General features: G+C 34.8%; 58 protein-coding genes and 1 riboswitch (2 of these 59 cut by a window edge). Of the genes, 37 read left to right on the top strand and 21 right to left on the bottom strand.

From position 1 onward, the window contains the following. Nucleotides 1–578, top strand: partial view of a GNAT family N-acetyltransferase gene (locus C7P63_RS03330; RefSeq protein WP_125942738.1) — the 3' end only. The gene continues 628 nt to the left of window position 1, outside the view; 578 of the gene's 1206 nt are visible here — the last part of the coding sequence; its start codon lies off the left edge, out of view; its stop codon occupies nt 576–578. A gap of 32 nt (nt 579–610) precedes the next feature. On the opposite strand, the gene C7P63_RS03325 is transcribed toward C7P63_RS03330, so the two are convergent. Further along, a complete protein-coding gene (locus C7P63_RS03325; protein WP_125942737.1) occupies nt 611–1480 on the bottom strand; it encodes a restriction endonuclease in 870 nt (289 codons plus the stop codon). Between the two features lie 231 nt (nt 1481–1711). On the opposite strand from C7P63_RS03325, the gene C7P63_RS03320 reads away from it, so the two are divergent. From C7P63_RS03320 to thiE, 3 genes are all read left to right on the top strand, one after another. Further along, nucleotides 1712–2257: a restriction endonuclease gene (locus C7P63_RS03320; RefSeq protein ID WP_125942736.1), complete on the top strand. Its 546-nt coding sequence runs from the start codon at nt 1712–1714 to the stop codon at nt 2255–2257. Between the two features lie 76 nt (nt 2258–2333). Next, a riboswitch (TPP riboswitch) is annotated at nt 2334–2434 on the top strand. 229 nt (nt 2435–2663) lie between these two features. Next, complete coding sequence (gene thiD, locus C7P63_RS03315) at nt 2664–3491, top strand: bifunctional hydroxymethylpyrimidine kinase/phosphomethylpyrimidine kinase (RefSeq protein ID WP_125942735.1); 828 nt, start codon at nt 2664–2666, stop codon at nt 3489–3491. Beyond that, on the top strand, nt 3478–4113 hold the full coding sequence (gene thiE / locus C7P63_RS03310) for a thiamine phosphate synthase (protein ID WP_125942734.1): 636 nt from the start codon (nt 3478–3480) through the stop codon (nt 4111–4113). The genes thiD and thiE overlap by 14 nt, the downstream gene beginning before the upstream one ends. Nucleotides 4114–4238: 125 nt before the next feature. Here thiE and C7P63_RS10260 read toward each other — a convergent pair whose 3' ends face one another. Beyond that, on the bottom strand, nt 4239–4400 hold the full coding sequence (locus C7P63_RS10260) for a hypothetical protein (RefSeq protein ID WP_165863729.1): 162 nt from the start codon (nt 4398–4400) through the stop codon (nt 4239–4241). Between the two features lie 493 nt (nt 4401–4893). Here C7P63_RS10260 and C7P63_RS10355 point away from each other — a divergent pair, with 493 nt between their 5' ends. The 3 genes from C7P63_RS10355 (at nt 4894) to C7P63_RS10305 (ending at nt 5460) form a co-directional block, all read left to right on the top strand. Further along, the gene (locus tag C7P63_RS10355; protein ID WP_125942733.1) at nt 4894–5091 is read left to right on the top strand and encodes a transposase; all 198 of its coding nucleotides are present in this window, start codon (nt 4894–4896) and stop codon (nt 5089–5091) included. A 68-nt stretch (nt 5092–5159) separates the two neighbouring features. Continuing rightward, a complete protein-coding gene (locus C7P63_RS10410; protein WP_207852960.1) occupies nt 5160–5282 on the top strand; it encodes a helix-turn-helix domain-containing protein in 123 nt (40 codons plus the stop codon). A 37-nt stretch (nt 5283–5319) separates the two neighbouring features. Further along, the gene (locus C7P63_RS10305) at nt 5320–5460 is read left to right on the top strand and encodes a hypothetical protein (protein WP_207852927.1); all 141 of its coding nucleotides are present in this window, start codon (nt 5320–5322) and stop codon (nt 5458–5460) included. Nucleotides 5461–5751: 291 nt separating this feature from the next. Here the strand turns inward: C7P63_RS10305 and C7P63_RS03295 are convergent, their stop codons facing one another. The 4 genes from C7P63_RS03295 to fucP form a co-directional block, all read right to left on the bottom strand. Beyond that, a complete protein-coding gene (locus C7P63_RS03295; RefSeq protein ID WP_125942732.1) occupies nt 5752–7086 on the bottom strand; it encodes an FAD-dependent oxidoreductase in 1335 nt (444 codons plus the stop codon). A 216-nt stretch (nt 7087–7302) separates the two neighbouring features. Continuing rightward, nucleotides 7303–8199, bottom strand: coding sequence for a ribokinase (rbsK, locus tag C7P63_RS03290; protein WP_125942731.1), 897 nt, complete (start codon nt 8197–8199; stop codon nt 7303–7305). A gap of 53 nt (nt 8200–8252) precedes the next feature. Further along, the gene (locus C7P63_RS03285) at nt 8253–9272 is read right to left on the bottom strand and encodes an aldose 1-epimerase family protein (RefSeq protein ID WP_125942730.1); all 1020 of its coding nucleotides are present in this window, start codon (nt 9270–9272) and stop codon (nt 8253–8255) included. A 45-nt stretch (nt 9273–9317) separates the two neighbouring features. After that, on the bottom strand, nt 9318–10670 hold the full coding sequence (gene fucP, locus C7P63_RS03280; RefSeq protein ID WP_125942729.1) for an L-fucose:H+ symporter permease: 1353 nt from the start codon (nt 10668–10670) through the stop codon (nt 9318–9320). Between the two features lie 254 nt (nt 10671–10924). Here fucP and deoC point away from each other — a divergent pair, with 254 nt between their 5' ends. The 4 genes from deoC to C7P63_RS03260 all read left to right on the top strand — a co-directional run bounded on the left by deoC (nt 10925) and on the right by C7P63_RS03260 (nt 14091). Then, nucleotides 10925–11572: a deoxyribose-phosphate aldolase gene (gene deoC, locus C7P63_RS03275; protein WP_125942728.1), complete on the top strand. Its 648-nt coding sequence runs from the start codon at nt 10925–10927 to the stop codon at nt 11570–11572. Between the two features lie 171 nt (nt 11573–11743). Further along, nucleotides 11744–12694: a sugar-binding transcriptional regulator gene (locus C7P63_RS03270; RefSeq protein WP_243640789.1), complete on the top strand. Its 951-nt coding sequence runs from the start codon at nt 11744–11746 to the stop codon at nt 12692–12694. Nucleotides 12695–12802: 108 nt separating this feature from the next. Beyond that, nucleotides 12803–13258 (top strand): YaiI/YqxD family protein, encoded by a 456-nt coding sequence (locus C7P63_RS03265; protein WP_125942727.1) that lies wholly within the window; start codon nt 12803–12805, stop codon nt 13256–13258. Nucleotides 13259–13287: 29 nt separating this feature from the next. After that, nucleotides 13288–14091: a Cof-type HAD-IIB family hydrolase gene (locus C7P63_RS03260; protein ID WP_125942726.1), complete on the top strand. Its 804-nt coding sequence runs from the start codon at nt 13288–13290 to the stop codon at nt 14089–14091. 62 nt (nt 14092–14153) lie between these two features. Here the strand turns inward: C7P63_RS03260 and C7P63_RS10255 are convergent, their stop codons facing one another. The 3 genes from C7P63_RS10255 to C7P63_RS03250 form a co-directional block, all read right to left on the bottom strand. Then, nucleotides 14154–14330: a hypothetical protein gene (locus tag C7P63_RS10255; protein ID WP_165863759.1), complete on the bottom strand. Its 177-nt coding sequence runs from the start codon at nt 14328–14330 to the stop codon at nt 14154–14156. Nucleotides 14331–14522: 192 nt separating this feature from the next. Beyond that, nucleotides 14523–15716 carry an amidohydrolase gene (locus C7P63_RS03255; RefSeq protein WP_125942725.1) on the bottom strand — a complete coding sequence of 398 codons (1194 nt, stop codon included), beginning with the start codon at nt 15714–15716 and terminating at the stop codon, nt 14523–14525. Between the two features lie 18 nt (nt 15717–15734). Then, nucleotides 15735–17033: an MFS transporter gene (locus tag C7P63_RS03250; protein ID WP_125942724.1), complete on the bottom strand. Its 1299-nt coding sequence runs from the start codon at nt 17031–17033 to the stop codon at nt 15735–15737. A gap of 201 nt (nt 17034–17234) precedes the next feature. Between C7P63_RS03250 and C7P63_RS03245 the strand changes: the two genes are divergently transcribed. The 3 genes from C7P63_RS03245 (at nt 17235) to C7P63_RS03235 (ending at nt 23113) form a co-directional block, all read left to right on the top strand. Further along, on the top strand, nt 17235–19634 hold the full coding sequence (locus C7P63_RS03245) for a helix-turn-helix domain-containing protein (protein WP_125942723.1): 2400 nt from the start codon (nt 17235–17237) through the stop codon (nt 19632–19634). After that, a complete protein-coding gene (locus tag C7P63_RS03240; RefSeq protein ID WP_125942722.1) occupies nt 19597–20064 on the top strand; it encodes a methylated-DNA--[protein]-cysteine S-methyltransferase in 468 nt (155 codons plus the stop codon). The genes C7P63_RS03245 and C7P63_RS03240 overlap by 38 nt, the downstream gene beginning before the upstream one ends. A gap of 61 nt (nt 20065–20125) precedes the next feature. After that, complete coding sequence (locus C7P63_RS03235; protein ID WP_125942721.1) at nt 20126–23113, top strand: glycoside hydrolase family 2 TIM barrel-domain containing protein; 2988 nt, start codon at nt 20126–20128, stop codon at nt 23111–23113. A 43-nt stretch (nt 23114–23156) separates the two neighbouring features. Here the strand turns inward: C7P63_RS03235 and C7P63_RS03230 are convergent, their stop codons facing one another. After that, nucleotides 23157–23648: a VanZ family protein gene (locus tag C7P63_RS03230; RefSeq protein ID WP_165863758.1), complete on the bottom strand. Its 492-nt coding sequence runs from the start codon at nt 23646–23648 to the stop codon at nt 23157–23159. Nucleotides 23649–23938: 290 nt separating this feature from the next. On the opposite strand from C7P63_RS03230, the gene C7P63_RS03225 reads away from it, so the two are divergent. Continuing rightward, entirely contained in the window at nt 23939–25372 is a 1434-nt protein-coding gene (locus C7P63_RS03225) for a 6-phospho-beta-glucosidase (protein ID WP_125942719.1), read from the top strand. Nucleotides 25373–25481: 109 nt separating this feature from the next. On the opposite strand, the gene C7P63_RS03220 is transcribed toward C7P63_RS03225, so the two are convergent. Then, nucleotides 25482–26720: an aminopeptidase gene (locus C7P63_RS03220; RefSeq protein ID WP_125942718.1), complete on the bottom strand. Its 1239-nt coding sequence runs from the start codon at nt 26718–26720 to the stop codon at nt 25482–25484. Between the two features lie 284 nt (nt 26721–27004). Here C7P63_RS03220 and C7P63_RS03215 point away from each other — a divergent pair, with 284 nt between their 5' ends. The 6 genes from C7P63_RS03215 to C7P63_RS03190 all read left to right on the top strand — a co-directional run bounded on the left by C7P63_RS03215 (nt 27005) and on the right by C7P63_RS03190 (nt 31212). After that, nucleotides 27005–27574 carry a TetR/AcrR family transcriptional regulator gene (locus C7P63_RS03215; RefSeq protein ID WP_125942717.1) on the top strand — a complete coding sequence of 190 codons (570 nt, stop codon included), beginning with the start codon at nt 27005–27007 and terminating at the stop codon, nt 27572–27574. A gap of 280 nt (nt 27575–27854) precedes the next feature. Continuing rightward, on the top strand, nt 27855–28748 hold the full coding sequence (locus tag C7P63_RS03210) for a bifunctional 5,10-methylenetetrahydrofolate dehydrogenase/5,10-methenyltetrahydrofolate cyclohydrolase (protein WP_125942716.1): 894 nt from the start codon (nt 27855–27857) through the stop codon (nt 28746–28748). A gap of 154 nt (nt 28749–28902) precedes the next feature. Then, the gene (locus tag C7P63_RS03205) at nt 28903–29376 is read left to right on the top strand and encodes an RNA polymerase sigma factor (protein WP_125942715.1); all 474 of its coding nucleotides are present in this window, start codon (nt 28903–28905) and stop codon (nt 29374–29376) included. Between the two features lie 2 nt (nt 29377–29378). Beyond that, nucleotides 29379–30323: an anti sigma factor C-terminal domain-containing protein gene (locus C7P63_RS03200; RefSeq protein ID WP_125942714.1), complete on the top strand. Its 945-nt coding sequence runs from the start codon at nt 29379–29381 to the stop codon at nt 30321–30323. A 121-nt stretch (nt 30324–30444) separates the two neighbouring features. Then, nucleotides 30445–30744: a hypothetical protein gene (locus tag C7P63_RS03195; RefSeq protein ID WP_125942713.1), complete on the top strand. Its 300-nt coding sequence runs from the start codon at nt 30445–30447 to the stop codon at nt 30742–30744. Nucleotides 30745–30774: 30 nt separating this feature from the next. Next, a complete protein-coding gene (locus C7P63_RS03190; protein WP_125942712.1) occupies nt 30775–31212 on the top strand; it encodes a GNAT family N-acetyltransferase in 438 nt (145 codons plus the stop codon). Nucleotides 31213–31249: 37 nt separating this feature from the next. Here the strand turns inward: C7P63_RS03190 and C7P63_RS03185 are convergent, their stop codons facing one another. Then, entirely contained in the window at nt 31250–31450 is a 201-nt protein-coding gene (locus tag C7P63_RS03185) for a cold-shock protein (RefSeq protein ID WP_125942711.1), read from the bottom strand. Between the two features lie 321 nt (nt 31451–31771). On the opposite strand from C7P63_RS03185, the gene C7P63_RS03180 reads away from it, so the two are divergent. After that, nucleotides 31772–32092, top strand: a complete 321-nt coding sequence (locus tag C7P63_RS03180) for a DMT family transporter (protein ID WP_125942710.1) — start codon at nt 31772–31774, stop codon at nt 32090–32092. A 37-nt stretch (nt 32093–32129) separates the two neighbouring features. Here C7P63_RS03180 and C7P63_RS03175 read toward each other — a convergent pair whose 3' ends face one another. The 9 genes from C7P63_RS03175 to C7P63_RS03135 all read right to left on the bottom strand — a co-directional run bounded on the left by C7P63_RS03175 (nt 32130) and on the right by C7P63_RS03135 (nt 40902). Further along, a complete protein-coding gene (locus C7P63_RS03175) occupies nt 32130–33404 on the bottom strand; it encodes an alcohol acetyltransferase (protein WP_125942709.1) in 1275 nt (424 codons plus the stop codon). 12 nt (nt 33405–33416) lie between these two features. Then, nucleotides 33417–34094 carry a DUF6320 domain-containing protein gene (locus tag C7P63_RS03170; protein ID WP_125942708.1) on the bottom strand — a complete coding sequence of 226 codons (678 nt, stop codon included), beginning with the start codon at nt 34092–34094 and terminating at the stop codon, nt 33417–33419. Nucleotides 34095–34197: 103 nt separating this feature from the next. Continuing rightward, nucleotides 34198–35250 carry a type 2 isopentenyl-diphosphate Delta-isomerase gene (gene fni, locus C7P63_RS03165; protein ID WP_125942707.1) on the bottom strand — a complete coding sequence of 351 codons (1053 nt, stop codon included), beginning with the start codon at nt 35248–35250 and terminating at the stop codon, nt 34198–34200. 14 nt (nt 35251–35264) lie between these two features. Then, the gene (locus C7P63_RS03160) at nt 35265–36341 is read right to left on the bottom strand and encodes a phosphomevalonate kinase (protein WP_125942706.1); all 1077 of its coding nucleotides are present in this window, start codon (nt 36339–36341) and stop codon (nt 35265–35267) included. Nucleotides 36342–36404: 63 nt separating this feature from the next. Then, the gene (mvaD, locus tag C7P63_RS03155) at nt 36405–37385 is read right to left on the bottom strand and encodes a diphosphomevalonate decarboxylase (RefSeq protein WP_125942705.1); all 981 of its coding nucleotides are present in this window, start codon (nt 37383–37385) and stop codon (nt 36405–36407) included. Continuing rightward, a complete protein-coding gene (gene mvk, locus C7P63_RS03150; protein WP_125942704.1) occupies nt 37379–38335 on the bottom strand; it encodes a mevalonate kinase in 957 nt (318 codons plus the stop codon). The genes mvaD and mvk overlap by 7 nt, the downstream gene beginning before the upstream one ends. Nucleotides 38336–38368: 33 nt before the next feature. Continuing rightward, nucleotides 38369–39715: a tripartite tricarboxylate transporter permease gene (locus tag C7P63_RS03145; RefSeq protein WP_125942703.1), complete on the bottom strand. Its 1347-nt coding sequence runs from the start codon at nt 39713–39715 to the stop codon at nt 38369–38371. Further along, nucleotides 39712–39951, bottom strand: a complete 240-nt coding sequence (locus tag C7P63_RS03140) for a hypothetical protein (RefSeq protein ID WP_207852924.1) — start codon at nt 39949–39951, stop codon at nt 39712–39714. Before C7P63_RS03140 ends, C7P63_RS03145 begins: the two co-directional genes overlap by 4 nt. Nucleotides 39952–40131: 180 nt before the next feature. Then, nucleotides 40132–40902, bottom strand: coding sequence for a peptidylprolyl isomerase (locus C7P63_RS03135; protein ID WP_125942701.1), 771 nt, complete (start codon nt 40900–40902; stop codon nt 40132–40134). Nucleotides 40903–41141: 239 nt separating this feature from the next. Between C7P63_RS03135 and obgE the strand changes: the two genes are divergently transcribed. The 15 genes from obgE to C7P63_RS03060 all read left to right on the top strand — a co-directional run. After that, on the top strand, nt 41142–42455 hold the full coding sequence (gene obgE, locus C7P63_RS03130) for a GTPase ObgE (protein ID WP_125942700.1): 1314 nt from the start codon (nt 41142–41144) through the stop codon (nt 42453–42455). A 146-nt stretch (nt 42456–42601) separates the two neighbouring features. Beyond that, nucleotides 42602–43171: a DUF1269 domain-containing protein gene (locus C7P63_RS03125; protein ID WP_125942699.1), complete on the top strand. Its 570-nt coding sequence runs from the start codon at nt 42602–42604 to the stop codon at nt 43169–43171. Nucleotides 43172–43195: 24 nt separating this feature from the next. Then, nucleotides 43196–44137, top strand: a complete 942-nt coding sequence (gene rnz / locus C7P63_RS03120; protein WP_125942698.1) for a ribonuclease Z — start codon at nt 43196–43198, stop codon at nt 44135–44137. A 1-nt stretch (nt 44138) separates the two neighbouring features. Beyond that, nucleotides 44139–44942, top strand: a complete 804-nt coding sequence (locus tag C7P63_RS03115; protein WP_125942697.1) for an SDR family NAD(P)-dependent oxidoreductase — start codon at nt 44139–44141, stop codon at nt 44940–44942. A 17-nt stretch (nt 44943–44959) separates the two neighbouring features. Beyond that, nucleotides 44960–45367: a LapA family protein gene (locus tag C7P63_RS03110; RefSeq protein ID WP_125942696.1), complete on the top strand. Its 408-nt coding sequence runs from the start codon at nt 44960–44962 to the stop codon at nt 45365–45367. Nucleotides 45368–45453: 86 nt separating this feature from the next. After that, a complete protein-coding gene (gene recJ, locus C7P63_RS03105; RefSeq protein ID WP_165863757.1) occupies nt 45454–47736 on the top strand; it encodes a single-stranded-DNA-specific exonuclease RecJ in 2283 nt (760 codons plus the stop codon). Nucleotides 47737–47746: 10 nt separating this feature from the next. Then, entirely contained in the window at nt 47747–48259 is a 513-nt protein-coding gene (locus tag C7P63_RS03100; RefSeq protein WP_125942695.1) for an adenine phosphoribosyltransferase, read from the top strand. A 109-nt stretch (nt 48260–48368) separates the two neighbouring features. Next, nucleotides 48369–49025, top strand: coding sequence for a lysozyme family protein (locus C7P63_RS03095; RefSeq protein ID WP_125942694.1), 657 nt, complete (start codon nt 48369–48371; stop codon nt 49023–49025). 31 nt (nt 49026–49056) lie between these two features. Further along, nucleotides 49057–51378: a cation-translocating P-type ATPase gene (locus tag C7P63_RS03090; RefSeq protein ID WP_125942693.1), complete on the top strand. Its 2322-nt coding sequence runs from the start codon at nt 49057–49059 to the stop codon at nt 51376–51378. 87 nt (nt 51379–51465) lie between these two features. Next, nucleotides 51466–52176: a DnaD domain-containing protein gene (locus C7P63_RS03085; RefSeq protein WP_125942692.1), complete on the top strand. Its 711-nt coding sequence runs from the start codon at nt 51466–51468 to the stop codon at nt 52174–52176. A 42-nt stretch (nt 52177–52218) separates the two neighbouring features. Beyond that, on the top strand, nt 52219–52872 hold the full coding sequence (gene nth / locus C7P63_RS03080) for an endonuclease III (protein WP_125942691.1): 654 nt from the start codon (nt 52219–52221) through the stop codon (nt 52870–52872). 21 nt (nt 52873–52893) lie between these two features. After that, nucleotides 52894–53784 (top strand): diadenylate cyclase CdaA, encoded by an 891-nt coding sequence (gene cdaA / locus C7P63_RS03075; RefSeq protein ID WP_125942690.1) that lies wholly within the window; start codon nt 52894–52896, stop codon nt 53782–53784. Next, nucleotides 53777–54874 (top strand): CdaR family protein, encoded by a 1098-nt coding sequence (locus C7P63_RS03070; protein ID WP_125942689.1) that lies wholly within the window; start codon nt 53777–53779, stop codon nt 54872–54874. The genes cdaA and C7P63_RS03070 overlap by 8 nt, the downstream gene beginning before the upstream one ends. Nucleotides 54875–54907: 33 nt before the next feature. Next, nucleotides 54908–56266, top strand: coding sequence for a phosphoglucosamine mutase (gene glmM / locus C7P63_RS03065; protein WP_125942688.1), 1359 nt, complete (start codon nt 54908–54910; stop codon nt 56264–56266). Between the two features lie 241 nt (nt 56267–56507). Then, nucleotides 56508–57671, top strand: partial view of a multidrug effflux MFS transporter gene (locus C7P63_RS03060; RefSeq protein ID WP_125942687.1) — the 5' portion only. 30 nt of this gene lie beyond the right edge of the window; the window shows 1164 of its 1194 coding nt (coding positions 1–1164); the start codon lies at nt 56508–56510; its stop codon lies beyond the right edge, outside the window.

Raw genomic sequence — 57671 nt, 5'->3', positions numbered from 1 at the left:
AAGGTTACTTAGTGTATGAGATGGATAGTGACTGTTTAGTGATAAAAGAATTAGTTTACATCAGTCTAGAAGCTTTTTATGGCATAATTCATTTTATTAAATCTCATCAAGCAAGTTTTGTAAAGTGCCGATATGAAACTGGTCAAAATCAAGATACTGTAAGTTTCTTAATGCCAGAGCCTTCTGTTAAACGTTCTCTTACTCCTTATATGATGGCACGGATTGTTTCAATGAAAGCTTTTTTAGAGCAGTATCCTTGGTCCGTTTCTCAGGAACGTTTAAGTCAATTAGTTTTCCGGGTAAAAGATGACGAATATGCTCCTTGGAATAATGGTTGGTATGAGTGGCGATTAGTTGAGGGACAGTGGCAAGTGTGTCAGCAAATTCAGGCAGAGGAGGTTACACCTGATAAATTGTGTATTGAAGGAAGTATTCAAGGGTTTACGCAAATGTTACTAGGTTATCAAAAACCTACTACTCTAGCTTTTTTTCAGCAGATAAAAGGGGAACAGCGTGCTATTCAGTTATTAGATGAATTAGTTGTCACTATGCCCCCTGTGTTAGATGATTATTTTTAGAGCATAAAAAAAGACTTATGATAAGTCTTTTTTTAATGGCGAACTTTTCGCGGCTCATTTTCAGCTCCTTCAGCAATAATACCTAAATGAGCCATTTGATCAATAAATCTAGCCGCACGGTTATATTGAATAGGGAATTTTTGCGTGAGCATTGAAATACTAATAGATTGAACAGATTTGGTAAAAGTAACCACTTGATCAAATAAATCATCTGTTTTAGTTACAGCTCCAGAAGACTTAGTAGAAGAAGGAGTAGGTTCAAAGGAATGGCCTAATGCTTTTTTATCCAATTTTTGAGCCACTAATCCCATTAAATAATCATGATCCCATAACTCGATATCCGTTTTTTCAGCCGCTTCTTTGGCAGAGGGAGTGAAGTAATTATTTGTACAAACAATGCCGTAATCACATTCATAAATTTTTATGCCAGTGAAACATTCTTGAATGGCTTTGTTTCCAACAGAAGAGTGATAAAGTTTACACTGGATGCCAAACTTAACCCCACTTTTTTCAGCAATAATATCAATGCCTTGATCTCCTGAGGCATTAGTAACAAAAGTATTATAACCAATCATACTTAATAATTCCGCTAGATAGCTTTCGAATTGATAGCCATCCAGTTGTTGGATGTGTTTTTCTTCAGTAAATAAAGCAAAATCTTTCATGTTTTGAATATAGCCTTGATAGTCATCCATTTCAGCTAAAAGCAAACGATTGGTTTCTTTGTGTTTAGCAATCATAGCATTTAGCTGCTCTTGTTCTTCTTGTAATTTAACAATGTTCATCATTAATTGTTGGTATTTTGTTTCAGCTAGTTGAATACGTTTATATAGCTGTTGTTCTTCGGTACTTAGTTGATGCTTATGTTTATCTTTTTTGTGAAAAAAATCTTTAAAACTCATCTATCTTCCTCTTTCTTTCAGCTTGTCAAATAACAAAAAGTTTCATATATTATTGTAGTAATAAACAGCTTTTTAGTCAAAAAAATATCAAGACTTTTTTGTTTCAGAAGGATGAAAATGAATGTTTTCTCATAAATGGAAAACTTTCTGATATTTTTAAAGAAAACAGTTGTATTTTTCTAAAACATCTATTACGATATGTATCGTGATAATTGTTAGGGAGGGAGAAAAATGGAAAGTATGGTACAACAGTTACTTCATTCCACGCGGTTAGGTGTCTATTTTTTTGTATTGGTTTTAGCTCTTGGTTTTATTGTATTAAAGGAAGCTATTCGTTTTATACAAGGGAAAAGACAAGAAGCAAAATTTAGAACATTTGGTATTTATGATATTGATCGATTAAAGAGTTGGGTGTTTGAAGATTATATTGCTAATCTTGTCAAAAGAAATGGCATGAAAAATGTCAAACATACCTCAGCTGTTAATGACCGAGGAATTGATGTTATTTGTATGAACCGATTTGGTAATCGTGTTGGTTTTTGTTGTCTAGCTCATACAGATCAAATTGGTTGTCATGCTATTCAAGATGCACATAATGGTCAAGCTAACTATCAGCTAGATCAAGTGATTGTTGTGACTAATAATTATTTTACACAATCAGCTCGTCATTTAGCCGATTCTTTATCTGTTGATTTGATTGATCGTGATGATTTAGCTGAAACAATTTCAGAAATTAATGAACGTGAATTTCAAGAGAAAAAAAGACGAATTATTTAATGCACTATCAACTTTGTCTTGTAAATCAATAGATGAAGAGTATTAGTTGTGTTTTTAAAAAAATATGCTACACTAATGAAAGTACTAGGGGTGTCTAATGACTGAGATGTTCAAGTAAGAACAGACCCTTTGAACCTGAGAGTTGATACTCGCGAAGGGAAGTAGTCTTTAACTTTTAATTTAGTGTCATGACTATATATCAAAAAAGACTCTTTCAGATGTATTAACATCCGAATAGGGTCTTTTTTTATAAATTAATGAGAAAAGATGACAAATGGTAGAAAACTGATTATAATAGTAAAGAAACCGTTTTCTTTTTAACTGGTTCTGCAGGTAAACTTCCTTTTACATCAGCGTGATAAGATATCCTGTTAAGTCTAAATGATAAAGAAAAGGTGGATGACTAATGAATACAACAAAACAAGCGCTAACTATTGCTGGATTTGATAGTGGAGGCGGAGCAGGCATGCAAGCAGATTTAAAAGTGTTTCAAGAAAGACAAATTTTTGGGACATGCGTTCTGACTGCTTTGCCTATCCAGAATACTTGTGGGGTTCAAAAGGTGTACGACTTACCTTTAGAAGCAATCAAAGATCAACTAGCAGTGATTGCAGAAGATTTTGACATAGATGTGACTAAAATAGGGATGCTATTTTCTAAAGAAATTATTCAACTAGTAAGTGATTTTTTAAAAACAGTTGATTTTGGGCCGATTGTACTAGATCCAGTAATGGTGGCTAAAAGTGGCCATGCTTTACTAAAAGAATCGGCGATCCAAACTTTAAAAGAGGAGTTACTACCTCTTGTGACTATTGTAACACCTAACATTCCTGAAGCAGAAATACTAGCTAACATGTCCATTCAAACAAAAGAAGATATGGTGTTAGCTGGTCAAAAAATTCAGCAATTAGGTGTGAAGCATGTAGTAGTTAAAGGTGGGCACCATATAGAAGGGGATTTATCTGAAGATGTGTTAGTGTTGGACAACCAGGAGAGTTACTGGTTAAAAAATAAACGAATTGATACAAAAAACACCCATGGGACAGGTTGTACTTTTTCAGCATGTATGGCTGCTGAATTAGGCAAAGGAAAGTCTGTGTTAGAGTCTCTACAGATAGCTAAAGAGTATATTCAAGCAGCTATTTCGGATGGGATAGATGTAGGACATGGACACGGACCAACCAATCATTGGGCGTACCGTAAAGTTGAGGCGATGAAAGATGGTAAAGAGTAATTATTTAGAAACATATTTTATTTGTGGCACACGTGATGTAGACATGGATGATTTTTTATTAACATTAGAAACTAGTTTAAAAAATGGAGTCACTTGCTATCAGTTTAGAGAAAAAGGACCAGGTAGCTTGACTAGTCCAACTTATATTTATAAAACGGCTCAATTAGCGCAGCGGTTGTGTCAACAGTATGATGTGCCGTTTATTGTCAATGATGATCTGGAATTGGCACTTAAATTAAACGCAGATGGCATACATGTAGGGCAATCTGATACGGCAATTAAGGAAGTTATTCAAGCTTTTCCTAATAAAATTATTGGTTTGTCTTGTCATAGTGTAGCTGAAATAAAATCAGCTAATGAACACCCTGAAATTAGCTATTATGGGGTAGGACCTGTTTTCAGTACCACATCGAAATCAGATGCTGAACCACCTATTTATCCAGATGGGTTAAAAGAGTGTGTGGCACAGGCTTCTAAACCAGTTGTTGCTATTGGAGGGGTTCAAGTAGACAATGTTGCTCAGTTGAAGGGCACAGGTGTTGCAGGTGTTTCTGTTATTTCAGCTATTGCAAGAGCGAAAGACAAACAACAAGTGATCAAACAACTTAAAAGCTATCAATAAACTCTTTTATAATGAGAGGAAAAAACTAAAATTAAAAGCGTTGAATGTAGAAAATACTTTCTGCATTCAACGCTTTATTCTGTACTGGCACATTCATTCATGTCCATGTAAGTGAATTCGCTCCCTTAGCTTAATTTTTGTAAAGCTTGTACGGCTTGTTCAATGGTAATCCCATAGGCAACTTTTTGATTATTTTTAGCATCATAAGCCATGAAGACTTGTTTGTTTGTATCTAAAGCTACACGATAAGGACTATGATGTGCATTTTGAAATGTCATAGTAGTCATATACATCTCTCCTTTCAAGTTTATTGAAAGGCAAGTATTACTCACCACTGTTTTCATATAGCCTTTCCTTGTTCCATATACTAATATATCCTAACTGAATGGAAAAATCAAGAAATTTTACTTGAATTATTGAAAAAACCTTTCCTTTTATGAATAAACAGACCTTTTGCAGGTGAAATGCTTCCTTAACTTGATAAACAACTAGTTAAAAACTAGACCATTTTATAATTTGTTTTCAAATGGTCGAATTACGGACAGAATCGATTAACAAAAGAGCTAGGAAGTAATAACAAAAACAAGAGCAAAGTTATCCCTTGATAAAATAGCAAGAAAATATAAAAATATGGTATGATTAAACTATATTCAAATGAAACTAATGAGGCAGTCATAGTTAGCTTGTTACTAGAAAAATCAACATTTATGATATAGCCGAGAACACTCGCGACTTTGGTCGTGCAGATAAATCGGTTTTGGTTGTGGCATAGCTTTAGCTATGTTAAATAAAGGAAATATTGATACATATGTTAAAAAGTTATTAAAACAAATTGCGTTAGAGAATGATATTCAAATCGTTGAAATGAAATCAGACAAAGACCATATTCATAGGCTTATTGAATGTAAATCCCAACATTATATTCCAAATATATTCAAAGGGTTTAAAGACTACCCTGAACTTAAAAATCGTTTGTGAGGGGTATCTCTGGAAACCTAGCTACTTTTTGCTACAGTTAGTGAAAACACAGAAGAACAAAGAGGTGAATTGTAAAGTTAAGACATAAAACGTATAAGTTTAGACTATATCCAAATATTGAGCAAGAAATATTAATGACTAAAATAATTGAATCCTCAAGATTTGTCTATAATCATATGTTAAATGCTTGAAATATCTCGTATAAGGAAACTGGTAAAGGTTTGTCTTATGCTAAATGTTCTGTTACCTTCTATGAAAAAATCAGATGATACACCATGGTTAAAAGAGCTAGGTAGCATAGCCTTACAATCCTCTATTAAACAATTAGCTGAGTCTTTTGATAGATTTTTCAAAAAATCAATCGCCTAAATTCAAAAGCAAGAAAAATCTAGTTCAAAGTTACACCATAAAAAATACAAATAAAAATTTAGCTATTATAGATAATAAGGTGAAATTACCTAAACTTGGATTAGTTAGTTTCTTTAAGAGTTGTGAGGTCAATGGTCGAAAAGTAAATTTTTGAAATCGATAGGTTAGTCAATATTGTAAAAAAGTTTTAAAAAATAGCCGGACTCATGCAAAAAACAAACTAACTATTCTAATTGAATAGCTAGTTTGTTTTCAGTCTGACTTCTATCTTGAAGATAGAAGTTTTTTTGTTTATTCAGATAAGGCTTTTTGAGCTAACAAGTTCAGATAATTCCAAGGACGATCAAAATAAGGTTGAAAGAAAAAGTCACAAGTGGCTAAGTCTTCCACGGTCATTTTGTGTTGAATAGCTAAAGATAAAGTATTAGCTGATTGAGTAATATCATATTTAGATAACAATTGTCCACCTAAAATTTGGTGATTTTTATCATCGTAAACCAATTTCATTAACACTTTTTCAGTAGAGGGCATAAATTCAGGTCGGTAATTATCCTGGAATAAAGTCGTTTTGACAGGAATATTGTACATGTGAGCAGCTTCCTCAGTTAAACCTGTTGTTCCGATATTTAAGCCAAATATTTGCAGGCCAGAAGTTCCTTGGGTACCTTGATAGGTTAGTTTTGGTTCTAATATGTTTTGACCAATTAAAAAACCTTGTCTAATAGCATTGGTAGCTAGTGGAATATATTGGTAGTTTTGTGTTGGATTAAAATGGACAACGGTACTATCACCTGCTGCGAATACATCAGGTAAACTTGTCCTCATATACTCATCGACAATAATTGCCCCGTTAGGTAGCATCTCAACTTGTCCTTTCAATAAATCAGTCATAGGTCTAAAACCGAGACAAAGGACGACTAAACCAGTAGAGTAACTTTGTTTAGTTGTTTCAACGGTTGAGACTTTACCATTTTGGCCATTAAAACCAATCACATGCTCTCCTAAAGAAAGTTGTACACCCTTATCTACTAGGCGCTCCTCCACAACATTAGCAAACTCTTTATCTAAGTATTTATTTAAAACAGAATCTAGTCCATCGATTAAGTGGACTTGTTTACCTAACTGGTGAAAGGCTTCAACTAGTTCGACTCCAATATAACCAGCACCTACAACAGTGACGTGGTTAACTTGTGTGGCTTTTGTCATGATTTCTTTGCCATGATGATAGTTTTTACAAAATAAGACGTTGTCTAAGTCTAAACCTGTAATGTTAGGGGTAGTAGGCCAAGAGCCTGTAGTCATGACTAAACGGTCATAAGAATCAACGAATTCTTCATTGGTTGTTAGATTTTTAACAGTTAACGATTTAGTTTGGGTATCGATAGATAGAACTTGATGTTTCATATGGACATTGGCACCTAGTTGAGTTAATTCTTCAGGACTGGAATAAAATAAACCTTGATCATTTTTGACTACACCTCCCACGTAAAGAGCAATTCCGCATGAGAGAAAAGATAAATTATCATTTTTTTCATACACAGTCACATCCATGTCTGGATAATTTTTTAAAATATTTATAGCTGCATTAGTCCCAGCGTGGGTGCAACCAACAATGACTACTTTCATAAAATACCTCCTGGAACAAGCTAAATAAGCTTATGAATTCCTATAATATATACTTATCATATCACATATTTTTCTGTTGTAATTTATAATCTTTATTATCTATCTCACAAGGTGAACCTGTCTAGTTTAATGCTTGAACAAAAGACAATAGATTAACTAAGGATATAAAAAAACTCTTTTCTAATAAATAATAAGAAAAGAGTTTTTTTGATTGATTTAGATTTCTTGACTAGTAGGATAAGATTTTTGTGTGCCACGTTTAGTCACGGAAATAGCAGCGTAATGATTAGCATGTTTCAATGCTTCAGGAATAGTTTCTCCAGCAGTATAATAATGTGAAAATGCTCCAATAAAGGCATCTCCAGCGCCAGTTGTATCTATGGCATTTACCTTTTCGCTAGGGATTAGCATGTGTTCTGTTTCATTGATCCATAATACACCTTTAGAGCCTAAAGTTACAATAACGTGTTTTACGCCTTTATCAACTAAAGATTTTGCAGCTAAGGTAATTTCTTCCACCGTTGTTGTTGGTAAATTGGTTAAAGTAGCTAACTCTGTTTCATTAGGCATGAAAAACTCAACTTGACTAACGTAGTCAATATTCAGGTGTTCATCTGCTGGTGCAGGATTTAAAAGAACAGGAACATGATATTTTTGACCTAGTTCAATAGCATAGTAATTAGTTTCTAATGGAATTTCTTGTTGTAAGATAATTAATTTTGAATGTTTAATTTGATCCAGATGTTTATCTAGCATACTAGGAGTTAGCTCATTATTTGCTCCTTTGATAATTAAAATACGGTTGTTAGAATCTTCTGCAACAAAAATTGGCGCAGCACCACTATTTTTCGTTCCAATTCCTACACCAGTTGTATCAATTTGATTAGCACGATAATTTTCAATGTGCTGTTTACCAAACATATCATTTCCTACCATAGTAATCATGGAAACTTTTGAACCTAGACGAGCAGCAGCTACTGCTTGGTTAGAACCTTTCCCGCCAAATCCCATTTCAAATTCTGGTGCTTCAATTGTTTCACCTTCAACAGGCATTCTATTTGTATAAGTAATTAAGTCAATCATATTTGAACCGATAACAGTTATATCATTCATGGTTTGTATTCTCCTTCATTTCTCTGTTTTTTTATAATAGGGGATAGATTAAATTATTTTTCTAGCCCAGTAGTTACTTTGAATGAACGTGTTTCATGTGGATCTAAATAAATTAATGTACCAGCTTCTTTGGCTGCATGGAAACCTTCTGGACGACTTGTTCCAGGTAAAGCAAATGCAGCAACTTGTTGATCTGCGTTATGTAATAACCAACGTGTAGTAATTGGAAATTGTTCTGTTTTAAAAGTAGTTAAAAATTGATGTTCTTTTTCTACAGTCATTCTAAATTCTGCTTGTTCTACATGTTTAGTTAAATCTTCTGTGAAGAAGACAATTTCAGGATCGTAATGTTGGCTGTCGTCTAAGTGATTAATTAATTGACCAGATTCTTTTAATTTTTCATTATAAGCTAACCAGTCTTCAGTAGGATGGACATGACCAGGAATTGTTTGACGTAAAGTAAAGGCTTCGTCAGGGAAGTTTTGACTAATAATACCTTGATCAGAATAAGCGTAATTCATATGACACATATATTGTAAAGGCATAGGTTGGTAATTTGATAGGTTAGTAACTGTTAATTCGATATCAAATAATCCAGAGTTTTGGTGCAAAGTAACAAATGGTTCTGCTAAATAATGATGACCAAAACCTTTAACGTATTCTTTTTGACTATGAATCGTTAAAGAGTTTTCATCAAAAGTTAAATAAGCTTCATCCATAGTTGCAGTAGGAAATTCACCGTGTAAGCCGTAGTCATCTTCAGGACCAGGAGTACCGTTAGCTAAAAGACCTGAGTTAAATTGAAAACAGCCATAAGTATCTGCAATATTATCTCCAGGTAATGGTTGAGTGAACATATCTTTCATTTTTAAGGAAACACCTTCAAAAACAGCGTCCCAAATAATTAACCCCATATAAGGAAGAAGGGTTAAATGTCCTTTAGAGTTAGTTAAGGTAACTGCCTCAACACCAGAAGGGTAAGTAAAAGTAGTTACAGAGAAGTGTTGGTTTTCGAAAATAAGTTGTTCTTTTTCTGTAAACATAGCATGGGTAAAATGTAATGTGTGTGTCATGAAAATAACCTCCAGTATAATTTATAATTAATGTTAATTTTTTGTTTAAGCTTGCTTTTTCATTCGATCTTTTGAGTAAATAACTACTACTACAAAACAAATTAATGAAACAACGAAAGAGTAAGACATAGAACCTGTCCAGTCTGCTACTAGACCTTGAATTAATGGGATAATTGCCCCACCAATAATAGACATAACGATAATAGCACCAGCAGTAGCTGTATGACGTTTGTCTGTTACAGTATCCAATGTTTGTGAGTAAATAGTTGCCCAACATGGACCAAATAATCCACTGACTAAAATAGTAAAGTAAACCGCTGACATATTATGAACTAGCATAATATAAGCTAAAGATAAAGAGCCTAAAATACCATAAATATATAAAACTTTAGAAGGGGACATTTTGTTCATTAAGAAGTTAGCAATGATTTTTCCTAAGAAGAAAGCAATGTAACTGTAAATCATAAATGTAGAAGCACTACGTTCATTGATACTGCCATGTAAAGACATAGCTAGACGAATGGTAAAAGACCAAACTGCTGTCTGCATACCAATATACATAAATTCTGTGCCAATGCCTTTTAAAAACTCTTTGTTTTTAGCTAAATAGGCCAATGTTTCAGAAATTTTAGCACTTTCTGTATTAGGTTCATCTTTAGGTTTGCTAGCAGGGAATTCAGTTAAGATAAATAAAATCATCATAGCGATTAACACAATAATAATAAATTTATAAGGAAGTAGGGTTTTTTGTAGCATTTGCTCGCCAAATTGAACTCGTTCGATACCTGTTAACCCTTTCATTTGCTCTTCTAAACTAGCACCTTCACCAAAAATTAAGTATTTACCTAACACAATTCCAGCAATTGCCCCAATTGGGTAGAAGGTTTGAGAAATATTTAGACGTAAAGTGGTGGTTTCTTTTGGTCCTAAAAGAGAACTATAAGTATTAGCTGAAGTTTCTAAAAAGCTTAACCCAACGGCAATGGCAAAAATAGCCGCTAGGAAAATACTATAAGTTGCCATATGGGAAGCTGGGAAAAACAAGGTACAACCGACAGTATATAAAAGTAATCCAATTAAAATAGCTAATTTATAAGAAGTTTTTTTAATAACTAGTGAAGCTGGGATAGCAATTAAAAAATATCCGCCGTAAAAAGCACTTTGAACGAAAGCACTTGCAAAGTTACTCAAAGTAAAGATGGTTTTAAACTGGGTAATCAAAATATCGTTTAAGCTAGCAGCAGCAGCCCACATTGGAAATAATAGTGAGAGCAAAATAAATTGAAACCAAGGAATTCGGTCTAAATAACCGTCATCTAATTGTTTTGCCTTTAATTTAAATAAATGAAAGGATTTTTTTGGAACAGGTGTTGCTTGGGTTGTGGTGTGATCTAACATGGTAAACATCCTCCATAATCATTCTGTTTTTGTGAGAAAATAGGTAAGTAATAAACGAGTCAAGCCTTAATACCACCTCCTCATAATGTTGTAACCCTTTTCTCAAGCTGTCTTAACCATACACCTGTTTTTTACAAATGTAAATACTGTAATTGAAATAATTTTCTATAAAAAGAAATAATGTTCAAAATAGTATTTTACAAATGTAAAAAATAATGCTATGATACAAGTGAATTAAACGAGGAGGAATTGAAATGGAATTAGCTCATTATTTAGATCACACATTATTAAAAGCAACTGCAACAGAAGAACAAGTAGATAAGGTTATTAAAGAAGCGAAAGAAAATAATTTTGCCTCAGTCATGGTAAATCCTTACTGGGTTCAACACGTGCATAGCCAAGTTAAAGGAACTTCTGTTAAAACAGCAACAGTTATTGGATTTCCTTTAGGCGCTAATACAACAGCTATTAAAGTAGCAGAAGTTGAGCAAGCTATTTTAGATGGTGTAGATGAAGTCGACATGGTTATCAATATTGGGGAATTAAAAGCAGGACATGATAAACAAGTAGAAGCTGACATTAAAGCAGTGGTTACTGCTGCTCATCAAGCAAATAAATTAGTCAAAGTTATTATTGAAACAGCTTTGTTAACTAAAGAAGAAATTGTTCGTGCGTGTCAATTAGTTGTAGCAGGTGGCGCAGAATTTGTTAAAACATCTACTGGTTTTTCAACAAGTGGTGCTCAGTTAGATGATGTGAAATTAATGAAAGAAACAGTCGGGGATCAAGCTGAAGTGAAAGCTTCTGGTGGAATTCATACAAAAGAAGAAGCAATGGCATTTATCGAAGCTGGTGCAACTCGTTTAGGAACAAGCGCTAGTCTGCAAATTATTGGTAAATAAGGTTAAAAGAGCGAGATAATGATTATCTCGCTCTTTTTTTGTATCGTTTAATAAGTCGTTCTCTGATGCAGATTATTTTATAGGTAGTTTTCATGAGAAACATGTGCTAAACTGTTTTTGAAGTAAATCCAGTTATAGTTTTTTTATTAATGACTACAAGGAGGGATTGGTTTGGATACTGGCCACAAAAAAAAAGTCAAACAAGCCATACAAGTAGCAAAATATTATTATGAAAGTAATTTGGATCAGAGTACGATTGCTAAAGAGATGCAACTTTCTCGGCCTACTGTATCTAGATTGCTACAATATGCCAAAGATGAAGGTTTTGTGCAAATAGAAATTTTAGATCCATTTGAAGATACTTTAAAATTAGAAGAAACATTAGCTCAACGCTATCATTTAAAGAAAGTGATCATTACTTATGCTCACTCTACTGATGAATACAACATTTTACAAAATCTAGGCTATAAAACAGCTAATTACTTACAGTCGATTGTTAAAGATGGGGATCTGATTGGAGTTGGTTTCGGTAAAACGATTTATTCTGTTGCAACTCAATTAACAGACACTCCCTTAAATCATGTAAAAATTGTTCAATTAAAAGGTGGAGAGTCCCATAGTTCGATTACCAACTATTCTCATGAGGTTATGAGTTTATTCAGTCAAGCATTTCACGGAGAAGCTGAAATTTTACCTTTACCGGTTATTTTTGATTATCAAGAAATTAAAGAATTAGTCATGAAAGATAGACATATACAATATATCATGAATCAAGGAAAAAAGAGCAATATTGCCGTATTTACAGTAGGAAGTGTTCATGAAGAGTCCATGTTGTTTCATCTAAATTATTTTTCTCAAGATGAAATCGCTTTTTTTAAAAAAGAAGCAGTTGGAGATATTTTTTCAAGATTCATTACAGCTTCAGGAGAAATTGCTAATCCTGAGATTAATCGCCGGACTATTGGGATTGATTTAGATGAGTTAAAAGAAAAAAAAGACACTATTCTAGTAGCGGGAGGGTCTAGAAAAGTTCCAGCTATTCATGGAGCTTTAGTTGGTGGATATGCCAATACATTAATTATTGACGCTCATTCAGCAAAAGAATTGCTGCAGAGATTTTAAATTTGTCAAAAAATAAAGATCAACTCAGTTATGGGTTGGTCTTTTTAAGTAGATTAAGCTATGATAAAGACGGTAACAGTTTATAAATGAGATAGGATTAGAATAAATATGAGATTAATTATAGATGGAGACGGTTCTCCAGTAAAAAATGAAGTGATTGAGTTAGGCCAAAATTATCAGTTGCCTGTTGTGATAGTAACGAGTGTGGATCATTATACAGATAAAATTTATCCGGATTTTTTAACCTTTATTTATGTAGATAAAGGAGCAGATGCGGCGGATTATAGGATTATTAAAGAAATTGAAGTAGCTGATTGGGTTATTACTCAAGATTATGGTCTAGCTTCCTTAGTACTAGAAAAAGGAGCTAGAGTGTTTCATCATAACGGACAAGAATACCGAAAAGAAACTATCGATATGTTATTAACTCAACGCTATCTAGGGGCACAAATGCGCCGAGCAGGTAAAAAAACTAAAGGACCTAAAGCTTTTACACAACAAGATCGACTTCGTTTTAAAAAAGTTATGGCTAATTTGATTGAAAAAGAACTTAAATTAAAGTAGAAAAAAGTAGGAAAGGAGATGCTAGTTTTATGCTAAAATTAATTGCAACAGATATGGATGGTACTTTTTTAACTAGTCAAAAAACGTATAATAGAGAGCGTTTTAAGTCTTTGTATCAAAAAATGAAGGAACAAGAGGTTCATTTTGTGGTAGCCAGTGGGAATCAGTATTACCAATTGGCTTCTTTTTTTGAAGAAATCAAAGAAGAAATATCTTTTGTAGCAGAAAATGGGGCTTGGGTTATATCAAAAGGGCAAGAATTATTCTCAGCTAGTATTTCTGAAGCAACTTTTAAGCAGACGTTAAAAATATTAGCTGAGTTTCCTAAAGTAGAAGTGGTTGTTTGTGGCAAAAATTCAGCTTATATTCATCAAAAAGAAAGTCAGGCTTATTTTGATGAAGCTAGTATGTATTATCATCACTTAAAATGGGTAGCAGATTTTGATGCTTTGTACGAACAAGATCAATTCTTAAAATTTGGCTTATCCTTCCCTAGTGCAGAAGAGGTGCCTGATGGTCTTATTCAGCTAAATAATCGGTTAAAGGGAGAATTAAAACCTATCTCTTCAGGTGGGCGAGATGTTGATTTGATACTGCCAGGAACACATAAAGCAAGTGGCATTCAGTTGATTCAAAAACATTTAGATATCCCTCAAACTTCAACGGTTGCTTTTGGGGACAGTGGAAATGATTTAGAGATGATTCAATATGTAGAAAAAGGTTATGCAATGAAAAATGCAGCACCAGAATTATTAGCAGTAAGTGATTGTGTGACTAGTCTCACTAATGACGAATCAGGTGTTTTAGAAGAGATAGAAATATTGCTAAAGTAGTCATCAAACATTAAAATAGCCACTAAAAGTTAAACATTCGCTTTTAGTGGCTATTTTTGTATCTAAAAAGTGATATTAAAATGTTCCATCATCCACATAGCTCCGCCATATGAGTAGATTAGAATTCCAGTATATAAGATGAACCCTTTAGATAATCCGACTAGTAAGCCGACTGCTAAAGCTAATCCTAGTAAAGTATATTGACGTTTTTTTGAAAAAGATTGCCATTTTTTTAACACACATAATTCCCCTTTGTTTTGAAATGTGAAAAATCCCACACAATAATATAACATAGAATTTAAGTTAATTCTAGTCATAATTATTGTGTGGAATCTTTGGGGGAATAGGGGAAAAAGATAACATGCAGAAACTTCTATATCTAAACATAGTCAGTTTGTTAGTTTAAGAGACAAACAGAGAGGAATGAAGTATTAAGTAAACAAATGATTTAAAGCAGCGCTTCCCATTGTTTTAGCCGAAATAAGCAAACTTTTTTCATCAAAATCAAATTTTGGATGGTGATGAGGATAATAAGGTTGATTAGCTAATTTAGCTCCTACATAAAAGAAGCAACTTGGTTTTTCTTGGGCATAGTAAGAAAAATCTTCTGATGCAGGGAAGGGTGGGCAATAGAACACATGAGTCACTTCGTCTATTTGAGCATTTTGGATAGCACTTAGGGTTTGATCAGTGGTTGCTTTATCATTGACTAAAACAGGATAACCATGTGTAAATTCAAGGTCATAGGTGATACCAAACCCTTGACAAATACCGTCTAATAACTCTCTAAAATGTTTTTCAATCTTATACCGATTTTCATCAGACATAACCCGAATATCGCCAGCAATTTTTATTGAATCTTTGATAATGTTAGTTGTACCAGCTGCATCAAAGGATCCAATTGTTAAAGCAGAGGCTTCTAAAGGATTCATTCTTCGGCTGACAATAGTTTGGACTGCAGTGACAAAGTGTGCTCCTGCAACAATGGTATCATTAGCATCATGAGGCATAGATCCATGACCACCTTTTCCATACATGGTAATGAAAAAGGTAGAATTACCTGTCATAATAGGTCCACTAGCTGACATCACTTTACCAACTTCTACATTGTTTAAGATATGAGAACCTAATACTTTGTCAACACCTTCCAAACAGCCATCTTGAATCATTCCAATAGCGCCACCAGGTGGTTTTTCTTCCGCAGGCTGATGAATAATTCGAATGGTACCAGGTAGTTCATCTTTTAACTCCAATAACACATCTGCTAATACTAATAAATAAGCAGTGTGAGCATCATGACCGCATGAATGCATAATTCCAGGATGTTTTGAAGCAAAGGGAAGATTTGTTTCTTCTTGAATTGGTAAGGCATCAAAATCTGCTCGTAAGGCAATAGTTGGCCCTGGTTTTGCTCCTTTAATATCTACCACAATACCACGACAACCTACATTGGTTTTTATGCTGACATCTTTTCCTTTATAAAACTCTTCAATATATTGTGCAGTTTTTTCTTCTTCAAAGGAAATTTCAGGATACTCATGCATATGACGACGTAAGTCAATCATATCTTGTTCACGTTGCTCAAGACGATTAAATAGTTGGGTTTGTAAGTGTTCATAGTTCATAATTGTACGCCTTCCTTTTTATAAATAGTCTGTATCTGTTTGCTTTATTTGCTGAATAGGAACAGGAATGCCAGCTGTTTTAGTTTGTTGACAGTATTTTCTAGATAATTTGTAAGCACCAATCCAACTAACCATAGTTGTGAGTGTGAAGGTAAAGAGGATTATCCATCCTAATGTGTATGATCCGGTTAAGTCGAAAATAGATGCAACAACAAGAGAACCTAGAGACATACCGATTTGGGTCGCGCTACTGACATATCCGTACACTTCTCCGTACTGCTTAGTGTTATAAATAGAAGCAGTTACTAGAGGAGGCATCATACTTCCAATAGCTAAACCTAAACCAAAACAAACCGCCATTGCATAAGCAGCAGGTTTTCCATTACCAAGCAACAAACAAATAAATGAGGCTGAAAAAGTTGAGCAGCCAAAGATAGCACTGAAGACAATGCCGAACCGGTCATTTAACCAGCCTAATAACAATTTTTCTAAAACACCGATAATTGAATAAAGGGAAATAATAGACGCTGCAAAAGCAGTACTGTATCCTTCTTCTAAAGCTGGAGGAAATTGTCCCATAGCACCGCTATTAATAATTCCGTTTAAAACCATACCGATAATTAATAAAAGAAAAAAAGGTTTAGCAAAGGATTTTTTAGTAGAGAGTTGAATCGTTTTAGCATGAGTTGGTTGATTATCCTTTGTTTCCTCCGCCCCGTAAGGAGTTAATCCCATTTGGGCAGGTTCTTTTTTTAAGATAAATACAGAAACTGGTAGGGAGACAATTAAAATAATAGCAGCAAAGATAAAGTAGGCTGTACGCCATCCAAAATGATTAATCCAGTAAGTGACAAGTGGACTAAAGATAAATCCTCCAAGACCGATACCAGCCATTGCTAAACTCATAGCCAATCCTCTTTTTTTAACGAACCAATTGTTGATCATTAAACTAATTGGGATGACTGTGGCATATAAATAGCAAATACCAATGACAAAAGAAGACAAATAATGATGATAAGGAGTTCTAGCTAACCCGTAGGAAGCGAAAGCGATTCCAAAAATAAGAATGCTAATGCTTTGCATTTTTTTTAGGTTTCCTGTTGCTAGACGTTTTGTCACCATTGGGGATAAGAAAATACCCATTCCTTGTAAGATGGTATTACTAAAAGCAAAGGTACTTCGACTAATTGCCATTTCTGAAGTAACAGGAATTAAAAACTTGTTTGCCATTGCCATAACGCTTGGGATCATGGTAGTGGTAATCAATACAGAGCCTAATACGACCCACCAACCATAAAAGATTTTTCCTTTTTTCATGTTGATTTCATCTCCTTGCTGTGTATTATTAAATTGTTATATTTATTTTAAAACGTTATATAAATGAAAACAATAACAGTTATTTCTTAATACACTTAATATAAAATGACAAATAAATGAGAAGAAATATATGTACTTTTTATCGTACATATGTTTCGTATATGGTAAAATACACCTATGTTAGGGAGAAAGAGTTAAACAATGAATCAACAAAATTTTCAAGTATATGGCAGAAAAATAGCTAGTTTTGAAACTAGCAATTGGTTTTTAGAAGAAACAACCATTTTTTTTGTGTTAGATGGCCAATTATCTGTTCAACAAAATTTATTAACTTTCCCACTATCTAAAGGAAAGCTATTTGTAGGAAACATTCACGATCAGTTAATTTTAACGAATAAAACCGAACAAGATAGTCTATTATTCTATGTTGAGATTGATAATTTATACTTAACCAGCATGTATCCTAATTATGTAGCCACTGATTTTGATTGCCAACCGGAACAAAACCATTTGGGGAAACAGGGACCGATTGAAGAGATACGAAAATATTTATGTGAATTATTTTTAGCCTTTTATGGTAATGATAAAAGAAGAGAACTTTTGATGTCTACGGCACTTAATCAAGTGTTACTTTGGTTAATTCAATATTTCTCAAAAGAAAAAACAGATCGACTGACATATATCCGAAATGATAAGGTAAAAGAGTCTTTAGAGTACATTCGAAACCGATGCCAGGAACCTATTTTAATGGAAGAAGTTGCTAGCAGGTTGTACTTGTCTTCTTCTACTTTTTCTAAGTTGTTTAAACAAGAAACCGGTCAATATTTTTCTGTTTATTTAACTCAACTTCGTTTAAGAAACAGTTTGAAAGATTTAATTTTTTCACGTAAGACGATTGAGGAAATTGCCTCATCTAATGGGTTTGGCAGTGGAAAAACTTACCGGCAACAATTTAAAACCTATTATCACTTATCTCCTTCTGATTACCGAAAAAAAATGCAACAAGAGAAAAACTGGCAAAGAAATCCAAGCTCTGACCAGATAGAACGAGACTGTTTAGAGTGTCAAGATATACTAGGAAAGTTTTATTACTATGCTTACTTGCCTAAAGAAACATCTCGGACAGTGGCGACGATTGAAAAACACAAAAGTTATCAGATTAGCATGTGTCCTCAACCAATGAATAAACATGCTGAAAGAATTATTCATGTAGGCGCTTTAGAAAATTTATTAGAACTGGAAACTTTTCAACAATTGGAGCAATTAGTAGAGGAAATAGGGGTATCTTATATTGGTATTCATAGTTTAGAAGTGGGAAATTCTCATTCTTATCGACTAGATCACGGAGAGCAATTAAAAATTTTTTCTTCTTTTGGAAAATTTGATATGATTTTAACTTATTTAAAAAAACACCAAATTGGTTTGTTTTATGAAATTTCTTTACAAGAATATGCCATGCTTAATCAAACTGTTAAGTATCAGTATTTAGCCTTTTTAGAGCATGTGAAAACTTATTACGGAGAGAGTCTGTTAGCTCATTTTAAATTAAGTTGCACGATTCATCCTATCCGGATTAGAGAGGGAGAAAAACTATATAAGCAGATTGCTTACTACGTTCATCAAATTAGTCCAGCTATTCAATTAGGAGTTTCCATTCCTTTACGTTATCCAGACTATCAATTTGTTAGTCAAAAAAGTCAAGATATCTTTTTAAATAATCTAGTGCCTCAATGTGATTTTTTATCTTACCGTTCAGAACCTAATCTGACGTATCAGTCATCAGACAAGTTGCCGACACAAGTTACCCAATTTCAAGAGTATGTTTATAAAGAAATGCGCCTCATATCAGATAAGTTAAAAAGTTACGGGGTAAAGCATCCGATTTATTTAGTAGAGTGGAATACATTAACCAGTTCTGATAGATATGTCAATGGTACTTATTTTAGAGGAGCCTTAATTTTACAAGAGATGTTAAAGCTAGACCGAATTATTGAAGGACAAGGCTGTTGGTTGAATGCTGGTTTATATGAAGAATTTACTCAACAACCTCGTGCCAATTTTGATGGTTTGATTTTATTCCATAACTATAATGGGGCACGGCCGACTTATTTTATTTTGAAACTAATCAAACGACTTAAAGGCCAAGAAATGGCTTTTTCGGATAATTATTTGCTATTAAAGCATCGGGATACTTATCAGTTAGTTTTGTGGAACACTAAGTATTTTTCTCCAGATTTAAGTAAAGAAGCTAGCTTTTTAGAAAGTCAATCTGTTGGTGTCCGAATAGAAATACCAGAGATTCCTTCTAAACTTTATCAAATGAAACGTTTGGATTTTAATCGGCATAATGGCGCTATTTTTTATGATTGTCTAGCATTTAATTCTAGAGCCCCTATTGATTATGAAGCTCACCGATATTTAGCAGAAAATTGTCGACCTAAAATGAGTTTAACTGATGTGGAAGTGAAAAACGGCTTTCAATTTGAATGTATTATTGATATTAATGGGATTGTTTTGTTAGAATTAACGCCAATTAACTGTGAATGCGAGGAAAGAAGAGCGTATGATTTATCAAGATATTGTAGAAACACCTATAGGTAAGCTTTATTTAGGAGCAGATGAAACAGGTTTAGTCTATGTGGACACTCAGCAACGTTTTCTTCAACCTAATGAAGAGCCTGCTATCGACCGATCTATCACTAAAAGCTATACGGATCAACTGAGTGACTATTTAACAGGAAACAGGCAAGTCTTTACTTGTCGAATTTCCTCTTCAGTAATAGGAACAGAATTTCAAAAATTAGTCTGGCAAGAGCTAGCAAAAGTAGGTTACGGTGAGATTTTGAGCTACAGTGATTTAGCTAATCAAATTAATCAGCCTCATGCAGTGAGAGCAGTAGCCAATGCCGTAGGGAAAAACCCTCTTTTAATTGTATGGCCATGTCACCGAATAATTCGCAAAGATGGTCAATTAGGAGGATTTAGAAGCGGTCTTGATTGGAAAGTTTATTTACAAATGTTGGAAAAATAAAAAAGCAGAGTTAACTTTAAAATGAAAGCGTTTATTATAACTAAAAAGGAGCTTACAGCCAGTGTTTAAATACCCATATTACAAGCAGTTAGAAACTATCTCAGTTCATAAAGAGCCTGAAAGAAACTACTATGTTCCTTATCAGTCACTAGAAGAAGCTTTAACTAGTAAGAAGCGGGATGAAAGTCAAAGGTTTATGTTACTAGATGGTCAGTGGCAATTTGCTTATTATGAGTCTATTCATCATGTTCCAAGTCGTTTTTTTGAGCAACCACTTTTAGACAATAGTTCCTCTTACATTCAGGTTCCAGGGACGTTTCAAAATCAAGGATATGATCAGCATCAATATGTGAATGTTTCTTATCCAATTCCTTATGACCCACCTTATACCCCTTATGATAATCCATGTGGTATTTATCAACGGGAATTTTCATTAGAAAAACAAGGGGATCAAAGTTATTATTTGAATTTTGAAGGAGTGGATTCTAATTTACATGTGTTTATTAATGGTCAGTTTGTAGGCTATGATCAAGTTACTCATAGTCCAAGTGAATTTAATGTGACTCCTTACTTGGTAACAGGTGTTAACCGATTGACTGTTTTAGTTATGAAGTGGTGTGACGGTACCTATTTTGAAGATCAGGATAAATTTAGAACAACTGGAATTATTCGTTCTGTTTATTTATTAACCAGACCTCAAAAGCATTTATGGGAGTACCAAATCACCCCTAAAATAGATTTAGAGAACAAAATAGCTCAGTTAGAAGTGACCACAAAAAACTGGCTAGAGAGTGTTAGTTATTACTTATATAATCCAAATCATCAGTTAATGGCTCAGGGTGTGTTTCAAAAAGACACACAGATAACAGTAGAAAATGCCTCTTTATGGTCAGCGGAAACCCCTACTTTGTATACCCTTGTTTTAGAAACTAACGGTGAATACTTTAAAGAAGCAATCGGTTTTAGACAGGTAGAAGTAGTCGGACGTGAGATTTATTTAAATGGTCAACCTATTACTTTTTTAGGTGTTAATCATCATGATACTCATCCAGATACAGGTAGCGTTATGACAGAAGAGATGTACCGAATGGATATGCTAAAAATGAAACAGTTAAACATGAATGCCATTCGGACAGCTCACTATCCTAAACCTCCTATTTTTTATGAATTAGCAGACGAATTAGGTTTTTATATAGTAAGTGAAGCTGATTTAGAATGTCATGGCGTAGTAAATTTATACGGTGATTTAGCTCAATATAATTTAATGGCGAATGATAGTAGGTTTGAACAGGCCATGATTGACCGTATTTATCGGTCAGTGAAGTGGTTTATTAACCGGTCTTCTATTTTGATTTGGTCTATGGGAAATGAGTCTGGTTATGGTAAAAATTTTGAAAAAGCCCAACATTTGATTAAAAAGCTAGATCCAAGTCGGCTAATCCATAATGAAAGAGCTGCTGAACCTGTTAGTTATCAGGCTAATGATTTTTCTAATTTAGATGTTATTAGCCGTATGTATCCCTCTTTCAATGAAGTGACCCATTTTTGTGAAAGTCCTCAATATACGAAACCTTTTATGTTGTGTGAATATAGTCATGCAATGGGGAATGGCCCAGGGGATTTAAAGACTTATTTTGACTTAATGGAGCGCTATCCTGCTTTTGTCGGGGGATTTGTTTGGGAATGGGCAGATCACAGCATGAAGTGTGTGAATGAAACTGGGGACAGTTATCTAGGATATGGAGGGGATTTTGGCGAAACATTACATGATGGTAATTTTTGTGTAGACGGACTGACTACACCGTACCGACAATGGACCAGTAAAATGGAAGAGTACCGAAATATTCATCTACCTATTCAATTAAAAGAGCTTAATGTTAATACAGGAGAATGTTGGCTAAAAAATATTAATAGTTTTCTTGTCGGGGAAAATTATCAGGTGGTATATAGCTGGCATAAAAACGGAAAAAAAGTTGAAACAGGCTCGCTTGATGTATCCCACATTGCTCCTAGAACAAAAAAATCTGTTCAGGTAAAAGTTCCTACTATCACTAAGCAAGACACACTGACTTTTGAGATAGGTGTGTATAAAAAAGCTACAGGAGAATATTTAGGCACACAACAAAAAATTATTCAAGAAGTGGTGGAACACCCTTGGAAAAATGAATTGTCTCATTTGGCAAGCTATCCTTTAGACTATGTTGTTAAAGACAATCAGTTTATTATAATAGAAGGAAAAGATTTTATGTATCGATTCAATCAGCAAACAGGTTTAATGGATCAAGTACAAGTTCAAGGAGAAAAGTTATTAGCTGAGCCTAGCTATCTACATATTTGGCGGGCACCTACTGATAATGACCGTAATATACGTAAGGACTGGCAAGGGGCAGGTTATGATCAAGCTAGTTTAAATTTAATTGACTGTCATATCAAGAAAACTGATCAAGGGATTATTTTAACAGGAATATACCATTTAGGAGCTCCTGGTATTCAAAGAATTTTAGGGATAGAGTTACAGATGACTATTGATGGAACTGGGCAAATAGCTTATCAATTTAAGGTAAAGAAAACAGAAAATCTGCCTGATTTACCTCGTTTTGGGATAGTTTTACCTCTTGTTAATCAGTTTAATGAGGCTAATTATTTTGGCTTTGGTCCGTTTGCTAGTTATGAAGATAAACATTATGCTAGTCAGTTAGGTGAGTATAGACAAGAAATAGCTGAGTTGGAAGAAAGGTATCTTTATCCTCAAGAAAATGGAAATAGATGGCATACGCATTGGGTTGAGGTGATAGGGGACAGCCATCAGATTCGCTGTACAAGTCCTCGTTGGTTTAATTTTAGTTTACAAAAATATTCTGCTAAGATGCTAACTCAAGCTAAACATCTTGACGAGTTACAGGACTTAGGGATTAGGTATTTACATTTAGATATGAAACAAAATGGTATTGGTTCCAATAGTTGTGGACCTTATGTGGCAGAGGCTAGTTGTTTTAGTGAAGAATCATTTATTTTTGAAGGGTCTCTCTTTTTTAATAAAAAAAACTAATAGAATAGAAAAAAACTTTTAAGTCAATAGCTTAAAAGTTTTTTTATTTAGTAAGGTAATAAGTAATAAACATAAATAAAGTGGGAAGGCCAACAAAAAGAGATAAGAGTGTGATAATTTTTTTAGCTTTTTCTCGGCTGCTGTTATAGTTCCAAATGCCTGTGTAAATAGTGAAACCTACAACCCCACCTAGTAGATTAAGTAAAAAATCATCAATATTAACATAGCCTTGTTGCCAAATAAATTGCCCTAGTTGAACCAGCAAACTGATAATTCCGACAATTTTGATACTTCTCGTAAAATCAGGAACAGAAGGCAATGCTAATAAATAAATACCTAGTGGAACAAACCAAATGAAACTTCTCCAGACAAGCATTGGCTCATGGGTAAGAAATAAGTGTTGGTAGATAGATTTCAAAGGGATAAGATTTACCTCAGAGGGTGTTACAGGCAGTAAGAACCAGTGACTACCTATTAATAAGATTAAGTAACTTATAGCAATGACTTGTAGTGTTTTATGATAGTTTTTTTTCACGAAATAACAAGATCCTTTCTTTTTATCTAGTATAACCTACTATTTATAGAAACAAAAGAAAGAGGGTCATTCTTTACAAAATGCTAAATAAAATATATCCTTATTTTGAAACGGTATAAAGATAACGTGTTTAAGTTGAAGGGAGGTAATATAGTCCTTTTTATACAAGAGCTGAAATTAACTATAAGTAAGTTTATCTCATTAACAATTGGGCATTTATGATAACTTATCATATATTTAAAAATAGTAAGAAATAGTTTATAGGATAAAAAAACGAGGAGGATTTTAGCATGGGATTTAGAGAAGATTTTTTATGGGGCGGTGCAACTGCGGCTAATCAATGTGAAGGTGGGTATGATCAAGATGGTCGTGGATTAGCTAATGTGGATTTAATGCCACAAGGAGAAGACCGAATGGCTATTATGACCGGTCAAAAAAAACATTGGGCCTTTGACGATGACCATTTTTATCCAGCTAAAGTAGGGATAGACATGTATCACCACTATAAAGAAGATATTGCTTTGTTTGCAGAAATGGGATTTAAAACCTACCGTTTATCTCTAGCTTGGTCTAGGATTTTTCCAAAAGGAGATGAACTTGAACCAAATGAAGCTGGGCTATTATTTTATGAAAATATCTTTAAAGAGTGTCAAAAATACGGTATTGAGCCACTAGTAACGATTACTCATTTTGATGTACCTATGCATTTAGTGGAAACATACGGTTCTTGGCGTAACCGAGACATGCTTGTTTTTTATGAAAGATTGTGCCGAGTAGTTTTTAATCGGTATAAAGGCCTTGTCAAATATTGGTTGACCTTTAATGAAATTAATATGCTCCTACATGCTCCTTTCATGGCAGCTGGAATTTGTTTTGAACCAGGAGAAAATCAAGAACAAATTAAATATCAAGCAGCCCATCATGAATTAGTAGCTAGTGCCCTTGCTACTAAAATTGCCCATGAAGTAGATCCCAATAATCAAGTAGGGTGCATGTTAGCAGCCGGCTCTTACTATCCGCTAACACCTAATCCTAAAGACGTGTGGGCAGCCTATGAAGAAAATAAACAAAATTATTTCTTTATTGATGTCCAAGCGCGAGGCAGTTATCCAGCGGCAGCCGTAATTGACTGGGAAGAAAAAGGAATTGACGTTAAAATGGAACCAGGAGATTTGGAGTTATTAAAGACATATACGGTCGATTTTATTTCTTTTTCTTATTATTCTTCACGAGTAGCTGCTAGTCAAGAAGAAGGTAGCCCAAAAGCTGAAGGTAATATTTTTGCTTCCATTAAAAATCCTTACTTAGAAGAAAGTGAATGGGGTTGGCAAATTGATCCTTTAGGGTTACGTATTACTTTAAATGAGATTTATGACCGATACCAAAAACCTTTATTTATTGTTGAAAATGGTTTAGGAGCAGTAGATGTGCCAAGTGAGGTAGGAGAAATTCAAGATGATTACCGTATCGACTATTTAAGCCAACACATTCAAGCCATGAAAGATGCAGTAGAAAAAGATGGTGTGGATTTATTAGGTTATACTACTTGGGGCTGTATTGATTTAGTTTCTGCTAGTACTGGGGAAATGAAAAAACGGTATGGGTTCATTTATGTTGATTTAGACAATCAAGGAGAAGGCAGCTTAAAACGAAGTAAGAAAAAATCTTTTGACTGGTATAAACAAGTTATTGCAACAAATGGAGAAGATTTATCTAGCAAATAAGAAAATCAGTTGATAAATAAGTAACTAAAAAAACTCGCCGATTAGAAAAATTATTTCTAACTGGCGAGTTTTTATTTTTTTGTGGAATAAGTCAGAGTCAAATACTAATTTAAGCCCAGTCACCGTTACGGAAAACAGGTACCCGAGTTCCATCTGATTTAATTCCGTCGATGTTCATTTGATTAGAACCTACCATAAAGTCAACATGGGTGGTACTGCGGTTTAATCCAGCTTCTTGTAATTCTGTATAGGACATTTCTGTGCCGTTTTCTACACAAAATGCATAGGCTTGTCCAACTGCTAAGTGGTTAGAAGCATTTTCATCGAAAAGTGTGTTGTAGAAAGTCACACCAGACTGAGAGATAGGAGATGGATCTGGTACAAGTGCTACTTCTCCTAATTTTTTAGCTCCTTCATCTGTTGCTAATAATTTTCCTAAAACTTCTTCACCTTGTTCTGCAGAAAACTCAGTAATTAGTCCATCTTTAAAAGTGAAAGACATGCCACTAATAGTAGTTCCTGCATAGCTAAGAGGTTTAGTGCTGACAATTGTTCCGTCTACCCGGCGGCAATCAGGTGCAGTAAAGACTTCTTCAGTTGGCATATTCGGCATGAATTTTTCACCCCGGCTATTAAGACTACTTGCTCCGCTCCAAACATGATTTTTTGGCAAACCGACGATTAAGTCTGTTCCAGGAGCTGTATAATGAAGGGCATCAAATTGCGCTTCATTTAATTCTTGCGCTTTTTTAGTTAAAAGAGCATCATGATCTGTCCAACTTTGAACAGGATCTTTGTCATAAATACGAGTTGTTTTAAAAATTTGATCCCATAAAGCCATGACTTGTTCTTCAGAAGAAGCTAGTTCTGGAAAGACTTTTGCAGCCCATTCGCTACCTGCAGCTGCTGCAACTAACCAACTGACTTTATTAGATTGAGTTGCTTCCATCATTGTAGTAGAAGCTTTTCCCATAGCACTTTGGTAAGTAGCAATTCGGTCAGAATCTATTCCTTTTAGAGCATCAGGGTTTGAAGAAATAATGCTAATGCGGCTAGCCCCTTTTTCTACCCAGTCGTTCATTTCATCGACTTTATACTCAGGAATAGTTGTTAAACATTCTTCGTCAGCGTGAAGGAAAAATTCTCGTTGAATCAAATCATCGCTCCACTGAAGAATCACTTGTTTAGCTCCATGTTGATAAGCTTCTTTGACGATTTTTCGAGCTAAAACTACTTGGTCTACTGCTATACGCAATACAACTGTATGGTTTTTACGAACATTTACCCCTGTTTCTACGATTAATTTAGCGTATTTGTCTAAATATGTATCTAGTTCTTTTTGGTTCATAAAATAACCTCCTTTTTGAGCTAATTATATCATAAAATCATTTGTTTTGTTGTATAATTAAAAAAGAGGTTTAAATGAAAAAACAAAGGAATTTAATAATATTTTATGTTAAGCCAAACAGTGTCAAACAAGTAAAATTTATAACATAAAATAAAGTTGTTTCTTTTTTTATTGAGGGATTCATGATACAATATATTTAGTGAGAAGGATGATGTTGACAGTTCAAGGTTTTTGTGATGATTTTTGATAAACATGCTGATTTGGATAATTAAGGAGGAACTATTATGGCAAGAAAAAAAACAATAACAAAAGATCACATTTTGAATGCTGCTTATGAAATTGTTGCTACTGAAGGTTTTTCTCGGTTTACCGCTCGTAACATTGCTAGTAAAATGAAATGTTCTACACAACCTATTTATTTAGAGTTTAAAAACATGGATGACTTAAAGAATGCGTTATTTGACAAGATTGAAGGCTATTTACATGAAGAAGTCTTTTCTCAAGTCATTACTGGGGCACCTATTGTGGATATGACTTTAAATTACGTACATTTTGCTGCAGAAGAAAAAGTATTGTATCGTTCATTATATGTAGAGGAACATTCAGGCGGAACTAAGTTAAACAAATTTAGTTATGATTTGTTTATGGAAAAAATTAGTGGCGATGAAAAACTTAAAAATTTAAGCCAAGAGAAAAAAGAAGTACTATTTTCAGGTACATGGGTAGTAGCAACTGGTTTAGCTTCTTTAAAATCTGGTGGATTAATTAATCCATCTGATGAAAAAATCATTGATTTAATGAGAGAAGTAACCCGTGGTATTATCGAAAACAATGACTATACCTTTATTTTATAATAAACTATTGCCTAATTTCTTTAGTTATATATGTGAAGCTAGTCTCAATAAGTGTAAATAAGTATAAAACTTCAACCTGTTAAAGGTTGAAGTTTTTTGCTTGTTTACACTTATTTTTTCACAAAATGTAGGAATCAGACACCTTTTTAATGAGTGAAAACACTTACCTATAGACAAACGTCAATGGATGAAGTATGTTAAAAGACATACTTAGTTTTTATATAGGGTAAGTATGTGTGACATAAAGATAAAAACATAGAAAAAAGAGAGGGGTAGAACCATGGAATTCTTAGATTGTAAAAAACAAGCACATAAAATGATTCAACAGTTAAAACAAGCGACTCAAGCAACGACACAATTAACTGGCAAGAAACCGTCCTTATTAATTGTATTGGCATCCCATGACGATGCCTCTCGTGTGTATACCAAAAGAAAGATAAAAATTGGTGAAGAAGTTGGTATGCAAGTGGATTTACTGAAAATAGAGTCTCGTGTTACACAAGAAGATCTAGAAACTCAAATAAAAGACGTATTACCTCAATATGACGGGGTTATTTTTCAGTTACCCATGTTTGATCATCTTGAGCCTGATCGTCTTATTCAGCTATTGTCTGTTAACCAAGACGTAGATGGCTTAAAACCTGAGTCATTAGGTTTATTATGTTCAAGTGTATCAGGTAATAGACACGTGGCAGCGACAGCATTAGGGGTAGAGAAATTACTTTATGATAATCAGATTGATTTAGAAGGTAAGTTAGTGGTTGTGTTAGGTCGTTCTGACTTATTTGGTAAACCTATGCAAGGAGTGGTTCAAAATATGAATGGGACCTTGGTTTGTTTAAATAGTCATACACCTAAAAGACTAGCTCAATCTCTTTGCCAACAAGCTCAAGTTGTGATTAGTGCAACGGGACAGCCTTTAAGTATTGATAGTAGCTATATATCAGATGAAACGGTATTAATTGATGTGGGTATCACATTAGGAGAAGATGGCAAACTAAAAGGTGACTTTGATTTAGAGGAAATTAGGGCTAAGCGGCAAGCTATTTTAGCAACTAAAACACCAAATGGAACAGGTCAATTGACTGTGCCTTCTTTATTAGAAAATGTTTTTTCTGCTTTTTGTTACAATCAGCATTTAATCAAAGAAGATTATTGGTCAAGTGATATATAATAGAAGTAAGCTTACTAACTGTTTAGTTTAGTAAGCTTTTTTCATCTCGTTTTCTCCTTTAAAGATTAGTTTAATAAAATAAATTTAGTTTTTTAAAAAAATTGAAACTTTTAGCGTGTCTCATTCGTTATATAGGTGAGGAGGGTAAGAAGGAATGAAAATCCATGAATATGAAGACTATCTTGTAAAAGTCTCAAAAGAAATTATGAAATATTTAATTAAAATGGGATTATCAGAAGCGGATGCAAAAGATATCTCACAAGATGTCTTTGTTAAATTATTGGAGTTAGATACAGTCATTCCCTATGATAAGTTACGAGCTTGGATGTATCAGGTAGCTATCCGAACATCTATCGATAAACATCGCCGAAGACAAACCTATGACCGAATTTTACAAGAACGATATTTATCACTAGAGAGTTGGCAGTTAGAACAAACAGAACCTGATGATTTGCTGCAAGCTTTGGAAGGGTTAACGTCTTATGAACAAACCATTTTGATGATGAAATACGATCAGCAATTTCAAATAAAAGAAATGGCTTTAATTTTGAATCTTTCAGAAGGAAAAATTAAGACAGATTTGTATCGAGCTAGACAAACATTAAAACAACAATTAAAGGAGAAATAAAAATGGAAGAATTAAATCAATTAGACGCAGAATTTAAACAATTATCTAAAAAGGTAAAAAGAAAAAGAAACTTGACGACTTTAGGCATTAGTTTATTAACGATTTTAATCGTTTTAGGAATAAGCTATCAAGCGTCCCAAGTCTTTGTTAGAAAAGCTTATCAGAAAACAGATGAGTATGTGGCAGTGTTAGAAACAATCCAAGCTCCTAATATCCAAAGTAATAGCCGCTATATTACAAATAATGGGTTATTAAGCGGAACAGTCACTAGTCATAGATATAAAGAGATAGCTGGTTACCGTGTCCCTTGGAGTGCCTTTAATCAGCCATTTGGCTTATTTGGTTGGCAAAATCAAGCAGACTCCTCTCAGGATATGTTATCAGATGGATATGACCGTTTAACTCATCAAAAAGTTCCTGTGTTTTATAACGATAAAGCAGGAAAAAATGCTGAAAATAATCCTAAACCGAATGAATTAGAAAAAATGGCTAGCATGAAAAATTATGTAGGCGAAGTTGCTTTAACCTTTGACCGAAGTTACTCTTATGAAGAAATTCGTCAATTGATTCCTCATAATTTAGAAATCAATTGGTATTGGGTTGGAGCTTTAGGTAAAGAAAATCAAGCAAGTTCAGGTATGCCAGTTATTGGTTATCAAGCAGAAAAAAGTGAAATAAAACAAGAAAGTTATGAGTTTTTCAAAAAGCAACTAACCTTAGCTAAAGACCAATATGAACATCAGGTAAATGGCATCTCTATATATGACAAGACATGGAAACAATATAAAAACATTGATCAAATAGCAGAGGCGCCTTTTAAAGGAGTCATTGTAACAGGGCGAACAGAAGACTTTAAACAGTTAGTAGATCAATCATTTATTCAAGCAAGTTCAGTAGGAACAACTATCGAATGTGTTCCTTATATTAACGTAAAAGTAAATCAATAGTTAACTGTTTTTTTAAGCTACCTTCTTTTAAGGTAGCTTTTTTTGTTTTATCAGTTTTTTTGGTAAAATAAAAGAAGGTATCAAAGGTTAACGATTAATGAATAGAAAAGGAAGACAGTGGATGAAACAATTTACGGCAGTTATTAGTGACTTAGCTCAAGACAGTAAACAAGGGGTTAGGATAACTCTAAAAGAGATTAAAGCTATTAACGAAGATATCGATCAGTCAGTCTTAGCTCATTTAAATGAAGTGGTGTTAATTATTTCAAAAGAGAAAGTTGATTTACCGTTTGACTGGTCTGAGTTAAAAAAAGGTGTCAGTATTCGTTTGGTAACAGAGGATCAACCTATCATGACACGGTCGATTCCACCTCAACTACTAGCTAGTTGTGTAATTAGAGTTGAAAAGATTAAGGGGTAAATAAGAGATAAATAGAAAGCGAGAGGTAACATGATCGAAATAATTAAGAGAATAAATCAGCAGGATCTAACAAAACTTCTGCAAATTTGGTTAGAAACTAATATAGAAGCTCATGATTTTATTGATGCAAGTTATTGGGAGTCTAAATATCAAGAAGTGGAAAACGCATTGCCAGAAGCTACTTTGTTTATTTACCGTGAAGAGAGTAGTTGTGAAATAGTCGGTTTTTTAGGATTGATGGATGATTATATTGCAGGACTTTTTGTTAGAAAGGCCTATCAAAGAAAAGGGATTGGCAAAAAGTTGCTTTTAGCTGTACAACAAGAAAGAGAGTGTTTAGAACTATCAGTTTATCAAAAGAATCAAAGAGCTTATCAATTTTATTTAAGTCAGGGATTTACTGAAGTGAAAAAGTCGATGGATGAAGAAAGGACAGAAGAGGAGATAAGTATGATTTGGTATAAATAAAAAAAGACTTCCTTATTAAGGAAGTCTTTTAAAGTGACTAGATTTTGTTGATATTAACTGCTTGTAAGCCACGGTCTGTTTCTTCAACATCGAAAGAAACGCGTTGACCTTCGTCTAAAGATTTGAATCCTTCACCAACGATAGCTGAAAAGTGTGCAAAAACATCTTTTCCGTCTTCAGTAGTGATGAAACCAAAACCTTTATCAGCGTTAAACCATTTTACTGTTCCATTTTCCATTATAGATATACCTCCTCTTTATTTTTTGTAATAGTTACTTAACATAATGAGGTAGCTATATCATAAAAATATACTCAATTACTTAATTAAATTTATTACATTAATTAATATATCATGCTTTTTTACATAATGCAAACTTTTTTGATATTATTTATTGAAAAAGTTGGATATTGGTTATTTTTTGTTTTTAATATAGCTTTATGGTATACTAAAAGAAATTAAATAGGATTCACCACCGGGTGAAAATAGAATGTTACGTAATTTCGTTAGGTCATAGAAGAAATTACGTAACATTCTATTTATTTTTTAGGAGGAATTAAGATGGCTTGGATTTATTTAGTATTAGCAGGAATAACAGAGGTTTTTTGGGCGACTATGATGAAGTTAAGTGTTGGGTTTAGCAAAGGAACCTATACAATACTAACTATATTAGGTATGATTGTTAGTTTTGTCTTATTAGCTAAAGCTACTAAAGTGTTACCTTTAAGTTTAGCCTATCCCATTTGGACAGGAATTGGTGCTTTGGGTGCTATTATAATAGGAGTTATTTTTTTTGGAGACAAGCTAAATCCATTGACTTGGATATTTACAATATTATTACTTGTTAGCATTATAGGAATTAAATTAACTTCAGGTAACTAATAATTAAAAATACGCAGCTTAAATGGGCTGCGTATTTTTAATTAAAGGTAGGTTGAAGATTATTGCTATAAACTTTGACAGCTAATTGTTCTTCACTAGCTAAATAAGAGAAAAAATACTGGATAATATCTGGTTCGATAATATTTTTAATAAAAGTAATCGTTAATTGATCTTGGCAAGTAATCATCCCACAAGCCATTGGACTTTTTTGGGTAGGGTAGGCCATAAATTCCATATTATAAAGCTGCTGATTTATTTCTTCAGGTAAACTAACCTTCCCTAAATTAGTGAGAGTGATGGTTTTTTTTCGTTCGCTTAAATGAGAAAAACCAATCCGCATTAAATATTTTTTGACAAACAAAGGCACAAATTTGGATGCGATATTTTTTTCAAAGTTTACATTACTATTGATTGAGGACTGTAAATAAGTTTTAGATGTTTTTTGTTGTAACATCTCTTGAACTAAAGGGACTAGTTTTTCAACCGTCATGGTGTCATCCATATAAGCACCAACATTAATCACATTGAAAAAGTTACGTAAGGTTTTAGAAGGAAAAGCCCGTCTTAAATTAACCGGAATAGCAATTACGACAGGTTTTTTCATCGCTTTTTGGTTTTGATTGCATTGATAAATAGAATAAATTAAGACAGAAGCTAAATATGCAGTTAAAGAGCCTCCGTACTGTTTGGCTTTATTGTAGACAGCTTGACTATTTAAAATACCATGAGTGACACTGTTATCCTCATTACCATAGTTCACCCCCTTAATATGGAAGGAACTAGGACTTCTAGGGGTTTCTGCGTAAACAGGGGTGTAATTAGCCTTAAAACTATCTTCTACTTCAGAAGGAGTAGGAGATTCATAAATGGTTTTAATTCCTTCTGTATTTGAAACGGTATTGCCACATTCTGCAAAATATTGTAATAAAATGCTTTTTAAAAGTTCTAAAGCGCCAGTACCATCTGTTAATGAATGGAAAATTTCCACTGTAATCCGGTGATGATAATAAAGAACACGGAGTAAATAACCCTTGGATAGCATAGGATCAATCGGCCGACAAGGAGGTAACTGTTCTTTTTGAATGGTTAACGGATTTCGGTTAGCATCTAAGTAATTCCAAAAAATACCTCTACGTAACCGTACTGAAAACATAGGAAAACGAACCATTACTTTTTCAACCGCATGCTGTAAAGCCACAGGATCAACAGGCTGCTTTAAAGTCGCACTAATTCTAAAAACAGAGGAATTACTATCGCCTGTAACAGAAGGGAATACTTTTGCTGCATTATCTAATTGATACCAACTTTGCATAGGTTTCTCCTTTTAAAAATGAAATCTTTTTTGTAATTCATATAGTAGTCGCTTGCCTGAAAAAATAAATAAGCCGAGAACAGTTAATAAACCGTAAAGTAGTGAAATAAGACTTGGCCAAAGAACTGTGATACCTTCAAATAAAAAGACAATACAAGGAATAACATTAATGCCTAAAGTAAGCAAGATATAACCAATGTCATCTCGCCACATCGATTTATTAACCAAAGACCAAAATGTCATTAGTAGCCCAGTTATAATACCAGTTAAAGGCACACCGTAGTTAAGGGACCATCTAGAAAAGCCAAAAGACACATCAATAATGATTAATAAGGCGCTAAGTAACAGATAGTTTCGCCATAAAATTTTAGCAAGAGTATTGATGTTAAAGTGCCGGTAAATGTCTGATCCTAAATACCATAAGTAAAAACTGGCGATGACGATAATCGGCGACCATTTAACTGGATAAAGATGCCAGGTAAAGATATTAAGGGTAATGGTAGCTGTTATTAGGACAATAGTAGCGTATAGCCAAACTTTGATTCGTAATTTTTTGTTTCGTTTAGGTTTTCGGTACTGAGGGTAACTCAAGGGAGTATTGACTGTTTGATTTGTTAATTTCATTTGACACAAAGGACAATGAGTATGTTGTTTGTCCACTTCTACTTGACAATGTAAACAGTAAGTCATTGGTTTCTCCTTTACTTGTACGTAATAATAAATATAAAGCTTATAAGAAAAAGTAGAGAAAGAACCGTTTAAAGTCTCTCTCTACTTTTATTCTAGCATATGCTTAACAAAATGGAATAGCAGTTAGCTGTCTTTGCTGGCACCAGTTTACTAGATAGCTGTCTAGGACAAAAGAAGCCTTAGGTAAATCTGCCACAGATTGGCTACTAGTTAAGGTCATAATCATTTTAATAACTTCTTTCCAAGTTTCTATTTCCTCTATAGTTGCCTCGATTCCTTCTTTTAAATAATAATGAAGAAAATAACCTGCTACACCACAGGATTTAGCTCCTAATACTAGGGATTTAACTACTTGTACAGGGGTTTGAATTCCTCCTGAAGCTAAAATATCTAACTCAGTTGTGTAAGAAGAAGCTTCTAAAAGAGAGAGAACAGTAGATTGTCCCCAATCTTCTAAATAGTGGAATTCTTTCAGTTTTCTGCGTTCATTTTCAATTTCCACAAAATTAGTGCCACCTTGTCCACTAACATCAATGGTTGTTACCCCGCAACTTTTAAGAGCGGCAATGGTTTCTTGACTCATACCAAAACCAACTTCTTTGACAATCACTGGGACCCCGACTTCTTTCACCATTTTTTGAATAGAATCGAGCCAAGTAGAAAATTGTTTGCTTCCTTCTGGCATAACTAATTCTTGAGGCGCATTTAGGTGAATCTGAAGGGCATCTGCTTTTAGTAAATCTACTGCTTTTTTACCATTTTCAACGGAATGTTCAGCACCTAAATTGGCAAAGATAATTCCATTTGGATGATGTTCTCTAACAATTTGATAGCTATCTACTGTGTCTGGATTTTTAAGACCACTGCTAACAGAGCCAGTCGCCATGGCTAAACCTGTTTCTCTAGCAATCAAACTTAAATCTCCATTGATTTTTTTCGTTCTTTGACTGCCCCCTGTCATTGCATTGATATAAAAAGGAGCATCAAAAGACAGACCAGCAAAACTGGTTTGTAAAGAAACTTGATCGAGATTGACAGTAGGTAAGGAGTGGTGAATTAAGGTGATTCTATCAAAATCATTGGGCTGAGTCTTGTGATAAAATTTTTGAGCTAGTGCCACATGTTCATTTTTTCTTTTTTGATCAATGATTGACATACCGTTATCCTTTCCTAATGCTTATTATCTTGATGGACAGTTAAATTCAAATGCTCGATTTGATGTGCTTGCCAAGCTTCAATTAAGGGAGCGACTGATTGAGTGGTATTCATAAGAGCAATCCCGCAATCTCCACCACCTGCACCAGAAGACTTAGCGGCTCCTCCGAATTTTTCTGCTAAATCACACAAGGTTGCTAAGGTTTCTGTTTCAATTAAAACTTGACTGTTTTGTCCTAAGGCTTGTAATAATAAACGATTTTTTCGAATAGCTGCTTGAATTTGTTCTGCATTTTGATGTCTAAAGCCTTCAATACATTGATGGACACAATCATAACTTTGAGCCAAAAAGCGCTGGTAAGAGGCATTTTGTTTTTCCATGTTATCTTTGACTGAATCCACTAATTGAGTCGTTGAAGCAGGTGCTCCAGTCCAACCAATCATTAAGCGTAAATCTTTTGGTGGAGTTAACACTTCAATATGTAATTTAGGCCAGTCTTGATGCAATAATTGAGTTAAAGCAAGGGTACTTTTTTGACGGTTAACCCAGTCTTTATCAAAACTAGCATAGGCAACCCATCCTCCAAAGGAACTAGCCGCTAAGTCACCGAAAGAGCCATTACTATTTAAGGCTAGGTGAGCTAGTGCTGCTAATTTATAGACGATTAAAGGTTCTTTGTTTACTTTATAGAAGGTAAGTAAGGCTTTAATGGTAGCAACAGTTACAGCCCCACTGGAACCTAAGCCGTATTTTCTGCCGTCAGCATTATCTAAATCACTTTCAATTTGCAAATCAAAGAAGGTAAGTGGGTAACCTAGTTCACGAACATAGTCTTCGGTTATTTTAATGGCTTCTTCTACATAAGCAAAAGGATTTTCCCGTTGATCAATGACAAATTGACCATTAACTCGTGTCCAAGGAATGCTCATTCCCTTACTGTGGCTTGAGCAAATACTTCCTCCATTAGTTGTTTGTTTTAAATATACTGTAATATATTGATTCAGTGCAACAAGTACAGCTGGATACCCAGGTTCAGTTACAGCATATTCTCCTGCGATATATAATTTACCAGGAGCACTTTGTTGAATCATGCGAAAATTTCCTTTCTTTAAGGATATCTTGTTAAGATATCTGTTGATTATTCAGTTTAATGATTAATGGCTTTCTAAAATTTGAATGCCTTGACCGACGCCAGAGGAGATAATAGTCAAATCAGGTAAAAGAGCTTGAAATTGAGTTTGTAATTCTTTCATCTGACTCTTCCGACACAAGACTTTAACATTGGGACCAGCATCCATCGTAAAGTAACAAGCATATCCTTGTTCACGTAAAGTTCTAACAGCATTCATAGCTAGGATAGAACCTGGTTCAAAATAGCAAAAAGGAGGATTAGCTCCTAACATGGTTCCGTGCATTTTCATGCCATTAGCTTCTGTAATTTCTCCTAATTTTTGAAAGTTTCGCTGTGCAATGGCTTGTTTAATCGCTATTAAGTCTTGATTAGCAGCTTCTACCCAAGCAGGATAAAACTGAGAGGTGTTGACTGTATGAGCCATACCTTGTCGGCTAGAAATTTTTTTGCTGTTGGAATTAACAACCAAGGTTAGCATGCCAATGTCCCAACTAGCGTCATCGATAAATTTTGCCCGACTGGTTTTGTGACTATTGCCCTTAGTCCATTGAACAAATCCACCAAAAACACTTCGAGTAGCACTACCACTGCCACGTCTAATATAAGTAGATAAGTCTTCTTCAGATAAATCAAGGCCAGTCAATCGGTTCATTGCAGCCCCTAGTGCCGCAAAGGCGGAGGCGGATGAGGCTAAGCCTGCTGCTGTTGGTACAAAATTTATACTGGCTACTTCAATGGGAGAAAAATGCTGACTTTTTTCTCGGAATAAATCTAAAAAGGCGGAGATTTTTTTTGTTTCTTCTTGACTTTGTTTTTCTCCGTTTAAATAAAAGACATCAGACTCAGTCACTGGTAGCCATTTGACTGAGGTGTCAGTATAAAACTCATCTAAGGTTAATGATAAACTACTGTTCATCGGAATAAATAAGTGGGGATCTTTCTTTCCCCAATATTTAATTAAGGCAATATTAGTATGGGCTCTAGCTTTTACAATATTTAACAATGGGATTCACTCATTTCATATATCCAAGTTTGGTTAGCACCTGTTTTTTCCAGTGCTTCTGCAATTTTTTTAGCAATCTTTTGATTTTCTGCTAAAGCGATCATGCAACCGCCACGACCACCACCTGTTAATTTAGCACCTAATGCTTGATTACTCAAGGCCGAAACGATTAAACGGTCTAATTCTAGACTAGAAACTCCTAATTCTGCTAGGGCAATTTGAGCTTGGTTCATGGCTTTGCCTAACTCATAAGGGTTATTTTCACTTAAATACTGGCGACTTTCTTTTGCTAGGCGACCTAATCTGTGAATATATGTTTGATAAATTTCTTTTTTAGGCCCATTTAGTTTGTCTGATACACTTCTAACCGCTTCTCTTGTTTGACCTGTGTGACCAGTATCTGCCACAACTAAAGTAGCATTTAAATTTAAAATAACCGGCTCAAAGGCTTGGTTTTTAATGTAGTAATAGGGACAATCACTACTAGTCATTAAAGCGTCTAGGCCACTTGGGTTGCCATGGGAAATTTTTTCTGCAACATCTACAATGGCTAATAAATCCTTTTGAGATAAAGGCGTTTGATAAAAATCATAAATGGCTCGTGTAGTGGCAACTGCCACAGCAGCGCTGGATCCCATTCCTCTTTCAGCAGGGATGGTACTATCGATTTGAATGGATAAATAGTCTGTGGAATGATTTAACGTATTTAAACAGACTTGAATCGTTTGTTTAACACTTTCTAACAATTCAGGCATTTCTTCTAAAACACCTTGATAAAAGTCACAAGCAATGGTTGTTGCCTTTTCGGCAGGTTTGACCGTCGCTTGAATCGTTACAGCTGGAAAAGGAATAGCGATAGAAGGCTCACCATATACTACGGAATGTTCTCCCATTAAAATAATTTTGCCATGAGCTTGGCCAATACCTTTTTTATAGGGGCTTTCTGACATTACATTCATCCTTCTTTCTTCAAAATAAAGTCACTAACTAAATAATTGTATCAAAAACGGAGCAGCATACAAAGTCATAAATTGAATTCCATAATTAACCCCTAATCGGTTAAGGGTGCCACAAGCTAATGCGATAAGAATAATAGCAAAAACATTAAGTAAACCTGCATCCATATAGCCTAGTAGAACAACTAGGGAGATGAAGATAGCTAAAATAGCTTCATGAGGAATTTTGGTTTGAACAAAGAGCGTTAACGGAGCGGCAAAGCGCATAGCAATTAAATAAACTAGGACAAGCGCTAGGCTGCTACCAACTAAAAAAGGCACAAGTAACTCACCTGTTGTAAATTGATCCGTAATTGTATGATTAATAGAAAAAATAGGTGGAGCTTCAAAAAAAGCGGCACCTGGTCCAATTGCGGCAGGAGCAATGGGAATACCTAAAGCAATAACAGAGATGACTAAGCCGGACATATAAGTACCTTGAGCTAAGGCACTCATAGTGACAATAGTGGTTTCTGCTTGTTTAACGGGATCTTTTTCTTTTTTTCCCATCATTTCTCCTAATAAAATAGTCAGACCAACTGGACTTAGCACAAATAAAGGAGTAGCAAGGAGGGTGGCTAAGATACTACTTTTCCGCTCACGAGAAGTTAAAACCCCTTTAGGATTGAGAGAATGAGGCGGAATTTTTGGAATATAAGCTTGTTGGTAATGCTTTCTTTCTAATTTTTTTCTCTCTTCTTGATGAAATAAAGATAAAAGAGATAGGAGTAAAGGAGCGACAGTTATTCCTAAAAAGAAAGAGGTAGTAATATTTTTTCCTTCAGGTACTAACCCTATTTGCCAATAAAGACTCCGCAAACTTTGGAATAAAATAGCTAAGGGAACAATGCTGAGCAGAGATAAAATTTTAGCTTTGCTAATCAGAGATAAAAAGATAGCTCCTAAGATAAATAACCAAGCAGCATGAGCTTTTAAAGGCTCAATTATCGGGGAGATTAGCTGCATTAAAATTAAACTAGCCGGCAAAGAAATACAAACTCCAATCACACTGCCTAAAGTAGCTTTTTTAATCGCAGTAGCTGTTTTTCCTTGTTGTTTTAGAAAAAGAGCATGACTAATCATAGGGGTAGACATAACTCCACCTGGTAGTCCAATCACTAAAGTAGGCATTAAGTTCATCAGACCTAACGTAACAAAAGCTGCTACGAAAAAACTAAGAGCAACTAAAGGATGAATCCCTGTTAAAATTAAGGTTAAGGAAATCGGCATTAAAACAGAGGTTTCATCTGTTCCTGGAATAAAGCCGATAATGGTATATAACCCAATGGCTAAAATAGCAGCTAATATCATTTGACTTACTAGTATCCAGCTCATTTATCAGAGTCTCCTCTCACTTCTTTTTGAATGATTCTTTTCGGTTGAATTCTTTTAGCATTGATAAAAAAAGCCAGTAACGCCCCTACTAAACCTAATAAAAGTTGAAGGGTTTGATTATTGGAAGGAGCTAAGAAAAATCCAACCATGGTTAAGGTCACAGATAAAAAAATACTGGTTAGTAAATCCTTTAAACCAACCACATCTTGCCAAATATAGAGTAGTTTTGTTTTCATAAAAATTCTCCTGTTCTGAACTGGTTTGATGTTATAAGTTGCTATGACTGAAATAGTTCTTCTACTTTAGTAGTTTACAAGAAAATCAGTAAAAAAGCATGAAATTAAAGTGGCCTTAATCCTTTTTTTAAAAAGAAAAGAAGATTGCTGGCAGCAATCTTCTTGAATTGACTTGTTGGTCTATTTGTTCATATCTTTTAAGACGGTAATTTTTTCAATTTTAATGTCTTTTTTAGGTTTATCTTGACTATCTGTTTCTGCTTCAGCAATTTTATCAACCACATCCATACCTTCAATCACTTGACCAAAAACAGTATGAACAGAATCGCTTCCTTCAAAGACATAGTCTAAATAAGGAGCCCCACCTTGTTTGTATTGTTGGATGATTTTCTCAGGATATTCATCAGTTAATAGTCCTTCAGACATATCTTTTTTATTTTGAACGATAAAGAATTGACTGCCGTTTGTATTAGGACCGGCGTTAGCCATAGAAAGTGCTCCGCGAATATTGAATAATTGTTGGCTTCCTTCATCTTTAAATGGTTTTTTCCAAATACTTTCTCCGCCCATTCCTGTACCTTCAGGGTCTCCAGTTTGAATCATAAAATCATTGATTACACGGTGGAATAAGACATCTTTGTAGTAGTCTTTTTTAGCATGAGTCAAGAAGTTTTCCACTGCTTTAGGGGCAATTTCTGGAAACAGTTTGATTTTAATGTTTCCTTCGGTTGTCTCCATTTCTACTAAGGCTTCATTGTCTGCAACCTCTTGATTTAATTGAGGAAGCTCTAAAGCGTTTAAATCTACCACCTTTTTAGGTTCTTTTTTGGTTGTTTTTTCAGTGGTTGTTTCTTTTTGACTAGACTCTTGTTTAGCAGGAGACTGACAACCAGCTAAAAGTAGGGAAGTACATGCTAAAGTAAGACCCAAAGTTATCCATTTTTTAGTCATTATGTGCCTTCTTTCTTTTTTAGTTATTTATTATCCCTATCATAACAAATTAGAGGGAATAGACAAATGACTTTAGAGAAAATTATCTAGCTTTTCTCATTGAAAAGGGTTAAATTAAAAGAAAAATTAAGAAAAAGAGAGTTTTTATCGTCTTTTGTCAATACTATTGGACAAATGACTGGATTATTCGTAAAATGTATACTGATATATTATGTATGAAAAGATTAGGAGGACTTTATATGTCCATGTTTTTAGATCAAGTAAATATTGAAGTAAGCGCCGGTAAAGGCGGAGACGGAATGGTTGCGTTCCGTAGAGAAAAATATGTACCAGACGGTGGTCCCGCTGGTGGAGATGGTGGTCGTGGTGGTGACGTCATTTTAGTTGTCGACGAAGGCTTGCGAACATTAATGGATTTTAGATTTAATCGTCATTTTAGAGCTCAACCTGGCGAAAATGGCATGAGTAAAGGTATGCATGGCCGAGGAGCTAAAGATTTGTACGTAGCTGTTCCACCAGGTACGACAGTTAGAGAAGCAGAATCTGGCATGTTACTAGGTGACTTAATTGATCATGGTCAAGAGTTGGTAGTTGCTAAAGGTGGTCGTGGTGGTCGAGGTAATATTCGCTTTGCTACGCCAAGAAACCCTGCTCCTGAAATTTCTGAAAACGGAGAGCCAGGAGTTGAAAGAACCATTGAACTTGAGTTAAAAGTGTTAGCAGATGTTGGATTGGTTGGATTTCCTTCAGTAGGAAAATCTACTTTACTTTCTATTGTTTCTAAAGCGAAACCGAAAATTGGGGCTTATCATTTTACTACTTTAGTACCTAATTTAGGGATGGTAACCTTAAAAGACGGACGAAGCTTTGTTATGGCTGATTTACCAGGTCTAATTGAGGGAGCTTCTGAAGGAGTAGGTCTAGGGACACAATTTTTACGTCACATTGAACGGACTCGGGTATTGCTTCATGTTATTGATATGAGTGGTGTAGAAGGAAGAGATCCTTTTGAAGACTACTTAACCATTAATGACGAACTAGAAGGTCATAATTTACGCCTATTAGAGCGTCCTCAAGTGATTGTGGCAAACAAAATGGATATGCCTGACTCAGAAGAAAATTTAGCTGAGTTTAACAAACAACTGGCTGCTTATTGTGAAAAAGAAAATCGGGAAATCCCGCAAATTTTCCCAATTTCAGGGGTAACCCGTCAAGGAATTGAGAATTTATTGAGTACTACTGTCAATATATTGGAAAACACACCAGAATTTCCAATGTACGATGAAGAACAAGAAGAAGAAATTATTCGTTATGAATTCCAAAAAGAAAGCAAACCGTTCGCTATTACTAGAGAACCAGATGGCACTTGGGTATTGTCTGGCCGTGAGCTAGAAAGATTGTTCCATATGACTAATTTGGAACGAGATGAAAGCTTAATGCGCTTTGCTAGACAAATGCGAGGTATGGGAGTCGACGAAGAATTACGTGAACGAGGCGCGAAAGACGGCGACACGGTTCGTATTGAAGACTTCATTTTTGAATTCATTGATTAAAAATTAGTCTAAAATAGTAAATCTAGAAAAAGCTTAGGAAAAAATTCTTAAGCTTTTTTCTATGCCACCACCTATTAATAGAGAATTCTTTTTAAATCAAGAAATTATTGATACAATAAAGATAACTAAAAAAGGGAAGTGATGAAATGAGTAAACGCGTTATTATATTAACTTTTGAACAAGAAAGTGTTTCTTATCAAGCTTTTTCTGAAATTAAACGACTACATAACCAACGAGAAGTTCGTGGTGAACAGATGGCAGTGATTAGTCATAAAGAAGACGGCAGTCATCAGTTTGAAATGCAAGATTTTATTGATTTTACAGGAGCAGATCATAGTGCTAAAAATAGTACAATCGGCATGTTAATTGGTCTTTTAGCTGGTCCTTTAGGCATGATGTTAGGTTGGTTTGCAGGTGGCATGATTGGCGGGGCAAAAGATGCTAAAGAAATTACGACAGCTACTAGCATTTTTGAACATGTAGGTAAAGACATTGCTGAGGGAGAAACAGGAGTAGTATTAATTGCAGACGAAGATGATAACCGTCCTTTAAATCAGTTGATTTTCAATAAACTAGGTGGTAATATTACACGTCTAGAGTTAGAAGATGTAGAAGAAGAAATCACAGATGCTAAGGAATTAGAGCAAGATATGGCAGAGCATGCAGTTAAAACTTGGCAAGAAAAAAGAGAAGAAAAACAAGCAGATGAACATTAATATGAAAAGAAAGTAAGGTAAGATATGGAGTTACAATTTTTAGGCACTGGGGCAGGTGTCCCGTCCAAACAACGAAACGTTACAAGTATTGCACTAAAATTATTAGATGAAAGAAATGCTGTATGGTTATTTGACTGCGGAGAATCTACTCAGCAACAAATACTTCAAACAGCTATTAGACCTAGAAAAATCGAAAAAATATTTATTACCCACTTACACGGGGATCATATTTTTGGTTTACCAGGTTTATTAAGCAGTCGCTCTTTTCAAGGGGGAGAAACCCCTTTAACTATTGTTGGTCCTAAAGGGATTAAGGAATTTGTAGAAACTAGTTTAAAAATCTCAGAAAGTCATGTGAGTTATCCTATTATCTACAATGAAATTGATGAAACTGGCACTATTTTTAAAGATCATCAGTTTGAAGTTGTCTGTCTACCTTTAGATCACCGCATTAAATGTTACGGTTACCGGATTATTGAAACAGATCATGAAGGTGAGCTACAAGTGGCACAATTAAAAGAATTAAATGTGCCGTCAGGTCCTGTGTACGGTCAGTTGAAGCGAGGAGAAACAGTTCAATTAGAAGATGGACGTGTGTTAAATGGCCAAGACTTTTTAGGTCCTGCGCAAAAGGGCCGAGTGGTGACTATTTTAGGAGATACGCGTAGAACTCCCAATGCAGAACAATTAGCTAAGGATGCAGATGTTTTAGTCCATGAAAGTACCTTTAATCAAGCAGAACAAAAGTTAGCTAAAGCTTATTTTCACTCTACAACAGTAGATGCTGCCACAGTGGCTAAAAAAGCTGGGGTTAACCGGTTACTGCTGACTCATATCAGTGCTCGTTACGTAGGTGCAGAAGCACTTAATTTAGAAAAAGAAGCTAAAAAAGTATTTAAAAATAGCCAAGTAGTTAGAGATTTCGATACTATTGAGATACCATTACCTAAAACAAAGGAGTCTTAACATGTTTCGTAAAGAATCTGTAGCCAATCAGTTAATTTTTTTAACAGGAGCAACGTCAGGTGTTGGAGAGCAGTTAGCTTATTTGTTGGCTAAAAAGCAAGCTCGTTTAATTTTAAGTGGTCGCAACCAAACTAAGCTAGCTGAAGTCAAAGCTAATTGCCGAGAATATACGTTGCAACCTATTTATACAGCGTGCTTAGACTTAACTCAGCCAAAGACCATTCAACCAACAATGGAACACGTATATGAGAATTACGGTGTTCCTAGTATCTTAATTAACTGTGCAGGGATTGGTTTATTTCGCTCTTTTGTCGATATGGACTTTGAGCAAGTCGAACAAATTTATCAGATTAATTTATTTGGGACTATGGCTTTAACTAAAACTGTGACAAAAGAGATGATACAAAGCAAACAATCAGGAATAGTAGTAAATATCGCTTCACAAGGTGGGAAGATGCCTTCCCCTAAATCCAGTATCTATGGGTCAAGTAAAGCTGCTTTAATTGCTTTTTCTGACACCCTTAGATTAGAGTTAGCACCTTATAACATTCAAGTGTTAACTGTTAATCCTGGTCCTATTGTGACTAACTTTTTTGAACAAGCAGATGAAACCGGTAATTATTTAGAGGCGGTTAAAGACTATGCGTTAGAACCAGAAGAGGTGGCGATTGAAATTGTGGAAGGGATTGAGTTTAGAAAACGAGAAGTAAACTTACCCTCTTATATGCAATTAGCTAATCTTGGTTACCGGTTATTTCCTAGAGTGGGAGATTATTTATCACAAACAGTGTTTAATAAAAAATAGGGGAGGGAGGAGATGTTATGAAACATCACGGAAAATTATTGCTAGGGTTTGTTTTAGTGTTTGTTATTGCTATTTTTTCAGTAATTAACACTGAACCAGTTATCGTTAATTTTGGCTTTAAACGGGTTCAGTCCCCTCTTATTTTTACCATTTTAGGATCAGCTTTAATTGGCGCACTTATTGTGTTAATCGCTTGGTCCACTAGTTTTTGGAAACAACGAAAAGAACTAAAAGAACTTCGTTATAAAATAGGAGAGCAAGAAGCTGGAAAAGAAGCAGCTGTTGCAAAAGAACGAGAGTATTATGATTTATTGTTACATGAAAAAAATCAACAAATTGGTCTATTAGAAACTAAATTGAAAGATTTAGAAGGTTCTTCGTTTATAGAAGAGCCAAGGGATTTACTAGAAACAATAGAAGAATAATCGATTAAATAAAAAAGAGAAAAGGTCTTCTCTTTTTTATTTATTTTTTTTTGGTATAATGTTTTGGTTAGGATAGGAGTGATTTTTTGAAACCATCAGTGAATCAATGGAAAGTAGTACCAGAGATTGACGCAGCTAAATCTTTGATTCCTGTACTTGAACAGCGAAAAATTCCTGCACAATTCGCTTCCTGGCTGTGGGAAAAAGGTATTCGAACAGAAGAAGAGCTGACTGAATTTTTTAATCCCGATGTGACTGCCTTTCATGATCCTTTTTTAATGCACGATATGGCAAAAGGAATAACTAGAATTCAAGAAGGAATTGCTAATGGAGAAAAAATATTAATTTACGGAGATTACGACGCAGACGGCATTACCAGTACAACAGTAATGAAAGAAGCGATTGAAATGTTAGGGGGAGAGCCTATCATTTATATACCAGATCGGTTTATGGATGGCTATGGACCTAACGAACAAGTTTATCGTTATTTTATTGAAGAACAAGGCGTCCAATTAATTATTACTGTTGACAATGGGGTAGCAGGTTACAAGCCAGTTAAATATGCGATGGAAGCTGGGGTAGATGTAGTTATTACAGACCATCATGAGTTACCTGCTCAATTGCCAGAAGCCTTAGCGGTCATTCATCCAAGACACCCTTTAGGCAACTATCCTTTTGGAGACTTAGCAGGGGTGGGGGTTGCTTTTAAAGTAGCGACAGCCTTACTTGGAAGTAACCCATTAGAATTGCTGGATTTAGTGGCGATTGGAACCATTGCTGATTTAGTATCTTTAACTGGTGAAAACCGGGCATTAGTAACACTAGGTTTACAAGTCTTTAGAGAAACTGACCGAATTGGCCTGGTTAAGTTATGTGAAGTGGCAGAGATTGACTTGTACAAAGTAGACGAAACCAATATTGGATTTGGAATAGCTCCACGTCTAAATGCTTTAGGTAGATTAGAAGATGCTACACCAGGTGTCCACTTATTGACAACATTTGATGAGGAACAAGCAGAAGAGCTAGCTCATTTTGTTCAACAACAGAATGAAAAAAGACAAAATATTGTGAAGCAGATTGGTCAAGAAGCCTTAGCTATGGTGGAACAAATGCCTAATCATTCTCTTTATGTTTTAGCTAAAAAAGATTGGCATGAAGGTGTTTTAGGAATTGTGGCCAGTCGGATTGTTGAGGCAACTGGTAAACCAGCATTGGTTCTAGGGATTAATGACAAGGGCATAGCTAAAGGATCAGGTAGAAGTGTGGGTCAACTTAATTTATACGAAGCCTTGTGTGAGGAAAAAGACTTATTCTTAGCCTTTGGAGGCCATCATATGGCAGCCGGTTTCTCTTTAGAAGCGACTCTTTTACCAGAACTTCAAGAAAGATTAGATGCTTATATCGAGCGTGAAGAGATTGATTTAACTAAAGGAAAAGAAGTGACCGTTCTTTCTGCTCCTGATTTATCAGATATTCAACTAGAGTTTATTGAGAGTTTGGCAAAACTAGGTCCTTTTGGTACAGATAATGAAGCCCCTTGTTTTTTATTTGAAAACTATCAAATGCAGCAAGTGAAACAAATTGGTGCAGACAAAACGCATTTAAAACTAGTTGCTGAAAAAAATCAACAGACTATAGATGTGTTAGCTTTTAATAAGGGACAAGAAATTGAAGAATTTATGACAGTAAATCCTCTAGCTTTTATTGGGGAGTTACAAATAAATGAGTGGAATGACCGAAAAAAACCACAAGTACTGTTAAAAGATTATGAAGTCAAAGGCTTACAAGTGTTTGACTACCGAGGAAAAAAACAAAGCTTAACCCAGGTTAGAGAACAAGATGCTTTGTACGTTTACTGGGATGAAAAAGTGAAACCAAACACTGGTGACACTTGGCAATATCGAGCAGATTTAGCCGGATTAACCCCAAGAGAAACGGTGGTTTTAGTCGATTGTCCAGTTAATAGTCAAGAAGTGCGGCAAGTGATAGACATTACTAAAGCTAGCCGTTTATACTGTTTCTTTTTGTCTGAAGAGGAATATTATTTAAACGGATTACCTAATCGTCAGAAGTTTGCTAGATTGTATCAGCTAACTCGTCAGGTGGAAGAAGTGGATATTCGCTACAAGCTTCCGCAAGTTGCTTCCGCTTTAAAATTGTCACAAAAAGAATTGATTTTTATGATTCAAGTGTTTTTTGAGTTGGGATTTGTTAGAATAGATAATGGTGTAATGAAAAAAGTAGTAGATCCTTTGCCCCATCCTTTAGAAGAAAGTCCTTCTTACAAAGAAAGGCAGCAACGGATTCAAACAGAAAAACAATTATTATACAGTCAACCACAGGAATTATATACATGGTTAGCTCAGTAGGAGGAAAAAAATGAATTTAAGAGATTATGTTGCAAGTATTCCTAATTACCCAACAGAAGGAGTTATTTTTAGAGATATTTCGCCATTGATGGGAAACGGAGAAGCTTACCGAGAAGCAACTCAAGCGATTGTTGAATTTGCTAAAGAAAAACAAGTAGATATGATCGTAGGACCAGAAGCAAGAGGGTTTATTATAGGGTGTCCAGTTGCCTATGAGTTAGGAATTGGTTTTGCTCCTGCTCGTAAAAAAGGAAAATTACCTCGTGAAACCATTGAAGTTAGCTATGGTTTAGAATACGGAAAAGATGTGTTAACTCTTCATAAAGATGCGATTAAACCAGGACAACGTGTGCTAATTTGTGATGATTTACTAGCTACTGGCGGAACAATTGCAGCAACAACTAAGCTAGTTGAAGAACTAGGGGGAGTAGTAGTTGGCTGTGCCTTCTTAATTGAATTAAACGACTTACATGGTCGAGATAAAATTAAAGACTATGATATTTTAGCTTTAATGGATTATTAAGCAGATTTTAAAGCGTCGGTTTTTTAGCCGACGCTTTTTTTATAAATAATTGTTAAAGAATGAGAGAAAAGTTAGGCGATTAAGGGATATCATAGTAGTATAATAACGTATGATTAGAAAAAGAAAGGGTTTGAAGAAACCTGTGTTTAAAGCAATTAAAAAAACCATTCAAGTCATGTTGATTGGACTAATCGTCCTAGCCTTTTTGATAAGTGCTCGCTATCTTTATGTATTAAATAGACAAATAAAAGAAGTTAATCAGTGGCGAAGTGTGGTAGCTAGAGAAACAGCTAACTATCAGATAGAGCCTTATACAGATATTGTTTTAGCTATTATTTTAACGGAAAGTAAAGGCAATCACATTGACTTAATGCAAAGTAGTGAAAGTAAGTACGGCGAAACCAATCAAATTGGAACTTCAGAAGAAAGTATAGAGTCAGGTGTGAAACATTTGGCTGAAATGATTCATAGTTCAGAAGAAAATCACACAGATATTTGGACAGCAGTACAAGCTTACAATTTTGGGCAAAACTATATTCCTTATGTTAAAAGCCACGGAGGATTTAATTATGTAGAATTAGCTGAGGAATATTCTAAAGATATTTTAGCCCCAACGTTAGGTAATAAAGATCAAATAAGATACCGCTATTTAAATCCAAGAGCAGTTTGGTACAATGGTGGGTATTTGTATCAAGATGGGGGTAATTTTTTCTACGCAGAAATTGTTCAGTATCATTTAAAATGGATGAAAGTATTAAATAAATAACAAGAGAATAAATCAAGGAGTTTGTGGGTGAATGGAAAAATTTGAAAAAAGTCAAACTGGTTTAAGTTTGGCTGAAGTAGCAGAACGTCAGCAGGACGGAAAACAAAATAATTATGAAGAAAACATCTCTAAAACCACAGGAGATATTTTTAAAGATAATATTTTGACGTTGTTTAACTTGCTGAACTTAGCCATTGGTATTTGTTTATTTGCAGTTGGAGCTTATTCCAACATGTTTTACTTAGCAATTATTATGATGAACATGATTATTGGTATCAGTCAAGAGATACATGCTAGAAATATGGTTGCTAAACTATCTATTGTGTCAAAAGAAACCGCCCAAGTATTAAGAGAGGGCAAAAAAGTGACGATTGATGCCACAGAATTAGTTTTAGATGACCTAGTCTGGATTGGTGCAGGGGAACAAGTTCCCTCAGATATGGAAGTAGTTTTCGGGAAAGTTGAAGCAAATGAATCTCTGTTAACAGGGGAATCGGATTTGATTGAAAAAGAAATAGGTAGCACGTTATTATCAGGCAGTTTTTTAGTCAGTGGTGCTTGTTACGGAAAAGTTATCCGAGTAGGTAAAGATAATTACGCCACTAAAATTGCGACAGAGGCCAAAGTTCACAAACCGGTTAAGTCAGAATTAGTGTCCTCTATTCGAAAAGTATCCAAATTTACCAGCTATGTCATTATTCCTTTAGGAGTGATTTTATTACTTGAAGCCTTATTAGTAAGACAAGCTGGAGCAAAAGAAGCGGTGGTTTCTTCAGCAGGGGCTCTTTTAGGGATGCTACCTAAAGGTTTGGTGTTACTGATTAGTATTACGTTAGCGACAGCTGTGACTAAATTAGCTAAAAAACAAGTGTTAGTCCAAGATATGTATGCAGTTGAAACATTAGCTCATGTAGACACTCTTTGTTTAGATAAAACAGGCACTATTACAGAAGGCAAAATGAAAGTACAAGCTGTTGAGCTGTTAGAAGTGACTCCAGAAGATTATTTAGAAATTATAGGAAGTTATTTAAAAGCTAGTTCAGATAATAACATTACCATGCAAGCCATTCGGGAACACTATCAGGAAATGGATAAATATCAAGCACTAGATAGCTTAGCTTTCTCTTCAGAAAGAAAATGGGGAGCTATTTTATTTGATGGGTTAGGAACAGTGGTGTTAGGTGCTCCGGAAAGATTAGTGGCTGCGGAAGAGATGCCTAAACAAGTTAAAGAGGCTCAGGAACAAGGGTTTCGTGTTTTAATGTTAGGGTTAAGTCAATCTAAAGCACCCTTATCAGAAGTGCTTCCTTTAGATGTAACACCTTTAGCTGTGTTAGAGATTGATGATCCAATTAGACAACAAGCTAATGAAACTTTGGCTTATTTAAGAAAAGAAGGCGTGGACTTAAAAGTTATTTCAGGAGACAATCCTGTAACAGTGTCAAATATTGCTAGACGAGCTGGCTTAATCGGATATGATTCTTATGTGGATTTATCGACTTTTACCTCAGATGAGGCAGTCAAAAAAGCGGCTTTAGAATATCAAGTATTTGGCCGAGTGTCTCCTAAACAGAAAAAATTATTAGTTCAAGCGTTAAAAGAAGATAAGCGAACAGTGGCTATGACAGGAGACGGGGTCAACGATGTGTTGGCGTTAAGAGAGTCAGATTGTAGTATAGCCATGGCAGAAGGGGATAGTGCGACTAGACAAATTGCTAACTTAGTTTTATTAAATTCTGATTTTACGACGTTGCCTGATGTTTTATTTGAAGGTCGTCGTGTGGTTAACAATGTCACTAAGGTAGCTAGCATTTTCTTTATTAAAACTATTTACTCTTTCTTACTTTCAGTTATTTGTGCAGTGACTACTTTAGCGTTTCCTTTTATGCCGATTCAAATTACTTTATTAGACTTGGCGATTGAAGGATATCCTTCTTTCTTCTTATCTTTTGAATCAGATAAGCGAAAAGTTAAAGGAGCTTTTTTACCAACTGTTTTAAGAAACGCCACTCCAAATGCTTTATTAGTTTTATTTAACGTAATAGCTGTTCACTTGATTAGTCAAGGAAAAGGCTGGAGTTCATTAGATACGACTACTTTGATGTATTACTTACTAATTGGGGTAAGTGTGTTAGCAGTACTTAAAGCCTGTCTCCCTTTCAATCCTTTACGTGTTTTCTTATTTGTGACAACTGGTGTGGGAACTTATGTAGCAGCTATGTTATTTCATTCTATTTTAGAAATTGGCTTTTTAACTAGTCAAACTCTTCCGATTTTCTTCCTTTTATTTGGTATAAGTGTAGGAATTCGGTTATTAATCAGTCAATGGCAAAGGAAAAAAGGCTACGTTTAAATTCGTAGTCTTTTTTGATGTAAATGACACGAAAAGTTAGCGTTAAAATGGTATAATAATAAACAGAGAAAAAAGGGGCGAAAGTAAATGGAATTAGCCACATATTTAGCAAGTGGTCAGACAATTGTTTCAAATTTATTACTGACTTATTATCATAAAATTGGTTTATCTTCAGAAGAATTTTTGTTATATTTACAACTGCTAAATTATCAGCAACAAGGAAAAGAATTTCCTGATTTACGAGAAATTAGTCAAAATATGGGATTGAGTTCTGAGGAGGGCTTTGCTTTAGTGGAGTCTTTACTTAATCAGCGGTTTATCCGGTTAGTGACGTATCAAAATTCAGAAGGAAAAACCACCGATTCTTACGATCTTTCCCCAGTTTTCCAATTGATTGAAGAGAGAATTAAAGCGGAAAAACATCAAGATCAGGTAACAGAAGAACGGCTGAAAATTAGTCAATTGTATCAGTTGTTTGAACAAGAATTTGCTAGACCTTTGTCACCGATGGAGTTTGAAACCATTCAATGTTGGTTAGAAGAAGATCAATATATGCCAGATTTAATTGTGTTAGCTCTTAAAGAAGCTAGTTTAAATCAAGTTTATAATTTTAAATACATTGACCGTATTTTACTAAATTGGGAACGAAAGAATTTAAGAACAAAAGAACAAGTGATAGCGGAACAAAAAAAACGGAAAAAAGCCATTCAAACGAAAGAAGAGCCAACTGGTTATGCACCAAAAGAGGGAACTCCAAGAGCAGAAGTACCTCTTTACAATTGGTTAGAATCTGACTAGTAGGGATGGATAAATTGAACAAATAGATAAGGAGAATGTTTGGTGATATCTAAAGAAAAAACGATGGAAGCGATTGGAGTCATGATGGAGATGTTTCCAGAGGCAGTAGGGGAGTTATCCCACCGGAATAGTTTTGAACTATTGATTGCGGTGATTTTAAGTGCACAGGCTACAGATGTATCTGTCAATAAAGTAACCCCTGAGTTATTTGCTGCTTATCCAACACCAAAAGACTTAGCACAAGCTCCCTTAGAAGACATTATTCAACATATCAAAACGATTGGTCTTTACAGGAATAAAGGAAAAAATATTAAAGCTTGTAGCCAAATGTTGCTAGATGAGTTTGAAGGAGAAGTTCCTAAGACTCACGAAGAATTAATGCGACTACCTGGTGTGGGAAGAAAAACTGCCAATGTAGTGTTAGGCGATGCTTTCAATATTCCAGCTATTGCTGTAGATACCCACGTTGAACGGGTATCTAAACGATTAAGAATAGCGAAACAAAAAGCCACAGTGTTAGAAGTAGAAGAAACACTTATGCGAAAAATACCGAAAGATTTATGGGTGAAAACACACCATACCATGATTTTTTTTGGTCGTTACCATTGTTTAGCAAGATCCCCTAAATGTTCTGATTGTCCTCTCCTTTATATGTGTCAAGAAGGCAAAAACAGAATGAAATCGAATGAAAAATAATGAAAATAAGGAGAGGAGCCTATGTTATCCCAAATGATTGAGTTTTTAAATCTAAATGCATTGAAAAACTTATTAGAACATTATGTGCTAACTAAAAATTTCGCCATTAATTTATTGGATATTGCTGTGGTTTGGTATGTTATTTATAAATTAATGAATTTGTTAAGAGGAACGAAAGCTGTTCAGTTACTAAAAGGTATTGCAGTGATTGTTTTAGTTCGAGTGGTAAGTGGCTTAATTGGTTTAAACACAGTATCTTGGCTAATGAATCAAGTTATTACATACGGTGTTATTGCAGCCATTATCATTTTTCAACCTGAAGTAAGAAGAGGGCTAGAACATATCGGCCGAGGTGCTGTTTTTAAAAAGTCCAAACGAGATGAAAGGCAAGATGTGGCGCTGATTCACTCATTAGATAAAGCAGTGCAGTACATGTCTAAAAGAAGAATTGGTGCGTTGATTACCATTGAGGAAAATACCGGGTTAGATGAGTATATTGAAACAGGCATTCCGTTAAATGCAGAAGTTTCTGGTGAGTTGTTGATTAATATCTTTATTCCTAATACTCCTTTACATGACGGAGCGGTAATCATAAAAAATCAAAAAATTGCGGTAGCCTGTGCTTATTTACCTTTGTCTGAAAATGAAAACATTCCTAAAGAGTACGGAACTCGGCACAGAGCTGGAGTAGGAGTGAGTGAAGTCAGTGATGCTGTAACCATTATTGTTTCCGAGGAAACAGGGGGGGTCAGTATTGCTCTTAAAAACCATTTATTGCCTGATTTAGATCAAGAGGAGTATCTTCAAATTTTAACTGATGAATTAGTTAAAACAGACAATGATACAAAAGACAAGAATTTACTCCAACATTTTCTAGACGGTATCTCAAAGGGGGCGAAAAGCGATGAATAAGGTAAACAACAGTAAGTGGTTTGCTAAATTATTGGCTTTGTTTTTTGCCTTGTTACTGTTTTTTAATGCTAATTCTGAAAAAAGAATGCAACACCTTCCAACAGATACTAGTTTAAGTGCAACGACTGAAAAAGTTCCGATTAAATTAAACTATGACGAAAATAAATATTTTGTTTCTGGTTATGAAGAAACAACCACAGTTTATTTAAAAAGTGCGAATAAAGTTTTGTTAGATATTGAATCAGATCCTAATACTAGAAATTTTCAAGTAGAGGCAGATTTGACTAAGTACAAAGAAGGAACCTTTGAAGTGCCTTTGAAAGTGGTCAATCTAAACAATGCTGTAGAGGGAACTCTTAAAAATAAAACGATTCATGTCACAGTAGAAAAGCGTTTGACCAAGACTTTTTCCGTCACCCCTAAAATCAATGAAGATTTGCTGAAAAAAGGCTATAAGATTGGCTCTGTAAGTGTTGATCCTCCTAATATCGATATTACAGCAGGCCGCTCTATACTAGATAGTATTGAAGAAGTGGTAGCTCCAATTGATGATTTAAGAAACATTGATAATAATACATCTAAAAAAGTGGATGTGATAGCCTTAGACAAGATGAAAAATCGGTTAAGCATTATTGCTGTACCTACAACCGTTACGGTAACAATTCAGGTGGAGATGCCTTCAAAGGAAATCCCCTTAGTTCTTAGTCAAAAAGGGACCCTTGGGGAAGGGGTAGAAAAATATAATTTTGAAATTTTACAAGAAAATGTTAAAATAAGTGGACCGCTCAATTTAATAGACCCACTAACTAGCCTAGCAGTAGAGGTGAATGTCAACCGTATTCAAGAAGAAACAACGCAAACATTGCGTTTACATGCACCAAGTGGGATTCTTGTTGATCCTACGTCTGTTGAGGTTAAGATTATACCGGTTTTTAAAGAAAAAGAAACGAAAACAGAAGAGACTTCTAAGCCTAAACCTAACAAATCAGAATCTAAGGAATCGACGAGTAGTCAATCAGAGTCGTCGAATAGCTCTGACGAGACTGATTCACAGGTGCCTTCAGCAGAAACAAGCACTGAAGAAGAATAATGGTTTTTAGAAGGATCAGGAGGTAAAGGAAAAATGGGAAAATATTTTGGAACTGATGGTGTGAGAGGCATAGCTAATCAAGAACTAACACCAGAGTTGGCTTTTAAATTAGGACGTTGTGGAGGATATGTTTTATGTCAACACAACCGAGACAGTGAAGAAATGCCTCGAGTTCTAGTTGGAAGAGATACGCGTATCTCTGGACAAATGTTAGAACAAGCACTTGTAGCTGGTCTGTTATCCGTAGGGATTGAAGTGTTTCAATTAGGTGTTATTTCAACTCCCGCAGTTGCCTATTTGACTCGTTTACAGGAAGCAGCAGCAGGGGTGATGATTTCAGCTTCGCACAATCCTGCTCAAGATAATGGTATCAAATTCTTTGGTCCTGATGGTTTTAAACTAGTGGATGCACAAGAATTAGAAATTGAAGCTTTACTAGACGGAACAGAAGATAAATTACCTCGTCCTTCAGCTGAAGGATTGGGAATGCTAGATGATTTTCCAGAAGGCCTGATTAAATATTCGCAATTTTTAACTGAAACAGTTACACACAATTTAGAAGGTATGAAAGTTTGTTTAGATGCTGCTAATGGAGCGACTTCTCCGATTGTTAGCCGAGTGTTTGCAGATTTAGAAGCTGACTTTTATACAATGGGAACGAAACCTAATGGGCTGAATATCAATGATGGGGTAGGTTCTACTCATCCAGAACAATTAGCTAGTTTTGTAGTAGATAAACAAGCTGATTTAGGATTAGCCTTTGACGGAGACGGCGACCGCGTAATTGCTGTGGATGAAACTGGTCAGATTGTTGACGGGGATAAAATTATGTATATCTGTGGTAAATACTTATTTGAGCAAAACAAATTGAAAAAAAATACGATTGTTTCAACTGTTATGAGTAATTTAGGGTTCCATAAAGCAGTCGAAGCGGCAGGGATGAATGCTATTACCACTAAAGTAGGAGACCGTTACGTAGTAGAAGAAATGCGTAAAAATGGTTATAATTTAGGGGGAGAGCAGTCTGGCCATATGATCTTTTTAGATTATAATACTACAGGTGATGGTATTTTATCTGGTATTCAATTAATGAATGTTATGAATCAAACAGGTAAAAAATTATCTGAATTAGCAGCAGAGATTGAAGAATACCCTCAAAAATTAGTCAATATTAAAGTATCCAATAAAAATGGTGCCATGGATGTGCCAGCAATTAAAGAAGCGATTGAACAAGCTGAAAAAGAAATGGACGGCGATGGCCGGATTTTAGTTCGCCCTTCAGGAACAGAACCATTGCTACGGGTGATGGCTGAAGCTCCTACCATCGAAAAAGTTAATTATTATGTAGATACTATTTCAGCTGTAGTTCGTAAAGAAATTGGTATTGATTAAGTCGTTTATTTTAATAAAGTTAAAAGTGATAGGTGATCTGGTTAATCAAGATCACCTATTTTTTTATGGGTCTTTCTTTAACAGGGGATTTAAGCTATAATAGGTTTTCGTTTAAATACTAAAAAATAAATAAGAAAGAGGTGATAACATGAACTTTTATAATTGGATAAAAATCATGATACCACCGTTTCCCTTCACAGGATGTTTTTTTCCCAGCTATTAATTAATTAGGAGAATTTTTATGGAAAAAAACATGGAAACATTATCAAGTAAACAAATTAATTTAGCTCTACTAATATGTTTAGTAGGTTTTCCGCAAATTAGCGAGACTATTTATACGCCTTCTCTAACCGAGATTGCGAAAGGTTACCAAGTACCTTTAAACTTAGCTCAATTAACTTTGAGTATTTATTTTTTAGCTTTTGCTATAGGGGTATTTTTTTGGGGAATCATCTCTGATTATATCGGCCGGCGAAAAGCTATGAATATCGGGATTTTTATCTACATTTTAGGCTGTTTCTTTTGTCTGGTATCTAATCAGATTGGGACTCTTTTTGTGGCACGGTTTATTCAAGCTTTTGGGGCAAGTACAGGTTCTGTTACCACTCAAACTATTTTAAGAGATAACTATCATGGTAATCAGCGACATCAATTATTTGGCAAAATTTCAGCTGCTCTAGCCTTTTCACCAGCGATTGGACCTTTAATTGGTGGGATTATTGGACAGTATTATGGCTTTCGCGCTGTTTTTCTTTTCTTAGTGATAATGGGGATGATGTTGCTAGTTTGGAGTGTTAAACAATTATCTGAAACACAACCAGCTAACTTACCTCGTTTTAGTGCAAAAGAAGTGATGGCTATCAGCAAGAAAATGATGACAGATTCATATACTGTAGCCTTTGGTGTGTTAATTGGCTTATTTAACGGGATTTTGTTTAGTTATCACTCTGAAGCTCCGACTATTTTTATAGAAAGCTTTCATTTTAGTCAAAGTCAGTATGGATTTATGGGAGTAGTGGTAGCATTAGCTACAGTTCTAGGGGCTGCACTATCTAATCGAGGTTTAAAACGTTTGTCAGCTAAAAAAATTATGACACAAGGAATTCGTGTCTCTTTGATAGGTTCGTTTTGTATGATTGTAACAGCTAGTTTATCCCTTTCTTTATCCAGTCAATTGCTTGGTTATATAGTAGGTGTTTTTATTATGTTAGTTGGAATAGGAATGGCATTGCCTAACTGTTTAAGTTTAGCTTTGGTTAATTTTTCAGATACCGTTGGGATAGCTGGGGCATTTTTAAGTTTAGGATATTACATATTAGTCAGTCTTAGCACATTTGTCATTGGCATCCTTCATACAGGCTCTATTATGACTTTACCTTTATTTAGTTCAGTCATGTTACTTTTC

Origin of the sequence: Vagococcus humatus (assembly GCF_003950325.1) — a bacterium.
In the GTDB taxonomy this organism is placed as follows: domain Bacteria; phylum Bacillota; class Bacilli; order Lactobacillales; family Vagococcaceae; genus Vagococcus_C; species Vagococcus_C humatus.
Note: the sequence above shows the minus strand (reverse complement) of the source record. Positions and strands in the feature narration are given on the sequence as shown.

Excerpts from the sequence above, each read along its gene's own strand:
- C7P63_RS03110 (WP_125942696.1), top strand. The coding sequence starts at position 44,960 with ATGAAACATCACGGAAAATTATTGCTAGGGTTTGTTTTAGTGTTTGTT.
- C7P63_RS03225 (WP_125942719.1), top strand. The coding sequence starts at position 23,939 with ATGGGATTTAGAGAAGATTTTTTATGGGGCGGTGCAACTGCGGCTAAT.
- obgE (WP_125942700.1), top strand. The coding sequence starts at position 41,142 with ATGTCCATGTTTTTAGATCAAGTAAATATTGAAGTAAGCGCCGGTAAA.
- C7P63_RS03250 (WP_125942724.1), bottom strand. The coding sequence starts at position 17,033 with ATGAAAAAAGGAAAAATCTTTTATGGTTGGTGGGTCGTATTAGGCTCT.
- mvk (WP_125942704.1), bottom strand. The coding sequence starts at position 38,335 with ATGTCAGAAAGCCCCTATAAAAAAGGTATTGGCCAAGCTCATGGCAAA.
- rbsK (WP_125942731.1), bottom strand. The coding sequence starts at position 8,199 with ATGAATGATATAACTGTTATCGGTTCAAATATGATTGACTTAATTACT.
- C7P63_RS03140 (WP_207852924.1), bottom strand. The coding sequence starts at position 39,951 with ATGAAAACAAAACTACTCTATATTTGGCAAGATGTGGTTGGTTTAAAG.
- C7P63_RS03215 (WP_125942717.1), top strand. The coding sequence starts at position 27,005 with ATGGCAAGAAAAAAAACAATAACAAAAGATCACATTTTGAATGCTGCT.
- C7P63_RS03325 (WP_125942737.1), bottom strand. The coding sequence starts at position 1,480 with ATGAGTTTTAAAGATTTTTTTCACAAAAAAGATAAACATAAGCATCAA.
- C7P63_RS10305 (WP_207852927.1), top strand. The coding sequence starts at position 5,320 with ATGCTAAATGTTCTGTTACCTTCTATGAAAAAATCAGATGATACACCA.
- C7P63_RS03295 (WP_125942732.1), bottom strand. The coding sequence starts at position 7,086 with ATGAAAGTAGTCATTGTTGGTTGCACCCACGCTGGGACTAATGCAGCT.
- C7P63_RS03260 (WP_125942726.1), top strand. The coding sequence starts at position 13,288 with ATGCTAAAATTAATTGCAACAGATATGGATGGTACTTTTTTAACTAGT.
- C7P63_RS03245 (WP_125942723.1), top strand. The coding sequence starts at position 17,235 with ATGAATCAACAAAATTTTCAAGTATATGGCAGAAAAATAGCTAGTTTT.
- fucP (WP_125942729.1), bottom strand. The coding sequence starts at position 10,670 with ATGTTAGATCACACCACAACCCAAGCAACACCTGTTCCAAAAAAATCC.
- C7P63_RS03285 (WP_125942730.1), bottom strand. The coding sequence starts at position 9,272 with ATGACACACACATTACATTTTACCCATGCTATGTTTACAGAAAAAGAA.
- thiD (WP_125942735.1), top strand. The coding sequence starts at position 2,664 with ATGAATACAACAAAACAAGCGCTAACTATTGCTGGATTTGATAGTGGA.
- rnz (WP_125942698.1), top strand. The coding sequence starts at position 43,196 with ATGGAGTTACAATTTTTAGGCACTGGGGCAGGTGTCCCGTCCAAACAA.
- C7P63_RS03175 (WP_125942709.1), bottom strand. The coding sequence starts at position 33,404 with ATGCAAAGTTGGTATCAATTAGATAATGCAGCAAAAGTATTCCCTTCT.
- thiE (WP_125942734.1), top strand. The coding sequence starts at position 3,478 with ATGGTAAAGAGTAATTATTTAGAAACATATTTTATTTGTGGCACACGT.
- deoC (WP_125942728.1), top strand. The coding sequence starts at position 10,925 with ATGGAATTAGCTCATTATTTAGATCACACATTATTAAAAGCAACTGCA.
- C7P63_RS03195 (WP_125942713.1), top strand. The coding sequence starts at position 30,445 with ATGAAACAATTTACGGCAGTTATTAGTGACTTAGCTCAAGACAGTAAA.
- cdaA (WP_125942690.1), top strand. The coding sequence starts at position 52,894 with ATGTTATCCCAAATGATTGAGTTTTTAAATCTAAATGCATTGAAAAAC.
- C7P63_RS03135 (WP_125942701.1), bottom strand. The coding sequence starts at position 40,902 with ATGACTAAAAAATGGATAACTTTGGGTCTTACTTTAGCATGTACTTCC.
- C7P63_RS03265 (WP_125942727.1), top strand. The coding sequence starts at position 12,803 with ATGAGATTAATTATAGATGGAGACGGTTCTCCAGTAAAAAATGAAGTG.
- C7P63_RS03125 (WP_125942699.1), top strand. The coding sequence starts at position 42,602 with ATGAGTAAACGCGTTATTATATTAACTTTTGAACAAGAAAGTGTTTCT.
- C7P63_RS03200 (WP_125942714.1), top strand. The coding sequence starts at position 29,379 with ATGGAAGAATTAAATCAATTAGACGCAGAATTTAAACAATTATCTAAA.
- C7P63_RS03255 (WP_125942725.1), bottom strand. The coding sequence starts at position 15,716 with ATGAACTATGAACACTTACAAACCCAACTATTTAATCGTCTTGAGCAA.
- C7P63_RS03240 (WP_125942722.1), top strand. The coding sequence starts at position 19,597 with ATGATTTATCAAGATATTGTAGAAACACCTATAGGTAAGCTTTATTTA.
- C7P63_RS03210 (WP_125942716.1), top strand. The coding sequence starts at position 27,855 with ATGGAATTCTTAGATTGTAAAAAACAAGCACATAAAATGATTCAACAG.
- C7P63_RS03100 (WP_125942695.1), top strand. The coding sequence starts at position 47,747 with ATGAATTTAAGAGATTATGTTGCAAGTATTCCTAATTACCCAACAGAA.
- glmM (WP_125942688.1), top strand. The coding sequence starts at position 54,908 with ATGGGAAAATATTTTGGAACTGATGGTGTGAGAGGCATAGCTAATCAA.
- C7P63_RS10355 (WP_125942733.1), top strand. The coding sequence starts at position 4,894 with ATGTTAAATAAAGGAAATATTGATACATATGTTAAAAAGTTATTAAAA.
- C7P63_RS03170 (WP_125942708.1), bottom strand. The coding sequence starts at position 34,094 with ATGACTTACTGTTTACATTGTCAAGTAGAAGTGGACAAACAACATACT.
- C7P63_RS03090 (WP_125942693.1), top strand. The coding sequence starts at position 49,057 with ATGGAAAAATTTGAAAAAAGTCAAACTGGTTTAAGTTTGGCTGAAGTA.
- C7P63_RS03185 (WP_125942711.1), bottom strand. The coding sequence starts at position 31,450 with ATGGAAAATGGAACAGTAAAATGGTTTAACGCTGATAAAGGTTTTGGT.
- C7P63_RS10260 (WP_165863729.1), bottom strand. The coding sequence starts at position 4,400 with ATGACTACTATGACATTTCAAAATGCACATCATAGTCCTTATCGTGTA.
- C7P63_RS03320 (WP_125942736.1), top strand. The coding sequence starts at position 1,712 with ATGGAAAGTATGGTACAACAGTTACTTCATTCCACGCGGTTAGGTGTC.
- C7P63_RS03095 (WP_125942694.1), top strand. The coding sequence starts at position 48,369 with ATGATTAGAAAAAGAAAGGGTTTGAAGAAACCTGTGTTTAAAGCAATT.
- C7P63_RS03085 (WP_125942692.1), top strand. The coding sequence starts at position 51,466 with ATGGAATTAGCCACATATTTAGCAAGTGGTCAGACAATTGTTTCAAAT.
- C7P63_RS03115 (WP_125942697.1), top strand. The coding sequence starts at position 44,139 with ATGTTTCGTAAAGAATCTGTAGCCAATCAGTTAATTTTTTTAACAGGA.
- C7P63_RS03160 (WP_125942706.1), bottom strand. The coding sequence starts at position 36,341 with ATGATTCAACAAAGTGCTCCTGGTAAATTATATATCGCAGGAGAATAT.
- fni (WP_125942707.1), bottom strand. The coding sequence starts at position 35,250 with ATGTCAATCATTGATCAAAAAAGAAAAAATGAACATGTGGCACTAGCT.
- C7P63_RS03220 (WP_125942718.1), bottom strand. The coding sequence starts at position 26,720 with ATGAACCAAAAAGAACTAGATACATATTTAGACAAATACGCTAAATTA.
- C7P63_RS03180 (WP_125942710.1), top strand. The coding sequence starts at position 31,772 with ATGGCTTGGATTTATTTAGTATTAGCAGGAATAACAGAGGTTTTTTGG.
- C7P63_RS03205 (WP_125942715.1), top strand. The coding sequence starts at position 28,903 with ATGAAAATCCATGAATATGAAGACTATCTTGTAAAAGTCTCAAAAGAA.
- C7P63_RS03070 (WP_125942689.1), top strand. The coding sequence starts at position 53,777 with ATGAATAAGGTAAACAACAGTAAGTGGTTTGCTAAATTATTGGCTTTG.
- C7P63_RS03190 (WP_125942712.1), top strand. The coding sequence starts at position 30,775 with ATGATCGAAATAATTAAGAGAATAAATCAGCAGGATCTAACAAAACTT.
- C7P63_RS03145 (WP_125942703.1), bottom strand. The coding sequence starts at position 39,715 with ATGAGCTGGATACTAGTAAGTCAAATGATATTAGCTGCTATTTTAGCC.